Below are 51,328 nucleotides of genomic sequence, written 5' to 3' on the forward strand. Positions count from 1 at the left end.
CCGCGTGGTCTCCAGCCGCAGCAGGGCCGTGCCAGGTTTGACCGCCTGGTGGATCACATCCGGCAGGAGCAGTGGTGGCTTGTGGGGAATGTCGGAGTCGGCCACGTGGATCCGCCCGTCAACGGGGTGCGGCCGCGCCTCGTCGCAGGTCAGCGCCGATGTCGACCTGCTACGTCCGCGAGCCCGCCTCGTTTCACGGTACCCCCGCCGCCCGCACCGACGCTCTCCACAGCGCCTCCGCCGGAAAATACCTGGTCACACCGGACATCGCCCATCGAGCAGGCGTACAGTGAAGCCACCGGAAGCACTTCGCGCACCCGCTTTCACGCGGGTGTCATTTCCGGCGATCACCTAAAAACCGGTCTGCCGACGGGCAGTCCGGGGGCAGGTCCGCATCATGACCACCACCGTCGACCGGACCGCGCCCCGCGACCTCGCCGCAGAGCTCCCGGCACGCTTGTCCCTCACCTCGAAGACCACCCGCGCCGGCCAGCTGGACGGTGCCTGGTGGCCCTATTCCCGCGACCTTGCAGTCGAGATTCCGCCGCTCGCCGCCGCCCTGGAAGAACCCTGGGGGCGCGTCACCCGCGTCACCGTGAACCCCACCCGCTGGCCCGTCATCCCGCACACGGTTCCCGTGGCCGGGAACACAGTGCACGTGGGCTGGTTCACCGAACAGGACCCCGACAAGCTCATCCTGCTCTCCTACACCGTCGGCCGATGGGACCTGCTGGTGGTTCCGCCCGAGACCGAGCCCGTAGCTGCGGCCCGGCTGATGGCCGCCGCCGCGATCCCGGGCAGCGCCCTGACGGCAGGTGTCCTCATGGCCAACGAGACCGCCATCGGGCGCGGCATCCGCGACGCCCGCCGCCGGGAGGCCACCTGGGAGGGCGAAGGCGGGGCCTGTATGTCCCCCTTCGGGAACCCGCTTGACCAAAGCACCCTGCCGCTGCCCGGGAACGGCTGAAGGTGAGCTCCGTGGAGACCATCGTCCTCATCGCGGTGATCATCCTCGCGATCTCCATCGGAATGCGCTGGATCCACCTGCTGAACGCGCAGCACGACGCGCGGATCGCGGCCTACCACTTCAGCGACCCCCTGCCGAGACCTCCCGGTCTGCCGGACGACACCGGTCGTCGAGCCCACCGCACGGATGCCGACCGGTGAGGAACAGACCCTCCTCCGACCGGGGGCAGCGGTCGGGGCGCCACGGCGCCCCGACCTGCCGGCTTCTCGCCCACCCTGAAGGGAACACACTCACGTGAAGTACATCGAGACCCAGATACTGCCGTCGCTCGGGCACGCCGAGGTACGGATCATCGCGCACACGCCTGAAGCCGCCCGAGCAGTCGCGGAAGCCCTCCGCGGCTGCTTCGCCGGAACGGAACAGCGCAGCTATCCCGGCCTCGACGGTGACACTCGCCTCCACCTCACCGTGGACACGGCAGCATCCGCCAGCCCCGCCAGCTCCTGGCTGGCCGCCAGCCGGACCCCCGCCGGCGCGCGCGCCCACTCCGACGAGATCTGAGAGGGCATTTGATCTAGGCGTATTGCCGTGTATGCCCTAGTAGGTGCCTCGCCAGGTTGGCGTGCTCTCGTCCGTTATGCGCCTGCTGAGGTTGTCGATCGAGGCAATGTGGACCATGGCTTCGGAGCTGGCGGTGAGGGTCTCGCAGTCGCGGGCGAGGCGGCGGTGCATCATGATCCAACCAATGCTTCGCTCTACCACCCAGCGCCTTTTCACAACGTGAAATCCGCGTTTCTCCGGGTTTCGGTTGACGACTTCGACGTCGATTCCAAGGCGGGCGCCGTGTTCGATGACGGCGTTCTTGAAGCCTGTGTCGACCCAACTCTTGGAGATGGTCGGGTACTTCGCCTTCGCCTGGTCCAGGAGGCTTATTCCCAGGGCGTTTTCCGAGAGGCTGGCAGCGGTGACGGTGACAGCGAGGATGAGGCCGATCGTGTCCGTGAGGATGCCTCGCTTCCTGCCGACGATCTTCTTTGCGGCATCGGTTCCTTGGCTGGTCAGGGGCACGTTATTGGAGGTCTTGACGCTCTGGGTGTCGATGACCGAGGCGGTTGGCTCGGGTAGGTAGTTCCCGGCGTGAGATTCCCGGTCAGATAGCCGACGATGGGCTCCCGCTGCGTTGCGCTGTCCAGCTCGCCGAGCAGCTTCAGGGCGTCGGGCAGGGGGAAGAAGGCGGCCTGTTTGATGTCGTCGTCCTGCGGCGTGATGTCCCCAGACCACTCGTCGATCTCGAAGGCGGCGCCAAACGCCGACGGGTATGGCTCGGAGTCGATGTGCATGACGAAGGCGGTCCGCACCGGATCGCCCACCAGCAGCCCAGTCTCCTCCTGTAGCTCGCGCCGGAGGGCTTCGTTCATGAGCTCGCCGTCCTCGACCCCGCCACCGGGGAGGGACCAGAGGATCTCGCCGTCGGCGCCGAGGCTCTCTCGCACGAGGAGGATCTCGTTACCTCTGCGGATGATGCCAATGACCAGCTGCACCCGGGGCTTGGGGGCCTTCGAATCCTCTACGTCATGCCGCAGACCGTACGTGATGGCCAGCCCGCCGATAGCCAGAGCCGGTGCGAAAAGCGGGAGCGCCCACCGTTGACGTTGACCAGGATGTTGCCACCGCCGCAGTGGCCTGCGAGACCCTGCACCTCGAACACCGGGTCCGCGCCTGCCCTGCCGACATCGTGCGCCCGTCCCGCGGTCGTCAAAGGGGTGGGGCTGCCGGACCGGGAGGGGCCCAACCCCGACCGGCCGGTCCAGCAGCCTCGGTTACCGGGCAGGTCGGCGAGGCTGCCGGCCGGTACAGCGGGTGCGGGGATGGGGGGAGAGGGACCCGCACCACGCTGGCCTATCGGGTGGGCCATGGACAGCTGCCAGCCAGCCTGACCCATTCCCGGTCCACCTGGCCGGGCACGACACGCCCCTGCGAGCTCCAGCGGGCGGCTAACGCCGCAAAGATCGGCTCACCAGGCGAAGGCGGAACCGTTTCCTCGCGGCCGGTGACCGGAGCGGGCCGGGTCGTCGTGGTCACACAGGTCTAACGCGCACACCCGGCTGAGGTCACGCCTGGCAGCTCCCGTGCTCCCCCGCCCGGACGTGCCGGGCCATGCCGATGGGCATTACCGCCCCACGCTCAGGCGCCGATGCCGACCGAGGACACGTAGGCGTGGGCGGCGTAGTCACTGTCGAGGTCGGTGATGATGTCGTCCCAGATCTCATCCATCAGGCCGGCGTCCTGGGCGGCCCAGGCGTCGACCATGTCGGTCCAGACGTAGCGGACCGTGATCGAGCGCTCGGTGACGTTCGCCCGGGCGCGGCTGGGCGTGGCGTCGGACTGGTCGACGGGGTAGATCTCCACGCGGCGGCCTTGGCCGTCCCGCACCTTACGGCGAACACCCGCGCGAGGAGCGGTGGGAGAGCCAGCACCCCCTCGCGCCGCGACGGTGGAAGCGCTGAGAGCTGTGCGGAGCCGCTGTAGGCGCCCTGCCCCCTGCGTCTCTCAGTGCACCCTTTTCCGCAGGGCATCCCCGATTGTCAGACCCTCCCCGTAGCGTCGTGAGTCCTACTCGTGGCGGCTGCGGGGAGCAGCAATGGACGACGACCTTCAGATCGACAGCGACGAAGACCTCTTCCGTAACCCTGTCTACTACGAACCGGCCGGCCGCGACCTCGACCTGGACCGCCCCGACCTCGGCGTCCCGCAAGGCCAAGACCTCCTGGACGTGCTCCTGCGCATGCGAGGACGTGTCCCCGTCGAAAAGCGCGGCCTCATCTGCCCCGACTGCCGGGACCTCCGCGGTCGGCGCGTCCCCATGTACCTCGTCCAGCGTGACGGCGTATGGCTTGCCTCCCACTACCGGAAACCCGGGGAGAAGCCCATCAGCCACGAGTCCGACGAGCACCTCGCCCGCAAGGAACGCGTCGCGAAGGACTCCGAAGATCACGGCTTCCACGCCAACATCGAGTCGCAGACCGCCGACGGGCACGCGCGCCTCGATGTACGCATCAACGGCGCCAACGGCATCATCCTGGGCTACGAGCCTCAGCTGAGCACCCAGACAGCCCGCGGAATGCGTGCACGGGAGGGGTTCCGGCGCCGCGGCGGCATTCAGTCGGTCTGGGACTTCACCGACCCCGACCACGCAGGCATCGGCACCGTCCCATACGTCCGCACGCCCAACCTGCCGGCCTCCGTCATCCGCGTGCAGAAGAACCCCATCGCGGTCCAGGACGGCAACTTCGTCCTGGAGGAGGGCCAGTGCAGCCAAAACGGCGCGCTCACCCGGTGCCCCGAGAAGCCCTACGACCCGGAGAACCCCACCGACTCCGGGTACTGCGGAGGGTGGCACCGCGTCCTCATGCCCGCCCATCAGTCGAGCACCTTCACAGGGGAAGGCGGCCTGACCCTCACCCGGTTCATCGTGGAAGCTGCGGCCGGTGAGCGGATCCCGTTCCAGCGGGGCGGCCACCACGGTTGGCTCCCCGCACAGCAGTGGCAGAAGTACCTCGAGGCGAACGGGCCCGCCCTGGACGACAAGGAGCGCCAGCCATCCGTACGACAGGGGGACCGGCGCGACAGGTGCACCGAGGACCGTCCGGCTTCGGAGGTGCGGGGTGAACCGAAGCAGAGACGTGGCAGCCGCGCGATCGTCCTTGAGTCCCGCCCTCGGGAAACCGAAGCCGCCAAGGTTCCGGTCAACGCGTCGGGTCAGGCGATCCCGCTCTGCCACTTCGGCTGCGGTCAGCCCGCAAGCCTTCCAGGACCCGAAGGGTTACCCGAGCACTTCTCGTGCCGCAGGAAGCATGAGGCGTGATCCATCGGCCACCGCTGGCTGCCCCTCGCTGTGTCACCTGATGTCAGAGCCCCCTGCCCTGCTCGGGTGGGGTGTCGTCTCGGCGCTCCATCAACGCTCGCCACCTCGACATGGTCTGACCTGCCCGACAAGCCACCTGTCGCCCCATCAGAACGAGGGTCAAATGAGCGTCACGAGCGTCATTTCAGCGTCAAGATATCGCCCGTAACGCCCACACCGCACATAATGCGCACCAGCGAAACCGCAGGTCAGGCGCCCTTCCCAGCAGGCTCAAGGATCGCCACGCACTCCACATGATGCGTCATCGAGAACACGTCGAGGCAATGCGGCGGCTTCCGGCCGCCAGCGCAGGACTGAACAAACGTCGCCGACGTCGGACCCCGACCGGCACTTAAGGTAACCGTCGAGCCACCGCCTCGACCACACTGGCGAACTCCTCCAGGGCAAGCCCGCCGGGGAGAATCTGGGGAGAATCAAGGCCCCTGGGGAGCGCCTGGGGAGAATCGGCCGCACAAGGCCGCACGAACATGAAAGATCAGGAAAGACCCGTACACGCAGGTCAGGGCACTTCCAGGGCGCGAACGCCCTGGTCAGCGGGGTCAGGTAGACAACTTCATGACGTAGCAGCCCAGATCGCTCGCTTCGACCAAACCGGGCAACGATCCACCCTCCCGCAGGGGTGTGACATAGCGGGTCGCAGTTACTTCCGTGAGCATTTTCCCAGGCTATACGGCCGACAGAGCCCGGTAACCCGAGGTTCGCCCCGGGAGTTGCCTACCGCCTCGCAAGGGGCAAGGCGTTGACACTGGGGAGTATCTGGGGAGTTCCGCATGAAGTTACCGAGATCATCTGCCCCGACGCCATCGCGGCGAGCGAATCACCCTCGCGCAACGGCGCAATCTCGGGTTTTTAGCCCCATCTGTACGCAGCCTCCTGGACCACGCTGCGGGCCCAGCTTGAACCCGGGGAGAATCTGGGGAGTTTCAGCCGAGGTCGCCCGCGGCATCAGCACGGCACGGGGCACGGTCACGGAGCTGACCTCTTCGCTGTGCCTGGCCCTCCCCCACCTCAAGAAGCTGGGGTAACGGTCGGACCAGATGCCTCAGCCCGGATCCACCGGCTTGCCGCCTGTGGATAGTTCTTCCGGAAACGAGGAAGTGCCTTGTGACCTGCGATGATGGGGTTTCTCTAGGACCACATCAGGCACGATCGGCAAGGCACTTCCGAGATGCAATCTTCCCATGCCGCCACGGCGGTCTCGTCCGCGTTCGATGACCCGAATCTGATCGCGTACGGCGGGCTTGAGCCAGTGGTGCGCCTGGCCGAGCGATGCGGCCTGCCCACGCTGGCCGATGAGCTCATCCGGCTTCCGAAGTCGAAGGACGGCACCGGGGCCTTCCCCGCGGCGAAGCTGATGTCGCTGGTGGGCGGTATGGTCGCGGGTGCGGACAGCATCGAGGACATGGACCGGCTGCGGCACGGCGGACTCGGTCGTTTGTTTTCGGGGGTGCGGGCCCCGTCCACGCTGGGCAACTTCCTGCGCTCCTTTACCCACGGGCATGTGAAGCAACTGCACGCCGTGGCCCGCCGGTTGTTGCCCCGCCTCGCAGCGCACACCCCGCTGCTGCCCGGCGCGGATCAGGTCGCCTATGTGGACATCGACGACACGATCCGCCGCACCTACGGCTACGCCAAGCAGGGCGCCGGATACGGATACAGCAAGGTCAAGGGGCTCAATGCGCTGCTGGGGATCGTCTCCACACCCCTTGCCGCCCCGGTAATCGCCGCCACCCGGCTGCGCAAGGGACCGTCCAACTCCGCGCGCGGGGCAGCCGCGTTCGTGACCGAGACCATCCGCACCGCCCGCGCCTGCGGCGCGAGCGGCCTGCTGGTCGTGCGGGCCGACTCCGCGTTCTACGGCGCCGATGTCGTGAACGCCTGCCGGACCCTGGACGCCCGCTTCTCGATCACGGTGCGGATGAACGCCTCCATCAAGGCCGCCATCGCGCGCATCGACGAGAACGCCTGGACGGCGATCAAGTACCCCAAAGCGACCTGGGACGAGGAGGGCCAGTGCTGGATCTCGGACGCGGAGATAGCCGAGATCGACTACACGGCCTTCACCTCCAAGCCGAAGCAGCAGCAGGTCATCGCCCGCTTGATCGTGCGGCGGGTCAAGCGTCTGGCCCCCGATACCGTCCCCGCCGGTCAGGGCACGCTCTTCGATACCTGGCGCTACCACGCCGCGTTCACCAACTCCCCGCTCTCGCTGGTGGACGCCGAGCGTGATCACAGGCGGCACGCTGTCGTGGAACAAGTGATCGCGGACGTCAAGAACAGCGCCTTCGCGCACGCCCCCTCCGGCTACTTCCAGGCGAACGCCGCCTGGCTCACCCTGGCCGCCGTGGCGCACAACCTGACCCGTGCCGCCGGAACTCTGGCCGGAACCTTCCACGCCAGAGCGACCACCGCCACGATCCGCGACCACCTCATCAACGTGCCCGCCCGCCTGGCCCGCACAGCCCGCCGCCTCACCCTCCATCTACCCGAACGCTGGCCCTGGCGAGGCGACTTCATGCAGCTGATCACCGTCTTGCACGCGCCACCGTCCACGGCCTGACACGCCCTGACCGACCCGCCCGAAAGGGCCCGAGACCTACGGACATGTGGAAGAGCTGGGCAGACCAGCGGCCATTCCATGCCCGAACCCGCAGATCAACCTCGGACCAGCCCGAACACCCCCGAAACGATCACTCTCAAAACAAGCCGGTGGATCCGGGCTCAGACGATCCACTCCACCTTCGAGCGAGCCCTCGTCTTAGAGGGCGTTTGATCTAGGCAGATTGCCCTTTCTGTCCTAGCAGGTTCCTCGCCAGGTTGGCGTGGTCTCGTCCGTTATGCGCTTGGCGATGTTGTCGATGGATGCGACGTGGATCATGGCTTCGGAGCTGGCTGTGAGGGTTTCGTAGTCGCGGGCGAGGCGTCGATGCATCATGATCCACCCGATACTCCGCTCCACTACCCAGCGCCTCTTTACGACGTGAAATCCACGAACTCCGGGGTTTCTGTTGACGACTTCGACGTCGATTCCGAGCTGGGCTCCGTGCTCGACGACGGCGTTCTTGAACCCGGTGTCGACCCAGCTCTTGGAGATGGTCGGGTACGCCTCCTTCGCCTGGTCGAGGAGGCGTATTCCCATGTGTTCTCGGAGAGGCCGGCGGCGGTGACGGTCACAGCGAGGATGAGGCCGAGCGTGTCAGTCAGGATGCCGCGCTTCCTGCCCACGATCTTCTTGGCGGCATCGGTTCCCTGGCTGGTCACGGGCACATTGGTGGAGGTCTTCACGCTCTGGGTGTCGATGACGGAGGCGGTCGGTTCGGGCTTGCGTCCCTCCTTCACGCGGGCCAAACCCGCGAGGTCGTAGTTGAGTTGGGCGAAGATTCCCTCGTCGCGCCAGGCGGCGTAGTAGAAGTAGACGGTGCCGTGGCCTGGGAAGTCGTGTGGGAGGTATTTCCAGGGGATTCCCGTGCGGTTCAGATAGAGAATCGCGTTGAACACGTCACGGAGTTCGACTTTGGGTGGCTGGCCGGTGGGCCTGCGGTCGAGCCGGGCTTTCCGCCAGGCCGTCAACGTCGGCTCGATCAGGGCCCATCGGGCGTCGGACAGGTCACTGGGGTATGGCTTCCGCTGGCTCACGCCGTAGCGTGATCATGGGTCGCTCCGGAAGGCGGTGTTCCGCTGACCCTCAGGCGTTTCCGTGATCTTTTCGAACCAGACGGTCTTCAGGACACAACCTCGGACGAGACGGGCAGTCGAGTTCGCAGCCTCCGGGAACGCGATAGCCGCCCACCCGTTCATACACCCCAAAATGCGACACAGACGAAAGGTCTTTACCGGGCCTGACCTGCATAAACGCCCTCTTAAAGAGCGTTTCGTCCCGGTGAGGTTGTTTGGTTCGAGGTTCAGGTGTCGCGCCAGTTCGGGGTGGATTTCGCGGGTGAGGCGTCGGCTTATGAGGTCGATCATTGCGACGTGGATTATGGCTTCGGAGCGGTGGGGATGGGTTTCGTAGTCGCGGGCGAGGCTGCGGTGGTGCATCAGCCATCCGGATGGGTCGGCCGCGCGGAAAAGGAACTGCCACGGCAGAGACCTCGCCGCGCGGCCGACCCATCCGCCTGGCTCCACCAGTTCAAACGACTCCGCATCCGCGACGAGATACGTGCCGACCTCCACCTCGGACTCCTCCAACTCGCCTGCAGCATCATCTGCTTGAGACGATTCCGAACCTGATTCTGAAACGATCAGTAAAACGCGCGCCTCCGAGCGGCGCATCGCCCTTCCCACCCGCTGCGTCCAGTCGCTGAAGCTCCACCACGAGCAGCAGCAGCGCGAGCGTGAGGCCGCGGGCACCACGTGGCAGCACTACGCGCACGTGTTCACCACCGCGCAGGGCCGACCGCTCGACCCGACCAACCTCACCCGCACCTTCACCACGCGCCTCCGCACGGCCGGCCTCCGCCGCATCCGCTTCCACGACCTCAAACACTCCACCGCCACCCTGCTCTTGGAACAGGGCATCGAACTCGTCGTGATCAAGGAACGCCTCGGCCACGCCCACATCGGCGTCACCGCCACCGTCTACGCCCACGTACGCATCCGCCTTCAGCGCGACGCCATCGACCTGCTCTGCCACGCGCTCGACCGCCCCTGACAGCCAGACGGCGGCGGACACCACTGTGTCCGCCGCCGTTGCCGTCAGCTACTGCCGTCAGCCCGGCCAGAAGCCCCGTCAGACGATGCCCGACGCGGCCGAGATTCGCTAACGGGAAACAGGCTTCGGCCAGGGATCGAGTCCCGGATCGGAGTGCAGGCAGACCAGCGGGCGATTCCCGCAGACTGCCAACTCCAGGGAGTCTTCAAAGGTGGAACCGAGCTCCCAGATCCAGCCCATACCAGCAGCAACCACCCTTCCCCCAGCCTCGACGAATACGCTCGAATAACTGAGCCATTCACCGATTGGGAAATAGTACCCACCGAGAACACTCTCTACCTCTTCCGCTAGATCACGCTGCCCTGATCCAGCGGCGAAGGGGTCGAAATTGTAAGGCTCGTCATTACTGAAGTTCGGGCCGACTCGATTGACCGGATCGATCGAGAGCCCTCCCACCGCAGCGAGGATTTCTTCAGCCAATGAGTGAGACCGGTACCCTTCACCCTCCAACGGCTTCACCCATTGGCCAGCGTCAACCTTCCTGCCCACGCTCCATCCGGACGCAACAAGCGCCCCAAGCAGATCCTCGCTGAGCGAGTCGAAGCGAATCAGGGACATCAGTTGATCTCCAGATCTTCCAGCAGCCCCTTGCAAAGGCCACAGGGCCGACCCGGTTCACCATGCCCAACCGGATTCGATGTCGGCATGGAGTTATTCCGCGACTTTACCGTTCGCATGGTTCCACCCATGATGGCTTCGGACCCCTCTGCCGCCTGCGCCTGAATTAGACAGTGCACCTCCGCGCACCCTCCATGGTGACCCGTCCGTTCGATTGCATCCGCCAACGGGCCTTCTGCCTGCTGGCCGTGCTTATTGCGGCCGTAGTACTTCGCACCTGAAGGGGATGTGTACTCGGAGGCAAACTTCACCCCAGGTTCGTTGCGAATGCTGTCGGCATAGTCACCCAGGTTGCAGTTGTGAACGAGTACCGGCGTAGCCCCCGCCAGCACATAGTACGTGTGCAGACTGGCGACGGTGAGGTTGCGGACCGCCGCCGAATGCGCCGTCCACTGCTTGATGGCCGCGACCTGAACGTGCGTCCCGGCGCTTGTGCGCAGCCATTCGCCAGCCTTGAGGTCCGTAGCGTCAAGCCACTTGCCCAACTCCTGGACCCAGAACGGATGGCCGTCGGTTGCTGTGACCGATGCGGTCTTGGTGCCGCGCTCTCCGTCGAGGTCAATAGTGATCTTGACGAGGTGCTTGAGGCCCTGGCCCTTGATCTCAGCCGTGACCGTTTCGGTCTTCGACACGGTCGGGCACCACCTCAACCAGCCTCCCGTACCTGGTCATCGGCGCGCCTGGGGAAAACGTCACCAGCGGTGGCAAGGACTACGCCGACGCCGGCTGCATCCACTACATGCAGGGCACGACCAAGACCACCGCCAACGAGGACGACGCCGGGGTCCCTGGCGTCGTCGAGGCCCATGACCGGTTCGGCTACTCGCTCTCCGGGACGAACCGCTTCTTCGCGGTGGGCGCCCCGGGCGAGACCATCGGCACCGACGCCTCGTTCGCCGGCGCGGTAACGGTGTTCAACCACACCATCGCTGGTGGTGTGCCCACCGCGCTGGTGGGCCTGGACCAGGCGGAGGCCGGCGTGGGCCTGGCTGGCACTGCGGAGCCGAACGACCAGTTCGGTACGTCGATCGACATGACGAACTTCCGCCCCAGTGACCAGACGTACAACTCGGATGCCCTGTTGGCGGTCGGTACGCCGACGGAGTCGGTCGGCTCGGTGACCGACTCTGGCGCCGTGTCGGTGATCCGGATCCAGCCCTCGGGTGCCTACACCGAGCTGGCGGCGATCGATGCTTCCGCCGACGGGGTCGAGGGATTCCCGACGAAGGGCGATTTCTTCGGCCAGAGGGTGGCCATTGCCAACACCGACACCTCGGCCGTGAGTAGCGATGCCACCATCCGCCTCGCGGTGGGCATTCCGGGACGGGATGTCGCGGGTGTGAAGGATGCCGGCGTCGTGCAGATCCTGCGCCCTCTGGACGTCTCGATCGGCGCCAACGACAAGATCATTACCCGGGCGGTGAGCGGCAGTGTTCTGCCTGGAACCGCAACCGCACGCGACTACACCGGCATCAGCCTGACCGCGGGGACCACCAACCTTTATGTGGGCGTGCCTTACAGCAAGGCATCAGACACCCCCAAGGGCGCTCTCTACAGCATCCCGTGGACGGACATCACCGGGTCCACCACGACGGGTAGCACCACGTTCAAGCCGGGCGCAGGCGGGATTCCTGACGCGGGAACCTCCTTCGGCGTGGTCGGGTGATGGGCGACATGGCAAGAGAGAAGAACCCCAACGTGAAGCGCCATGCGAGCAGTAGCGGCGGTCGCCGCCGTGCCGCCGTCATCGCCACTACCCTGACCGCGCTCCTGGCCGCCGGCCTCGGTGTCGTCGCTGGTCGCCCCGCGCCTCAACACCGTCACCGACGTGCTGCCCACCACCGCTCGCGTACCGGCCGTGCGCAAGATAGGAGGACGCGAGCACCCCACCTACGCCGACTTCCTCCAACCACGCGTGGACACCGTCGACTTCCCCATCGACGTCGTCTACACCTGGGTGGACGGCTCCGACCCCGAGCTGCGGGCCAGGCGGGAGTCGTATCGGGTGGGCGTGCCACCAATCCACGACCGTGAGACCGGCGCCTCCCGGTACACCAGTCACGACGAGCTGAAGTACTCCCTACGCTCGCTCGACATGTATGCCCCGTTCGTTCGCAACATCTACATCGTCACCGACGGACAGATGCCCGCCTGGCTGAAGCCGGACGCCCTGGGCATCCAGGTCATCGACCACAAGGAGATCTTCACCGACCCCGACGTGCTCCCGGTCTTCAACTCACACGCCATCGAGACACAGTTGCACCACATCGACGGCCTGTCCGAGCGATATCTGTACTTCAACGACGACCTCTTCCTCGGCCGCCCCGTCACTGCCGGACACTTCATCCACGGCAACGGCGTCGCGAAGATCCCCTTCTCACCCTTCCAACTGGGCCTCGGCGAGCCCCACCCCGACGAGCCCGCGCCCAACTCGGCGGCAAGAACGTGCGAAGGCTGCTACTCGGCGAGCACGGACGATTCACCACGAACAAGTTCATGCACACCCCCCACCCGCAGATCCGAACGGTGATGGAGGAGGTCGAGGAGCGCTTCGCCGAGGACGTGGCACGCACCAGCAGCTCCCGCTTCCGCTCCGTGACGGACATCGCGATGGGCGCGTCCCTGCACCACCACCACGCCTACCTCACTGGCCGAGCCGTGCCCGGCAAGTACAACCTGCGCTACATCGATGTCGCGCATCGGGACGCGACAGCCGGGCTCGCCGGACTGGCCCGCTCCAGGCACTACGACTTCTTCTGCCTCAACGACGTAAACACCCCGGAATCCGAGCAGGAACGCATCACCGCCGAACTCCACACCTTCCTCGAGTCGTACTTCCCCTTCCCCAGCCGATTCGAAGGTTGAGCAACCTGGCCCGCGCCTCAAGGGCAGCCCTGGGGACCCGGGCCCACGTGCTCTGCACGGCAGATGGCCCGATCGCGAGCCAGAGGGGTAGGTGAGACGACATGCACTGCCCTCCCCAGCTCATGTCAGTCAGGTCTGCTGCAGCGTTGGGTGCCAGGTTGACCTGCCCCACGGTTTGGGTTCCAGCTGTGGTGGCTAACTGACGGCGGGGATGGTGTCTTGCTCGAAGCGTAGTTCGTATTCGATCGGTGTGCGGTAGCCCAGTGCTGAGTGGCGCCGCTGTCGGTTGTGGAAGACCTCGACGTACTCGGAGATCGCGTTCGCCAATTCAACCCGGGTCTTCCACCGTTTGCGGTTCAACAGCTCGATCTGCATCGAGGACCAGAACGACTCCATCATCGCGTTGTCCAGGCCGTCTCCGACGGTGCCGAACGAGGGCAGGAGCCCGGCGGAGCGGATCTTCTCACCGAAAACCCAGGAGGTGAACTGGGCGCCGTGATCGGCGTGCACTATCCCGCCTGGTTCGGGGCGGCGGTTGCGGATGGCCATGTCCAACGCGTTGACCACGAGGGTGGAGTCCCGTCTGGAGTCGATCGACCAACCCACGATCTTGCGGCTGAACGCGTCCAAGACCGCCGCGCAGTACACCCACCCTTCCCTGGTGCGGTGTTGCGTGATGTCGGTGACCCACAGCTCGTTGGGACGCAGCCGATGGAACTTCCGGTTGACCAGGTCGTCGGCGGTGACGACGCCACGCAGGCGCTTCACTCGCACTGGTCCGGGCAGTCCGTGGATCCCGGCCTGTGTCATCAGCACCGAGACGGTCCTCGAACACACCTGGAGTCCCATTCCCAGGGTGAGCTCGGCGTGGATGCGGCGGTAGCCGTAGGTGCCCCGTGAGGCGACGTGGACCTCCCGGATCAGCCCGGTCAGCCACTCCCGCCGTAACTGCCGCGGTGTGGTGGGGGTGCGCTTGTGTTTGTCGTAGTTCTGCCGGGCGACCCCGAGGATCCGGCAGCATCGGTCGACCGGTGCCCCGGCATCGACGAGGCGGTCGATCACCGGGTTCGCACGGGCGCGGAACTCAGCGGGGTAGGCGCGGGGCATGTCCGGCAGCCTTTCGTGAAGGCCGTCAGTTAGCCACCAGAACTGGAACCTGAGCCCGGATCCACCGGCTTGTTTTGAGAGTGATCGTTTCGGGGGTGTTCGGGCTGGTCCGAGGTTGATCTGCGGGTTCGGGCATGGAATGGCCGCTGGTCTGCCCAGCTCTTCCACATGTCCGTAGGTCTCGGGCCCTTTCGGGCGGGTCGGTCAGGGCGTGTCAGGCCGTGGACGGTGGCGCGTGCAAGACGGTGATCAGCTGCATGAAGTCGCCTCGCCAGGGCCAGCGTTCGGGTAGATGGAGGGTGAGGCGGCGGGCTGTGCGGGCCAGGCGGGCGGGCACGTTGATGAGGTGGTCGCGGATCGTGGCGGTGGTCGCTCTGGCGTGGAAGGTTCCGGCCAGAGTTCCGGCGGCACGGGTCAGGTTGTGCGCCACGGCGGCCAGGGTGAGCCAGGCGGCGTTCGCCTGGAAGTAGCCGGAGGGGGCGTGCGCGAAGGCGCTGTTCTTGACGTCCGCGATCACCTGTTCCACGACAGCGTGCCGCCTGTGATCACGCTCGGCGTCCACCAGCGAGAGCGGGGAGTTGGTGAACGCGGCGTGGTAGCGCCAGGTATCGAAGAGCGTGCCCTGACCGGCGGGGACGGTATCGGGGGCCAGACGCTTGACCCGCCGCACGATCAAGCGGGCGATGACCTGCTGCTGCTTCGGCTTGGAGGTGAAGGCCGTGTAGTCGATCTCGGCTATCTCCGCGTCCGAGATCCAGCACTGGCCCTCCTCGTCCCAGGTCGCTTTGGGGTACTTGATCGCCGTCCAGGCGTTCTCGTCGATGCGCGCGATGGCGGCCTTGATGGAGGCGTTCATCCGCACCGTGATCGAGAAGCGGGCGTCCAGGGTCCGGCAGGCGTTCACGACATCGGCGCCGTAGAACGCGGAGTCGGCCCGCACGACCAGCAGGCCGCTCGCGCCGCAGGCGCGGGCGGTGCGGATGGTCTCGGTCACGAACGCGGCTGCCCCGCGCGCGGAGTTGGACGGTCCCTTGCGCAGCCGGGTGGCGGCGATTACCGGGGCGGCAAGGGGTGTGGAGACGATCCCCAGCAGCGCATTGAGCCCCTTGACCTTGCTGTATCCGTATCCGGCGCCCTGCTTGGCATAGCCGTAGGTGCGGCGGATCGTGTCGTCGATGTCCACATAGGCGACCTGATCCGCGCCGGGCAGCAGCGGGGTGTGCGCCGCGAGGCGGGGCAACAACCGGCGGGCCACGGCGTGCAGTTGCTTCACATGCCCGTGGGTAAAGGAGCGCAGGAAGTTGCCCAGCGTGGACGGGGCCCGCACCCCCGAAAACAAACGACCGAGTCCGCCGTGCCGCAGCCGGTCCATGTCCTCGATGCTGTCCGCACCCGCGACCATACCGCCCACCAGCGACATCAGCTTCGCCGCGGGGAAGGCCCCGGTGCCGTCCTTCGACTTCGGAAGCCGGATGAGCTCATCGGCCAGCGTGGGCAGGCCGCATCGCTCGGCCAGGCGCACCACTGGCTCAAGCCCGCCGTACGCGATCAGATTCGGGTCATCGAACGCGGACGAGACCGCCGTGGCGGCATGGGAAGATTGCATCTCGGAAGTGCCTTGCCGATCGTGCCTGATGTGGTCCTAGAGAAACCCCATCATCCCAGGTCACAAGGCACTTCCTCGTTTCCGGAAGAACTATCCACAGGCGGCAAGCCGGTGGATCCGGGCTGAGAGGTGGGGCAGGTCAAGATGCCACCCGATCGTGCAGCAGACCCCTTTGACCACGCCGACAAGCCTTTACGAGGCAAGCCCGCTGGGGAGAATCTGGGGAGAACTTAGCCCCCTGGGGAGCGCCTGGGGAGAATCGGCTGCACAAGACCGCACGACCATGAAAGATCGAGAAAGACGCGTACGTGCAGGTCAGGAGGCTTCCAGGGCATGAACGCCCTGGTCAGCGGGGCCAGGTGGAAGACTTCATGACGTACGGGGCGAGATCGTCGGCCTCGACGAGCCCGGGGAGCGATCCGCCTTCCCTCATCGGGGTGACATAGCGGGTCGCCGTGACTTCGGTGAGCATTGCCCCAGGTTAGGCGACACACCATGGCCGTAGGAAAAGTCGATCCGGCATTGAACGTTCCGGTCCGGCAGCCCGTACGAGTGTGTGCCACCCCCCTGGAACGAAGGGAAACACCAGTAATGACCGCTTCGCACGAGTCCGTATCCGCCCCTACCCGCCGTACCGTCGTCGCGGCGGTGGGAGCCGCCGGTATCGCCGCCGCGCTCAGCGCGTGCGGCAGCTCGGACGATTCGTCGTCCGAGCCGTCGGGCGACGCGACCAAGGGCGGCGCGGCCCAGGACGGATCGGGGAAGGAACTCGCCAAGACCGCGGACATCCCCGTCGGCGGCGGAAAGATCTTCGGTGACGCGGGCGTGGTGGTCACGCAGCCGAAGAAGGGCGAGTTCAAGGCCTTCACGAACATCTGCACCCACAAGCAGTGCCCGGTCACCGCGGTCGAGGGCGGCACCATCAACTGCCCTTGCCACGGCAGCAAGTACTCCATCGAGGACGGCAGCGTGAAGCACCCGCCCGCCACGCGGCCCCTGGCCGCCAAGGAGATCACCGTCTCGGGCGACGAGATCACGCTCGCGTAGCGACTCGGGTCAGCGGCCTCGGCGCGGGCGTTTCCAGCAGGTGAGCACGTCCTGCGTGGATGTCACGGTGGCCACGAGCGCGAGCGTGTTGCGGATCATCGCGGCGGTGTAGTCGGACGGCACCCCCGCGATCGCGTCGGCGGGCACGGCGACGGTGTAGCCGCGGTTCACCGCGTCGAAGACGGCGTTCGGTATGGCGACGTTCGACGAGACGCCGGTGACGATCAGCGTCCGGCAGCCGAGGTTGCGCAGCAGGGCGTCCACGTCGGTGCCCGCGATGGGCGAGAGGCCGTGCAGCCGGCGTACGACGATGTCCTCGTCCGCCACCTCGACGGGCGACGCGATCCTGACCGCGTTGGTGCCGGAGATCTGCTGCACGGGCAGGCGCGCGGCGGCGCGGAACAGGCGTCCGTTGTGGTTGGCCCCGCGCCCGTCGGGCCGCCGCTCCGCGACCGCGTGCAGCACCTGTACGCCGCTCTCGTGGGCGCCCGCGACGAGCCGCGCCACATTGCCGAGCGCGCCGGACGACCTGGCCTCCTCGGCGAGTTCGGGCAGGGCGCTGTCAGGGCCGACGACCCCCTGCTGGCACTCCACGGTCAGCAGTACCGCGGTGGCCGGATCGAGCAGTTCGGCGAGCTCTTCGTACGACGGCACGTGGTTCCCCTGTCGCAGGCGTCCTGAGCGGCGAGAGATTAGCCACCATTGCGTCACAGGGGAAGACACCGCATGCTTCTGATCTGACACACCGTCAGCAAGAAGTCCGCGAAGGGGAGTACGCATGGCCGTCACACAGCGTCGGGGCCGCAAGATCATGATGACGCCGGCCGAGCTGGACGATTTCCTGGGGTCCCAGCGCACGTGCCGCGTCGCCACCGTCTCGCCCGACGGCGCCCCGCACGTCAGCACCCTGTGGTTCGTCTGGGACGGCGCCTGCCTGTGGCTGTACTCGATCACACGCAGCCGCCGCTGGGCCGACCTCCTCAAGGACCCGAGGATCGCCGTCGTGATCGACGCCGGCGAGGAGTACGGGGAGCTGCGCGGCGCCGAGCTGTCCGGCACGGTGGAGTTCGTCGGGGAGAGCCCGCGCACCGGCGAGCCCGTGCCCGAACTGGACGTCCCCGAGCGACTGTTCGCCCGCAAGAACTTCGCGATGGACGAGATGGTGCACGACGGCCGGCACGCCTGGGCCCGGCTCACGCCCGACAAGATCGCGTCGTGGGACTTCAGGAAGCTGGCCTCGCTCTAGCTCTCACTCGGGGAGCGCTCTCGTGGGAGCCCTCTCGTTTGGTGATGCCCCCGCCCAGGCTCGCGCCCACGCTACGGAGCTCCTTCACCGCCGCCCTGATCGACGGCCGCCGGTCCGCGTCGGCCCGCCACACGACGTAGACGTGCCGGCGTACGCGCTGCCGCACCGGCACGGTCACGACCCCGTCCGGCACCGGATCGCGCCCGAGGAGCGGGGCCACGCACACGCCGAGCCCGGCGGCGACGAGGCCGAGCTGGGTGTGGGTCTCGGCGGCGCGATGGCCGATGCGGGGCTCGACGCCCTTGGCGCGCAGCGTGAAGAGCAGCCACTCGTGGCAGAACTCGCCCTCGCCCCACGTGATCCACTCGTCGTCGGCGAAGTCCTCAAGGCCCACCTCGCGGCGCCCGGCGAGTGGGTGGTCCGCCGGCATCGCGACATCGGCGGGGTCGTCGAGGATCGCCGCCTTGACGAGCCCCTCGGGGAGCGGCATCGGCTTGTTGTACCAGTCGAGCACGACCGCCAGGTCGAGGTCGCCGCGCACGACCCCGGCGACCCCCAGCTCGGGCTCCAGTTCCTGCGAGCGCAGCCGCAGCCCCGGGTGCTCGGCGCGCAGAGCCGCGAGGGCGCGCGGGAAGAGGCCGCGGGCCGCGGTCGGGAACGCGGAGATCCGCAGCTCCCCCACGACCTGCCCGCGGTGCGCCTCCAGGTCTGACTGCGCGAGCTCGACCTGGGACAGGATCCGCCCCGCATGCTCGGCGAGCAGCCGCCCGGCGTCGGTGAGGCGCACCCCCCTGCCGTTCTTGGCGAGAAGCTGCTGCCCGACCTCGCGTTCCAGCTTGGCCATCTGCTGCGAGACGGCGGACGTCGTGACATGCAGTCCTGCCGCGGCGCCGCTGACGGACCCGTGGCGGGCGAGTGCGTCGAGGGTGCGCAGGCGCTCCAGGTTCAACATGTAAGTGATGCTAAGCGATACCAGGGAACAGATCTCGCTTGTACTAAGAGGTTCTGAGGCGGCATCGTTAGGTCCATGAGCACCGTCGCCTCCTCGTCGTCCGCTGCGACTCCGGCCCCCGCGCCTTCCAAGATCTCTACCGATAAACCGGTCTCCGGCCCTTCCGAGATCCCTGTCGAGTCCCCTGCCTCCGCCCGCCCCCGCCGCGTTCTCGACTGGCGCGTCCGCTTCGGCGTCCTGTCGCTGATCTGGGGCTTCAGCTTTCTCCTCATCAAGGTCGGCACCGAGGGCTACGCGCCGTTCCAGGTGACGCTGGGGCGGCTCGCGTTCGGAACGGCCGTGCTCGCCGTGGCCATGGCCGTGAAGCGTCAGCGGCTGCCGCGCGGCCTGCGGACGTGGGGGCACATCGCGGTGGCGGCGCTGCTGCTCAACTCCCTGCCGTTCTCGCTGTTCGCGTTCTCCGAGCAGACGATCCCGTCGACGCTGGCCGGTATCTGCAACGCGACGTCGCCGCTGTGGGGCATGGCCCTCTCGCTGGTGGCGCTCTCCGAGGACCGGCCCACGCGCCGCCGCGTCGCGGGGCTCGGCATCGGCTTCCTGGGGGTGCTCACGGTCCTCGGGGTGTGGCAGGGCTTCCACGGCCTGGACCTGGCCGGCACGGCCATGGCGCTGCTCGCCTCGCTGAGCTACCCCGTCGGCTGGATCTACCTGCGCCGCACGCTGGCCGGGACCGGCCACTCGAACCTGTCGCTCTCCGGAGCGCAGCTCCTGATGGCCACGGTCCAACTGGCCGTCGTCACCCCGGTGTTCACGACGCTCCCGGCCCACCTCCCGGTCGTTCCCCTGCTCGCGATCGTCGCCCTGGGCGCGCTCGGTACGGGCCTCGCGTTCCTCATCCAGTACGGCCTGGTGGCGGAGGTCGGTCCGACCACGGCGCAGATGGTCACGTACTTCATCCCGGTGATCGCGACGGCCGCGGGAGTCGCCCTGCTCAGCGAGTCCCTGACCTGGTCCACCCCGATCGGCGCGGTGATCGTGCTCGCGGGCGCGGCGCTCACTCAGTCCAGGGCGCGGACCCCTAGGCGTAGCGCTCAGCCGTAACGGCGGGCGGGGGCCGGCCCGGTGGCGGACGCGACGGCGTCGGCCACCGGGCCGATGTCGTCCGCGCCGAGCGTCGACACGGTGATCCGCACTCCGGGCGCCGCCCCCATCCGGAAGCGCGCCCCCGGTGCGACGGCCCACCCGGCGTGGAGCAGCCGCGCGACCGCCCCCGTTTCGTCCGGCACGGGCACCCACACGTTCATGCCACTGCGGCCGTGCGCCTCGACCCCGCGCTCGGCGAGGGCCGCGATGAGCGCGTCGCGCCGCTGCCCGTACGACGCGGCGACAGCGCGCGTGTCCACCGCCCCCTCGGTCCACAGCCGCGCGACGGCCCGCTGCACGATGCGGCTCACCCAGCCGGGCCCGAGGCGCTGCCGCCCTTGGACGCGGTCGACCGTGACCGCGTCGCCCGTCAGTACGGCGAGCCGCAGGTCGGGCCCGTATGCCTTGGCGACGGAGCGTACGAAGGCCCAGTGCCGCGTCACACCGGCCAGCGGGTGCAGCGGCAGGTCGACGATCCCGTGTCCGTGGTCGTCCTCGATGAGCAGTACGTCCTTGTGGGCCGCCAGGACTTTGCGCAGCGCACGCGCGCGTGGTGCGGTGACGGCGGCGCCGGTGGGGTTCTGGGCGCGGTCGGTGACGACCAGGGCCCGCGCCCCCGCGCTCAGGGCCCGCTCCACCTCGTCGGGCAGGGGCCCGTCGTCGTCCACGCCGACGGGCACCAGGCGCAGCCCGAGCGCCGGGACCAGGTCGAGCAGGCTGCCCCAGCCCGGGTCCTCGACGGCGACGGCGTCGCCGGGCTTGAGGTGGCCGGCGAGTACCCGCTCGATGGCATCGAGGGAGCCCGACGCGACGGCGACCGGACCCTCGGGGATCCCGTCCTTGTCGAAGGCCACGCGCGCGTGGCGTGCCAGCTCCGGCTCCAAAGGCCCGTCCCCGTAGAGGACGGGCACCTTGTCGCCCTGCGCGGCCGCCCAGGCGAAGGCCTCGGCGAGCGGAGGCAGCAGGGCCGTATCGGGGTTGCCGTTCGAGACGTCGCGCACGCCGGCCGGTACGTCTACGCGGATCAGCTCACGCGCCGTCGTCGCCGGCTTGGACCGTACGCGGCTGCCGCGACGCCCCGCGGTCTCGATCACTCCGCGCTCGCGGAGCGTGCGGTAGGCGGCCGCGACCGTATTGGGGTTGACCCCGAGATGCTGGGCCAACTCTCGCATGGGCGGCAGAAGTTGACCCGGCTGCAGGTCACCCCCGCCGACCGCGCGCTCCACGCTGGCCGCAATCTCTGCTGCGCGCCGTCCTTCGATCGGATACTCTCCTAGCACAAAGCAGATTATGCACTAGTGCAATGGAGTTTGCAATGAGCGTGGCATCCGAGCCCGGCACCGTCGCTTCCGGGGACGCCTCCGCCTCCTACCCGGCGACCGACCGCAACGTCCCGGCCCGCATGCGCGAGCGGACGTACTACGACCGCGAGCTGGTCCACTCGATACTCGACGAGGCGTACATCTGCCATCTCGGGTTCGTCCGCGACGGCTCCCCCGTCGTGCTGCCGACTCTGTACGGCCGCATCGGCGAGACCCTCTACGTGCACGGCTCGACGGGCGCGCGCGTCCAGCGCATGGCGGGCGCGGCCGACCCCGGACTGCAGGTCTGCCTGACGGTCACCCATGTCGACGGCCTGGTGCTCGCACGCTCCGCCTTCCACCACTCGCTCAACTACCGCTCCGTGGTGGTGCACGGCCTCGCCCACCAGGTGACCGACCCCGACGAGAAGCGCACGGCGCTCGACGCGCTCGTCGACCACGTGGTGCCGGGCCGTTCCCAGGACTCTCGCCCTGGGAACGACAAGGAACTCGCGGCGACGTCCGTCCTCCGCCTCGACCTCGCGGAGGTCTCGGCCCGCGTCCGCGCCGGCGGCCCCAACGACGACGAGGAGGACCTCGGCCTGCCGTACTGGACCGGCGTCGTCCCGCTCACCAAGGGCCACGGCGCACCGATCCCGGCCGACGACCTCGCGCCGGGCATCGCGGTACCGGACTACCTGACGGCTCCGTAGGGGCTGTTCCGGGGGTCTCCCAGGGCACCTTGGGAGACGAGCCTGCCCCGGTCCGCGTCGATACGCGCACCGGGACGCCCGGTCCACTACCTCGCTCGCGCCTCGGCGACGGCCAGCCCGGTCACCGCGGCCAGCATCAGGACCGTGCCGGCCACCGTCGGCGCGGTCAGCCGCTCACCGAGGAGCGCGACCGCGATGACGGCGGCGCTCACCGGTTCGAGCAGCATGATCACCGAGACGGTCGCGGACCGTACGACCGCGGCGCCCGAGAAGTACAGGGCGTAGGCGAGCGCAGTAGGTACTGACGCGATGTAGACCAGCATCGTCAGTACCTGGAGCGGCTGGGAGGTGTGCGGCATGAGTCCCTCCAGCGCGCCGAGCGGCAGGAGGCTGACCGCGGCGACGGCGAACGTCAGGACGGAGGTGTCGAGTTGATCGCCCGACCGGCCGTCCCGCCCGAACCAGCGCGTCAGCAGCGTCATCACGGCGTATCCGGCCGCGGAGACCAGGGCCCAGGCGACCCCGGCGGGACGCACGGTCGCGCCACCGCCGCCGAGCACAAGGACGGCAAGGCCGGCGAGCGCGCCCAGGACGGCCGGCAGCCCGCCGCCGCCGAGCCGTTCGCCCATGATCAGGCGCGCGCCGAGGGCGATGAGTACGGGTCCCGCGCCCAGGGTGACCACGGTGGCGACGGCGAGTCCGGTCGCCTGGACCCCCGCGAAGTACGCGGTCTGGAAGACGCTCAGGGCGATCCCGGTGACGGCGATCCGCACCGCCTTGCGCAGGCGCGGTTCCGCGACGGGCCGGGTTCTGCGCGGTCGCAGGGCCCGCGCCACGAGCAGCAGGGCGAGGCCGCCCACGCAGCGCCAGAACGACAGGGCGGCGGGGCCGAGGTCGCTGGCCCGGAAGACCAGTGAGGCGGCCGCTCCCGCGGTGCCCCAGGCGGCACCGGCGATGACGAGGTAGAGGAGCCCGCGCCCGACGGGCAGCAGCGGCGCTGCCCCGGCGGGCGACGTACGGGACGAGGTGTCGGCTGAGTCAGCCGCGACAGTGTGCGACACGTGGTTCTCCACGAGGAATGGCCTCCGCGCCCATGGATGGGGGCGGGGCAGGGACACGGACTGTCGTCTGCGGGCAGCCGTGACCCGCTCGGGGCGTCCCGAGCCGGATCTTCGTCAGATGTGCCGCTGGAGCGCGATGCTCCGGACGGCCACCGCCCGCGTCAAGCGGCCGGCGGCGGAAGCACGAGTGCGCGTGAATGCATGATCAACACCTTAGTTCGCGCCGCCGCGACCGGACAACGTCTTATCCGGCGACTCCGGCGATGCCTCGCCCGGGGCGGCCCCACCGGCCACGGCCACCACCTCGGGCTTCGCCGGGGCCGAGGACTGCGCGATGAACGCCCCGACCAGGACGACCGCGCCGCCTGCGATCTGCGGTGCCGACAGGTGCTCACCCAGGAGCACCCAGGCCAACACGGTCGCGACGACCGCTTCCAGGCAGGCCACGACGCCGGCCACCTGGGGCGAGAGCCGGCGTACAGAGAGGACTCCGGTGACGTAGGCGATGACCGTAGCGATCAGGACGATCCAGCAGAGCAGCAGCCACGCGGGCACTGAGGTGCCGTTCATCGAGGCGCTGCCGCCGAGCACGGACCAGTCCATGCCCCAGGGACGCGCCACGGCCGTGAGGACGAGGGCGCCGACGAGCAGCCCGTACGCGATCACGCCGAGCGGGTCCGGCGCCCGGTCCCCCGCGTCGCTGCCCTGATCGGACAGGACGAAGTAGCCGACCTGGCAGCAGGCGGCGGCGAGGGCGAGGAGCAGGCCGATCAGGTCGACGCTCAGGCCCGCCCACACCTCGACGACGCAGGCGAGACCGCCGACGGCGAGGACCACGCCGAGCGCGGCGGCGCGCGTCACGGGCCTGCGCTGCACGAAACGGACCCAGCCGAGCACGAGCGCGGGGGCGAGGTATTCGATGAGGAGCGCGACCCCGACAGGGATACGGGAGATCGCGGCGAAGTAGCAGGCCTGCACACCGGCGACGGCGAGCAGACCGAAACCGGCGAGCAGCGCGGGCCGCTGGACGACCAGGGAGCGGTAGCGCCAGGCGACGGGCAGCATGACGAGCGCGGCGCCGGCGACACGCAGCCACACCACGTCGAGCGGGTCGAGACCCGCCTCGATCAGCGGCTTCGCCGCCACACCCGAACCGCCGAAGGCGAGCGCCGAGACAAGGGCGAGCCCCAGTCCGACACCTCGCCCGCGGTTCGCCTGAAGTCCCTGAGACGCATGCACCGGCACATCATGACAGCCGACGTCATGACCGTCACCCCCGATGACCCCTGTCTCATGTGGCGGACGCGCCGGGCATGACGAACGGGGGCTCGGCCTCACAAGCCGCGCCCCGAACAGAGCCAAGCCTCAACCGGTAACCGCTCGCTTCAGCACCCGGCCTCGACATGCCGCCGCAGGCTCTCCGCATCGACGCCGGCCCGCCCGAGCACCTCGACCGCGCGGCACTCGTGATCCGCCGCGAGGGAGGTGAGGAGGTCGACTCCGCGCGCACGCGGGTCGCCGCGGCGCTCGGCGCGGTCGAGCGCGGCCTCCATCGCGGCGGCTGCGGCAGGCGACCAGCCGAGCCCCGTCACGACGGGCACGGCACCCGAGTCCTCGACGGCGCCCTGCCACTGGAGGCCGTAGCCGATGCTCCGCTGCACGAGATAGCCGAGGAGGCGGGCCAGCTGCGGGCCGCCGTCGAAGGCCTCGCGCACCTGCGGGTCGGTCTCGAGGAGCGAGTGCAGGAGGTGCGCGGTGTCGATCTGACGGTCCCCGTCGCGGACGGCTCTGCGGCGAGCGCCGGCCACCACCGAGGCGAGCTCGGGACTGAGCCTGGCGTCAACATCTGCACGGCTGTGGCCGCTTGCCGCGGCCTCGGACGGGGTAGGGCTTTGCACATCTCCCACCTCATCAGCCCCTGTCCGGCCGGGCATCCCCGGCGGGAAGCATTTCCACGTCCGACACAAGGTGGGCACGCGTGAGCGGGTTCTCCTCCTTACGGATGAGATCGCGTCTTTTTACCCGGAGGGGCGCGCGCCGCCTTGCACAGCGCCCCTCACGCAACCGCAGACATACCGGGACTCGTCCTTCACACGTATGAAGAGCAGGTGCTGGCTCGTGGTCCTGCCAGCAATCGACGGCAGACAGTACGTGTATCGGGTGTACGCACCCGACGACGCACTGCTCGCCGACCTGTTCTGGGACGCCTGGCACTGCCACGACGAGGGACCGTTCCCGCGCGCATCGGACCTCTTCGACGCCGCGGTCATCGAAAAGCTGGCTGACGACGGCCTGCCCTCTCCCCACTTCTGACGGTTCATCAGTATTGAATGTTCGAGGTCCTGCGGCTACTTTCCGCGACACCACGGCTGCGCCCGCCGCAGCTCTCGTCGAGAAGGGGTGGTCGCATGGCCGAAGTCAGCGCGGAAGCACGGATCGGGGCACCCGCAGAGAAGGTCTGGGCCCAGCTCACCGACTTCACCGCATACGGGGAGTGGAATGCCACGCACACGAGCTTCCCGAAGGGCGCCCCGACGGCGCTCGAAGTGGGCGGCACCTTCGAGGAGAACATGAAGCTCATGGGCTTCCCGGCGGAGGTGACCTGGACCGTCGAGGACCTGGAGGCCACCCGCACCCTGGCCATCAGGGGCAAGGGACCGATGGGCGTGAACGTCGGCACGCGCTACACCCTGACCGCGGACGGCGACGGCACGACGGTCCGCATCGACGGCGAGTTCACCGGCGCCGCGGTGTCCCTGATGGCGGGCAAGCTCAAGGACTCGGCGACGGCCGCGCTCAACGAGTCACTGCGCAAACTGGCCGGCCTCGTCGCCTGAGCCGGCCCGACGCGCGCGCGAACACGTGAAAGGCGCCCCGCACGCTCGGTGCGGGGCGCCTTCAACTTTCGGTACGGAGCCCCCGGGGACGTCAGCCCTCCGGTACGGAGCATCGCCCCCGGGGACGTCAGTCCTCGTCGGCGAGGATCAGGTACAGCTTCTTGCGGGCGTCGTTGATGACGGTCAGCGCCTTCTCGCGCTGCTCCTTGCTGCCGGTCTTCCAGACCTGCCCGAACGCCTCCATCAGACCGAAACCGGCCTGCCGGATCTCGTTCAGGGAGTCCCAGTCGACCCCGCGCCCGGCCTCTTCCCAGGGGGCGTCAGGCCCCTCGTCGGCCGCGGAACGGCCCGACTCGGTGAGCGCGAACAGCTTCTTGCCGCCCTCGCTCTCGCTGGCGATCAGGCCCTCGTCCTCCAGCAGCTGGAGGGTCGGGTACACCGAACCCGGGCTGGGCTTCCACGCCCCGCCGCTGCGCTCGGCGATCTCCTGGATCATCTCGTAGCCGTGCATCGGACGGTCCTTCAGGAGGGCCAGGATCGACGCGCGTACGTCGCCGCGCCGTGCCCTTCCGCGAGGTCCGCCCCGGCCGCCACGCCCTCCGCCGCCCCAGGGTCCCGGGCCGAAGCCCGGCCCGAAGGGGCCGAAGGCGGCACGCCGCCCTTCGAAGCCGCCCCGACCGGGATGGCCGGGCCCGCACTGTCCATGTCCGTGTCCGTGTTCATGCTCGTAGCCATGGGAACGCATCTCCATCATTCCTTCCATCGTTGACCGGTCGCGATGCGTCAACGATATATCGGAACTGTTCGGCTGGCAATCCCTTGCCGGTCCAGCTCTCCCGAATTGGCCTTGGCCTGCGCTTTCACCGTCCCCGTAGCGTGCGCCCCATGCGTATTCGAATCGTGGACGCCTTCACCGACCGCCCCTTCGCCGGCAATCCGGCCGGCGTGCTGCTCCTCGACGCCTTCCCCGACGACGCCCGGCTGCTGGACATCGCCACCGAGGTCAACCACGCCGAGACGGCCTTCGCCCACCCGCTGCCCGCCGGCGGCCCCGCCGACTGGGCGCTGCGCTGGTTCACCCCCGCCACCGAGGTCGACATGTGCGGCCACGCCACCCTGGCCACCGCGCACGTGCTGCACAGCACCGGCGCGGCCGACGGCCCGGTCCGCTTCGCCACCCGCAGCGGCATGCTCGTCGCGACCCCGCACGAGGACGGCACGATCACGCTCGACTTCCCGACCGCGCCCCTGACCCGTATCGACAGCCCCGAAGGGGTCGCTGCAGCCCTGGGCGCCGAGCCGCTCTCGGTGCACGACACCGGCCGCCAGGTGGGCGACCTGCTCGTCGAGCTCGCGGACGAGAAGACGGTGCATGCCCTCGCACCCGACCTCAAGGCCCTCGCCGCCTGTTCCGAGCGCGGCGTCATCGCCACCGCCCGCGCCGCGGACCCCGACGGCGCCTACGACTTCGTCTCCCGCTGCTTCTTCCCGCGCGTCGGCATCGACGAGGACCCGGTCACCGGCAGCGCCCACACGGCCCTCGCACCGTTCTGGTCCCCGCGCCTCGCCCGTGCCGAACTCACCGGCCTCCAGGCCTCCGCCCGCACGGGCTTCGTCCGCACCGAACTGCGCGGCGCCCGCACCCTGCTGACCGGCCGCGCCGTCACGGTCATCGAGGGCGACCTGCTCGCCTAGGGACTCTGCCCCGGTCCGAAGGAAAGGCCCCGGCACGCCGCAGGGGGCGTACGAAGATCTCGTACGCCCCCTGCGTCCGGCACCCGCCCCGGCCTCACGCCGTGGGCAGCCACCCGACCTTTCCCGCGAGCAGCGCGTATCCGACGAACGCGCCGATGTCGAGCAGCGAGTGCGCCACCACCAGCGGCCCGACCCGCCCCCACCGCCGGTACAGATACGCGAAGGCCAGGCCCATCGCGAGGTTCCCGAAGAAGCCGCCGATGCCCTGATAGAGGTGGTACGAGCCGCGCAGCACCGAGCTGGCCACGATCGCCGTGCCGGGCGTCCAGCCCAACTGCCCCAGCCTGCGCAGCAGATAGCCGACGACGATCACCTCCTCCAGGACGGAGTTCTGGATCGCCGAGAGGACCAGGACCGGGTACTTCCACCACACGTCGGGCAGCGCCTCCGGCACCACCGTGAGGTTGAAGCCGAGGCCACGGGCCGCCAGGTAGAAGGCGATGCCCGTACTGCCGATGACCGCCGCGATCACCGCGCCGCGGGTCGCGTCGAAGAACGGTCTCGTACAGTCGAAGCCGATCGTCCGCATCCCGGCGCCCTCGCGCAGCAGCAGATGCGCGACGAGCGCGACCGGGACGAGCGCGCTCGCGATCCCGAACAACTGCCACGCCAGATCAAGCCATGGCCGCCCGGGAGCCGCCGAGGCGTTCAGAGTCGCCGCCTGGTCCTTCAGACCCCCCGGTTTGGTGACCGATCCGACGAAGCTGATCAGCGCGGACACTCCGCTCGCACCGAGCGAGAGCGCAAGAACGAGCAGTGTCTCGTTCCGAAGAATCCGTCGCGAAAGCCGCTCGTTCGGAAAAGAATCGGCCACCGCACCCGCCTCCGCCTCCGCCTGCACACCTGCCTCCAGTTGAGTAATCCCGCCTCATCCCCCACCTAGCCCAGCTAGGGTCTCGAATACAGGTACGAAGATCGCGCGCGACAGGCCGGGGGGACGAAGGCCGTTCTTTGGTGTACCTCTCCCCTTCCGTCGGGCCAGGCCGAAGGAAGGGCACCACCGCATGGGACGTCACAGCTTGCCCGACGAGTATGGGACGGACGCGGTCGGCCCCCGCCCGCGCACGCGCGGCCGGACCATGGCCATCGCGACGGCGCTGGTCCTGGTGGTCGCCGGGGGCACGGCTCTCGCGGCCAGGAGCGGCCTGCTCTCCTTCGGCGGGGCCTGCGACGGCAAGACGGTCCACCTCGACATCACCGCCTCGCCCGACGTCGCCCCCGCGCTGCGCGACGCCGCGAACCTCGCCCGCAAGAAGCATCTGACCTCCGACGGGCAGTGCCTCGACACTCGCGTGCAGGCGGGCGACTCGTACAAGATCGCCGATTCTCTGCGGAAGGGCGTGAGGGGCGCCGGGGATTACGAGGCGTGGGTGCCCGATTCGAGTCTGTGGATCCAGCGTGCCGGTCTCGGCGGGAACGCCACCCCGGTCACGGCGATGGGCAACATAGCCTCCTCCCCCATCGGCATCAGCATGGTGCCGTCGGCCGCGAAGAGCATGGGCTGGCCCGCGAAGCAGTACACCTGGGCGCAGTTGACCGGCGCGGCCATGGAGGGCGACAAGCTGCGGCTCGGGACCGCCGACCCGGCGCGCAGCGCGACCGGTCTCCTCGCCCTGACCCAGCTGGGCGCCTCCACCAAGAAGTCCGGGGCGGAGGGCGACACCCAGGCCGCCGCCATGGCCAAGGCGCTCTCGCAGCGCACCACCGACAGCGACGGCCGGCTGACCGACACCCTGGCGCGCGACTCCTCCGGCACCGAGCAGGGCAATCCGCGCCGCAATCAGGCGCTGTTCCTCTCCGAGCAGTCCTCGTTCCGGTACAACGCGACCGCCGGCGACAAGGACGGGCTCGACCTCTTCTACCCGAAGGACGGCTCGCCGCAGCTCGACTACCCGTTCGCCCTGGTCGACGAGGGCGACAAGTCGACGGACGAGCGGCGCGCCGCGATCCGTTTCATGACCCTGCTCGGTGAGGACGCCGGCATCCGGATCCTGGACAGGCACGGCTTCAGGACGGACGACGAGGAGCCCTCGGACGCCGTGGTCGCCGGGGCGGGCGGCCGCAGCCCGCAGCCGTACGCGACGTCGGACTCCGAGCCGCCGACGGACAAGGAGCTCCAGGAAGCCCTCGGCATGTGGACGATCACGGTGCAGAGCGCCCGGATCACCGTGGTCGTGGACGCCTCCGCCTCCATGGCGAACTACGTGCCGGGCCGCAACCAGTCCCGCATGGAGGTCACGAAGGCGTCGATGCTCCAGGCGCTCGCCACGTTCACGCCCGAGGACGAGATCGGCCTGTGGGAGTTCGCCACGCTCCTCGACGGGAACCGCGACTACCGCAAGCTCGTCCCCACCGAGCGTCTCGGCGACCGCAAGGGCAGCGGCACCCAGCGCGACGAGCTGTCCGAGGCCTTCAGCGGTCTCCAGCCTGTGCCGGGCGGCGCCACAGGTCTCTACGACACGACGCTCGCGGCCTACGAGGAGGCGACGTCGTCCTACCGGAGCGGCAAGTTCAACGCCGTCGTGGTCGTGACCGACGGCGCGAACCAGGACCTCGGCTCCATCTCGCGCAGCCACCTCGTCTCGCGGCTCCAGAGCCTCGCCGACGCCCAGCACCCGGTGCCGCTCATCGCCATCGCGGTCGGCCCTGACGCGGACAAGGACGAGGTCGAGCAGATCGCCGGGGCCACCGGCGGCTCCGGGCACCAGGTCAGCGACCCGGCCGAGATCCACGCGGTGATCCTCAAGGCGATCGTCGAGGCGGGCGCCAAGGGCTGACCGAGCTCAACCGACAGGCCCGTCAGCCCAGTTGCACCGCCGGTGCCGGGAGCCCCACCGGCCACATGTGCACCGGGTCCCCGGCGTGCATCAGCTCGCAGTAGCGCCGGGTGGTCGCCGCGAGCGCCGCGTCACGCTCCAGGCCGCTCTCCAGCGCGCGGTGGAACGTGGCCGCCTGCCACGACGCCCCGTTGACCCGCCGCCGGCAGCGCTCCTCGATCACCCCGAGGTAGAAGTCGCGGTCGGCCGCCTCGACCCCCCAGGCATCGAGCCCGGCGGCGGCCAGCGGCAGCAGCTCATCTCGTACGAGCGTCACGGCGGGCACCTTCTCGACCCCGCCGAAGCGGCCCCGGCGCGGCCAGTCCAGGCGCGCCTCGATCCCGTACCGGCAGGCCTCGTCGAAGTTGCGGGCCGCCGCGTCGAAGGGCAAGCGGGTCCAGACGGGGCGGGCGTCCTCGGCGAGGGCGCGTACGACGCCGTAGTAGAACGCAACGTTCGCGATGACGTCGGTGACGGTGGGACCCGCGGGCAGGACGCGGTTCTCCACGCGCAGGTGCGGCATGCCGTCGGCTATCCCGTACACGGGCCGGTTCCAGCGGTAGACGGTGCCGTTGTGCAGGACGAGTTCGCCGAGCGCCGGAACACCGCCGTCGTCGATGACGCGCAGCGGCTCCTCGTCGTCGCACAGGGGCAGCAGAGGCGGGAAGTAGCGCAGGTTCTCCTCGAAGAGGTCGTACGCGCTGCTGATCCAGCGCTCGCCGAACCAGGTGCGCGGCCGCACCCCTTGGGCCTGGAGCTCGGGCGGGCGGGTGTCGGTCGACTGCTGGAACAGGGGCGGCCGCGACTCGCGCCACAGCTCATGTCCGAACAGGAACGGCGAGTTGGCGCCGACCGCGACCTGTACGGCGGCGACGGCCTGCGCGGCGTTCCACACGTCGGCGAATCGGGCGGGCGTGACCTGGAGGTGCAACTGCACGGAAGTGCACGCCGCTTCGGTCGCTATGGACCCCGAGCTGCAGCGCAGGTGCTCCACCCCGTCGATGTCGACCACGAAGTCCTCGCCGCGCGCGGCCACCATCTGGTCGTTGAGAAGGCTGTAGCGGTCCACGTCGGACAGGTTCGCGGAGACGAGATCATCGGGCGCGAGCGTCGGGAGAATGCCGATCATCACGATCCCGGCGTCCACCTCGTTCGCTTTCCGGTGGGCATAGGCGAGGCCGGTCCTGAGCTCCTCGGCGAGCCGGTCGAGAACCCGGCCTTCCAATCGATGGGGGGCAATATTCACTTCCAGATTGAACATTCCGAGTTCGGTCTGGAAATCACGGCTCGCGATGCGCTCGAGAACTTGCGCATTCATCATTCTCGGCATGCCGTCGGGCCCCGCGAGATTCAACTCGATCTCCAGACCCATCAGATTTCTCGGACGGTCGAACCTCTCCTCTTCCAGGAGTCGCCCGAGCCCCACCAGGCACTGCTGCAGCTTCCTGCGGTAGTGCCGTCGATCGGACAGGTCGAACGCGCCCGCCACGACCTTCTCCCCCATGGAAGCGTCCCTCCTCGCATGGACGACCCGGCCACCCGGCCGCTGTGTCACGGTGGATGATGCCCAGGCAATGTGATCGATAACGCCTCGCTCTCCGCCACGGGCGAGTAGGCTCGCAGCAGTTGTCACGGGGCACATTCACGAGGCATGCAGCATCTCGAAGAGTCGGTTCCACCTGGCCTGGTGATAAACACCGACGAGAATCGGCCGTCCGCTCGCCGTGAAGATTACGAGGTCACGGACCCGGCCCCGCTGAAAATCGGGAGATTTCCCTCATCTCGCCGACCGAATAACGCCTTGCCGAGCATTTTCGAGACGGCTAGCCGAAACACCGCGTGAACACGTGTCGTATAAACTCCGCGAACGAGGCAGAGAGTTGGCGCTCGCGGTACCTGCCCCCGCCCCCTCTGGCCCGGTCAGCAGACACCGCCGTCCGCTCGTCCCGCCACGCCCTCGATCCACCGTGCCTGTCGAATGAGAGGCGACCCACCATGCCGCTGCATGTCCCTCCGGCTCCCGCGCCCGCCCTGCGCACCGTCCTCACGGCCCTCGGTTCCCCCACCGCAGTCCGCGAGGCCCGCACCCCATCCCTGCGCTCCGCCCAAGGACCGGCAAGCCCCGAACTCCCGTTGCCCGTCCATGTACTGGACCGGGTCACGGGCAGCGCGGGCCCCGCGCCGACCCGACTCGCCGGCTGGCGGTTCCTGATCCGCTGCGGGGAGCGCGCGGTGGCCGCCGCCGACACGATGCTGACCGCCGACGGCTGGGCGTTCTCGCACTTCTTCGAGGGTCCGTACGTCGCGGCCACCGAACGCGCGCTACGCCAGGCCGAGTCCCTGCCCGCCGCCTACCAGCCGCGTCTGCTCTCGGTCCCGGAGCTGTACATGCTCACCCTGTGGCTGCACGGGGACTGCAACGCCGACGCCTCCACGGGACATCCCGCGGCCAGTGACCTCCTGGTCCCGCTCGCGCCCGCGCCGCCCGGCATCGCCGCCCACCGCCCCCACCGGGTCGCCGAACTGCTGCCCGTCCTCACCCATCGACTGACCCCCTCGCCCCTTCTGGGCTCGCCCGCCTGACGCGACCGGGCCGCCTCACGCGCCCGCGCCCCGCTACCGATGCCGACCGGTCGCGGGGCGCAGCCGTGCCCTCGCCCGCCCTTCCGGACTAGCCCGGTCAGGCCACCCCGAACCACCCGAAGGGACAGTGCAGTTGGGGTGAACCGTCCGCACGGGTGACGCGTCCTCATCCAGTGAGGACCGCTGCGACGAAATACCTGCGGATTGACGCCCGTGGGGCAACACTGGGTTCCGGACCGACCGACAAACGGGGGGCGGCCATGAACAACGCTTCGAGCCGCAGGACAGACAGCGACATCACACCCATCACCGACATCACTTCACAGGGAAAGATCCCATCCATGTGCCAGCACCAGCCACCGTGCCCGTCCGCAGACTCCGCCGACCGGGAGGCCGCGCTCCCTGTGGCCCACCACCCCGAACAGGGCTGGAGTCTGCTCTGCAACGGCGTCCTGCTCTTCGAGGACACCGGTGAGCTGCTGCCCAACGGCCAGATCATCGCTCCGCACCGCCCCGTGCACGTCGTGACCGCGGCCTGAGCGGAGCCGGACGCCGACGGCGTCCCCCGTACGAAAGGGCCGGCCCCGGGAAACCCCGGAACCGGCCCTGACGCATGTCAGCGCGAGTATCAGTCCTCGTACGCGTCCATGGGCGGGCACGAGCAGACGAGATTCCGGTCGCCGTACGCCTGGTCGATGCGGCGGACCGGCGGCCAGTACTTGTCGGCGGCCACGACACCGGCGGGGAAGACGGCCTCCTCGCGGCTGTACGCGTGCTCCCACTCGCCGCCGAGCGCGGCCGCGGTGTGCGGCGCGTTGCGCAGCGGGTTGTCCTCGGCGGGCCACCGGCCTGAACCGACCTTCTCGATCTCCCCGCGAATGGCGATCATCGCCTCGCAGAACCGGTCGAGCTCGGTCAGGTCCTCGCTCTCGGTCGGCTCGATCATCAGCGTCCCGGCCACCGGGAACGACATGGTCGGCGCGTGGAACCCGTAGTCGATGAGCCGCTTGGCGATGTCGTCGACGCTGACGCCGGTCGCCTTCGAGACCGGGCGCAGATCGATGATGCACTCGTGCGCGACGAGGCCGCCGGGGCCCGTGTACAGCACCGGGAAGTGCGGCTCGAGACGCTTGGCGATGTAGTTGGCGCTCAGCACCGCGACCTGCGTGGCCCGCTTGAGGCCCTCGCCGCCCATGAGACGCACATACGCCCACGAGATCGGCAGGATGCCCGCGGAGCCCCACGGCGCCGCGGAGATCGGGCCGACGCCGGTCGCGGGTCCGGCGGCGGGCTGCATCGGGTGGTTGGGCAGGTACGGCGCGAGGTGCGCGCGGACGCCGACCGGGCCGACGCCCGGACCGCCGCCGCCGTGCGGGATGCAGAACGTCTTGTGCAGGTTGAGATGCGAGACGTCGCCGCCGAAGTGGCCCGGCTTGGCGAGGCCCACCAGGGCGTTCAGGTTGGCGCCGTCGACGTAGACCTGGCCGCCGGCGTCGTGTACCTGCGCGCAGATGTCGGCAACGTGCTCCTCGAACACACCGTGCGTCGACGGGTAGGTGATCATCAGGACGGCGAGCTCGTCGGCGTACTGCTCGATCTTGGCGCGCAGGTCGGCAATGTCGATCTCGCCGTCGTCGGCCGTCTTCACGACGACGACCTTCATGCCGGCCATCACGGCGCTCGCGGCGTTGGTGCCGTGCGCGGACGACGGGATGAGGCAGATGGTGCGCTGGTCGTCGCCGTTGGCGCGGTGATAGCCGCGGACGGCGAGGAGACCGGCCAGCTCGCCCTGCGAACCGGCGTTCGGCTGGAGCGACACCTTGTCGTAGCCGGTGACCTCCGCGAGGCGCTCCTCCAGCTCACGGATGAGCGTGAGGTAGCCCTGTGCCTGCTCGGCGGGCGCGAAGGGGTGCAGCTGGCCGAACTCGGGCCAGGTGACCGGCTCCATCTCCGTCGTCGCGTTGAGCTTCATCGTGCAGGAGCCCAGCGGGATCATGCCGCGGTCGAGCGCGTAGTCACGGTCGGCCAGCTTGCGCAGGTAGCGCAGCATCGAGGTCTCGGAGCGGTGCGCGTGGAACACGGGGTGCGTCAGGTAGTCGTCCCCGCGCAGGAGGTCCGCGGGCAGCGTGTCCTCGGCGGCCGCGTCGAGCGCGTCGACATCGGCCTCGACACCGAACGCGGTCCAGACGGCGCCCAGTTGGGTACGCGTCGTGGTCTCGTCACACGAGATCGACACGTGGTCGGCGTCCACCAGGTGGAGGTTGACGCCACCCTCGCGCGCGGCGCTGACGATGTCGGCGCCGCGCCCGGCGGCCTTCACGGTCAGGGTGTCGAAGTAAGCGCCGTGCACGACCTCGACACCGCCGGCCTTGAGGCCCGCGGCGAGCAGCGTCGCGTACCGGTGGGTGCGCCGCGCGATGCCCTTGAGTCCGTCGGGTCCGTGGTACACGGCGTACATGCCGGCCATGACGGCGAGCAGCACCTGAGCGGTACAGATGTTGCTGGTGGCCTTCTCCCGCCGGATGTGCTGCTCACGGGTCTGCAGCGCGAGGCGGTACGCCTTGTTGCCGTCGGCGTCGACGGAGACGCCCACGAGGCGGCCGGGCAGGCTGCGTGCGAACTTCTCGCGGACCGCCATGTAGCCGGCGTGCGGACCGCCGAAGCCCATCGGGACTCCGAAGCGCTGCGTGGTACCGACGGCGATGTCGGCGCCGAGCTCGCCGGGCGAGGTCAGCAGCGTGAGGGCGAGCAGATCGGCAGCGACCGTGACGACGGCGCCCAGCTCGTGAGCCTGCTCTATGACCGGCTTGATGTCGCGGACAGCTCCGGAGGCGCCCGGGTACTGGATCAGGACGCCGACGACGCCGCGCTCGGCGACCTCGGCCGGGATGCCCTCGGAGAGGTCGGCGACGACGACCTCGACACCGGTCGGCTCGGCGCGCGTCTGGATCACGGCGATGGTCTGCGGCAGGGCGTCCGCGTCGACCACGAAGGCACCGTTCTTGACCTTGCCGATGCGCCGCGACAGCGCCATGGCCTCGGCCGCGGCCGTGCCCTCGTCGAGCAGCGAGGCGCCCGAGGTCGGCAGGCCGGTCAGCTCCGCGACCATCGTCTGGAAGTTGAGCAGTGCCTCGAGCCGGCCCTGCGAGATCTCCGGCTGGTAGGGCGTGTACGCCGTGTACCAGGCCGGGTTCTCCATGACGTTGCGCAGGATGACGGGCGGCGTGAACGTGCCGTAGTAACCGAGTCCGACCATCGAGTCGAGGACCTGGTTGCGGTCCGCGAGGGAGCGGAGTTCGGCGAGCACCTCGGCCTCGGTGCGGGCCCCGGGAAGATCGAGCGCCTCGGCGCTCTTGATCACGTCCGGGACCGCGGCCGCCGTCAGCTCGTCGAGCGAGCCGTACCCGACCTGCGCGAGCATCTTGGCCTGCGCTGCTTCATCCGGACCGATATGGCGCTGCTCGAAGGGGATTCCCTGCTCCAGCTGGGAGAGCGGAATACGGTTGGCGGTCATTGCGGAGGCCTCCTGGTCATACGACCTGCGAGGGGCACCACGGCGCGGGTGCCCGGACGGCCTCCCCCTCTGTCATCTCAACCTGAGAGCTTCACCGGCGTACCCCACATCACGAAGGGCATGCCGACTTTCACCGTCGGTGAGAGCGGAGGCCTGAACGCCCGCCCTGCTTTCCAGAGTGACCTCGTCCGTGCGGTACAGGGGCCTGAGAGATTCCGGGGAGGAGTTGCTCCTTCGGCGCCTCCGGTGTCATCCGGAGGACTCTCCCGCACGGGGTCAGCAGCCATCGCCAGCCTACCAGCGGCGACAACGCCCCCGGCTTCGAGTGGCCGCCGTCACCAATGTGCACTTTGGTAGTGCTTACGGATGAGTTGCGAGCAGCTGGAGGGCCCCGTGCAGACCGATGTCGATCCGCGAAACCTGATCGGCCGCAAGGCGTTCGACCGCAACGGAGCCAAAATCGGGACTGTCGACGAGGTCTACCTCGACGACGCGACCGGGGTCCCGGAGTGGGCGGCCATACGCACAGGCCTGTTCAGCCGGGACGCCTTCGTCCCCCTGGAGCCGAGCGAGCTGGTGGAGGGCACCCTGCGCATCCCCTTCGAACGCTCCCTGATCAAGGACGCCCCCGACTTCGGGGTCGGCCGTCACCTCTCTCCCGAGCAGGAGCTCCAGCTCTACCACCACTACGGGCTCGACGTCACGGGCCCGGACGACCCCGAGCCCCCTCAGGACCGCAACTTCGGCAAGATCGCCGGCACATCAGACGACACCTGACCCGGCACCCTGCTCCCCCGCGTCAACCCGCCTCACGTCGCCCTCCGCCACCAGCGGCAGCGGCTCCGCGGGGACGAGCGCGGGGTCGTCGGTGCGGAACGTACGCACTCGCCCCGGCTCCGAGTACGGCGTCTCGAAGCGCACCGTCACCCTCCCGAGCCCGCTCCCCTGCACCCACCCGTGCCCGAACTCCTCGTGCCGCACGTCGTGCCCGGCCACCCAGCGCCGGTCCGCGGCCTCGACGACCTCCTCGGCAGCCACCTGGCCCTCATCCCCCGCACCATCCACCCCTTCCGTCTCCCCCTCACCCTCGGCCGCGTGCGCCTTGGCCTCGGCCTGCGCCTGCGCGAACAGATCCTCCTGCGTGTAGTCGGCCAGACCCGTCACTCCCACGCCCAGCAGCCGCACCCCGCCCGTCGTGTCCACGGACTCCAGGAGCCGCGCCGCCGCCTCCCGCACCACTGCGGGGTCGTCGGTGGGCCCGCGCAGGGTCTCGGATCTCGTCAGCGTGGAGAAGTCGTAGCGCCGCACCTTGAGGACCACGGTCCGCCCCGACCGCTCCGCCCCCCGCAACCGCTGCACGCACCGCTCCGCAAGCCGCTGCACCTCGGTCCGCACCCGCACCCGGTCGTGGATGTCCACGTCGTACGTGTCCTCGACCGACACCGACTTGGCGTCCCGCTCTGCCACCACGGGCCGGTCGTCGTGCGCGAGAGCCATGGCGTACAGCGACGCCCCGTGCGACTTCCCCAGCAGCCGTACGAGCTCGTCCTCGCCCGCCTCCGCGATCTCCTCGACCGTGGTGATCCCGGCACGTCTCAGATGGTCCCCGGTCGCCGGCCCCACGCCGGGCAGCGTGCGCACGGACATGGGCCCGAGCATGGCGCGCTCGGTGCCGGGCACGATCAGCCTCAGACCGTCCGGCTTGGCCTCCTCGGAGGCGATCTTCGCCAGCATCTTCGACGCCGCGATCCCGACAGAGCCGGTCAGGCCGGTCACGGCCCTGATCTCCTCCCGCAGCCGCTCACCGGCCAGCCGCGCCGACGCGGCGTCCCAGGCCACCTCACCGGCCTCAAGATCGACGAACGCCTCGTCGAGGCTCAGCGGCTCCACCAGCGGCGACAGCTCCCGGAGCAGCCCCATCACCTGCTCGCTGACCTCGCGGTACAGCTGGAAGCGCGGTACGAGATACGCCGCATTGGGCGCGAGCCTTCGCGCCTGTCCGATCGGCATCGCCGAGTGCACCCCGAACACGCGGGCCTCGTACGAGGCGGTGGCCACCACCCCACGAGGTCCGATCCCGCCCACGACCACGGCTTTCCCGCGCAAGCTCGGCTTCGATGCCTGCTCCGCCGAGGCGTAGAAGGCATCCATGTCGAGATGCAGGATCGTGGGCGCGGTTCTCACATGTCCGATGCTGCCCTATGGCACTGACAATGCCCCGGCGGACGCATCGACCCAGCTCACACCGCGCGGTTGCGCCGTCTCGCCAGCTCGTCAGCGGGGTTGTTCCCGTGGAGCGTCTCACCGGTGTCGATGCGCTCTCCGTGCAGCTGCGACAGGGCGCTCTCGACGTCCCGCCACACCACACCGACCGCGATACCAAAGATGCCCTGACCGCCCTGGAGCAGATCGTGGACCTCCGTCGGCGAGCTGCACTCGTAGACGGTGGCGCCGTCGCTCATGAGGGTCAGCCGCTCCAGATCGCCGAAGCCGCGCTCCCGCAGGTGCTGCACCGCGGTGCGGATGTTCTGCAGTGAGACACCGGTGTCCAGGAACCGCTTCACGATCTTCAGGACGACGACGTCCCTGAAGCTGTAGAGCCGCTGGGTCCCCGACCCGTGGGCGGGGCGCACACTCGGCTCGACCAGACCGGTCCTCGCCCAGTAGTCCAGCTGCCGATAGGTGATACCGGCCGCCGCGCACGCGGTGGGTCCCCGGTATCCGACCTGCTCGGGCGTCGCCTCGTCATCCCCCTGAGCGACCACCGGCAACACCGTCGGCCGACGCGGAATGTGACCGGCCGCGTGGCCGTGAAGCGAGTACGGGCCGCTCTCCGCCGGAATGTGTCCGACGCCCCCAGCCGTACCGTCGCCGCTGCTTCTCACGCCGACCTCCTCTTTGACCTGCCTTCTCGACGGTAGGCAGTCACCAGGGGTGCGTCAACGATCGCCACACTCGGCACGCCGAGTGATAATCACCCTACGAGTGGTTTCCCGTACCTCACCGCGGGGAAAGGCTAGCCGAATGGTCCGGCCGGGCCCCCGGCGCGGCAGCGGCCGCCTTCCGGCGGCCGCTCGCGTCACTGACTGTTGGTCCCGAAATCCTCGGGCGAGATCTGGTCGAGGAATTCGCGGAACTTCTCCACCTCGTCCTCCTGCTCGTCCGGGATCGCGATCCCGGCGTCATCGAGCACACCGTCACTGCCGTAGATCGGCGTACCGGTGCGCAGCGCGAGCGCTATGGCGTCCGACGGGCGGGCACTGACCTCGACACCGCTCGAGAACACCAGTTCCGCGTAGAAGACGCCTTCGCGCAGGTCGGTGATGCGTACTTCCGTGAGCTCCTGCCCGACCGCCTCCAGCACGTCCTTGAAAAGGTCGTGCGTCAGCGGGCGTGCGGGGGCCATGCCCTGCTGTGCGAAGGCGATGGCCGTCGCCTCCCCCGGTCCGATCCAGATGGGGAGGTAGCGGTCGCCTCCCACTTCACGCAGGAGCACGATCGGTTGGTTGGAGGGCATTTCGACCCGGACACCTACGACGTCGAGCTCGTTCACACAGCAACCCTAGGACGTGCCCGGCAGGTTTGGGTAGTCGGGCACCCGTCGACCGCCGGTCGCACACCGCGCGAGCACCCCTCGGATCAGGGCAGACGCACGCCGAGCGCGGTCTGCACAAGCGCCCCGTGAAGCTTCACGGTCAGCCCCGCCAGCTCCTTCGCGCGGGCCTGCGCGTGAGCCCTGGTCTGGGGATTGCGGTGCCGTCGCAGAGGCGCGACGACCTGGTCGACCAGACCGGCCTCCCGGTCGGCAGCGGCCTTCATCGCCCGCAGATGCCGCGGCTCGATCCCGAAACGGCCCAGTTCCATGACCAGCTCCGCGACCGTGACCGCCTCCGCGTCGTATCCGCCGTCGGGCAGCGGCGCGATGAGGCCGTACGACTCCCACTCGTCCAGCTCGGGGGACTCGATCCCGGCGGCGGCAAGCAGCTCGTCACGGCCCACACGGGCCACTGTCGGGCCTTCGCCGCCCTCCGGGGCCGTGCCGTCCTCGCCGTCACCCGGCCGCCCCGGAGAGGGCAGCGTGATCGCTTCTCCCCGCTCCAGGGCGTCGAGCTGTTCCTTGATGACCTTCAGCGGCAGATAGTGGTCCCGCTGCATGCGCAGTACATGGGCGAGTCGCTCGACGTCGTCCGGGCTGAACTTGCGGTACCCCGAGGGGGTTCGCTGCGGCTCGATCAGCCCCTCCGACTCCAGGAACCTGATCTTGGAGATGGTGACTTCGGGGAACTCGTCGCGCAGGACGTTCAGCACGGTGCCGATGCTCATCAGCCGACTGTCCGTGAGGGCGATGCCGTGACCGGCACCGCCCTTCGGTGTTTGAAGCATGGACCTTCCTGACAGGTCAGATGCCCCGCTGGCTCGCGTAGAAGACCAGCCGGTACTTGCCGATCTGCACCTCGTCGCCGTTCGACAGCGTGACCGAGTCGATCCGCTCCCGATTGACGTACGTGCCGTTGAGGCTGCCCACGTCGCTGACGGTGAAGGCGCCGTCAGCCCCGCGACGGAACTCCACGTGACGGCGCGAAACAGTCACGTCGTCAAGGAAGATGTCGCTCTGCGGGTGCCGTCCCGCCGTGGTCAGTTCGCCGTCGAGGAGGAAGCGGCTGCCCGAGTTCGGACCACGTCGCACCACCAGGAGCGCCGAACCGAGCGGCAGGGCGTCGACGGCGGCCTGCGCCTCCGGGGAGAGCGCCGGCGACAGCGTCTGACCGGTGACTTCGGCGTCGTAGGCCTCAAGGCCCGAAATGGAAATCGTCGAGGTCGTCTCGGACGGACGCTCGGCTCCGGCGCGCAGGGGCGCACCGCAGTTGGAGCAGAACCGGCTCGCCTCGGCGTTACGGTTTCCGCACCTCGTACACACCAGTGCCGACATGGACGGATCCTCCTGCCGCGGCTGCCCCGCGGGGGCATGGGACGCATACGGATCGGAGGTAAACCCTCCACCCGCACTTGAGGTTGACGGTTCCCCGAAACCTATGCGGCCGGACACGGCAGGGTCAACAGACGACGCGCCCTGTCCGCCCGAAATGTCACCGCCCTGAGGACCGACCTGATCACGGAACAGCGGGCGCTCCGCCCCCTGCACCTCCGCGTCCTGGGTGCGCGGTGCACGATGGCGGGCAGTGGCATTGGCATTGCCGCTGTCCTCACGTGCGCTCTTGCCGAACAACTTCGCAAACAACTTCACGGGCGATTCCCCTTGACCGAAACAGACCCGCCCGTGGGGCAGGACGAACCCTGATTGCACACACCGCCATACATCGGCGACACAGACATCCTCACAACGTCCGTATCCGCCAAACAGTTTCCACCACGCACCCCGCTTACGGTGCGCCGACCCCCCGCAACCTCATGCCCTGGCCGGACTGCCCCCATGCGCCACCGTCTCACTGGGACGACGACTGAGCGTAGTCAGGCCGCTTCGCCGGTCGCAAGGCGTCCACGACGATCTTCTGTGCCTGTGTCACGGTAACGGTGGCCTGCTCCTTCTCCAGAGTCTGAACCACCCCACCAGGGATGTTGAGCGCCGGCTCCAGGTCCTGCGGCTTGCCGATGACCTTGAAGACGAAAGGCTCGCCGATCTTGTGACCGTCCACACTCACCCGTCCGCCGCTCGCGTCCGTCAAATACGTGTCGGCCACGACCCGGACGTCGTTCACCTGGATCGCCTCGGCGCCCGCCGCGCGGAGCTCCTGGATCGCATCGAGCAGCATGTCCGCCTGCACCGCGCCCTTCTTGTCGCTGACCGTCAGCGTGATCCCGGGGCCCTGCGCCGCCACGGTGCCCGCCAGAATGCCGAGTTGCCGCTCCCTCTCGACCGTCTGCTTGCGGGCCTCCTCGGCCTGGTCCGAGCTGTTCTCCAACTCGGTGCGCTGCCCCTCGAGACGCTGCTTCTCATCTCCCAGACGCTGAGTACGGTCGTCCAGTTCATCGAGGATGCGTACGAGATCTTCCTGACGTGCGCCGCGCAGCGCGCTGCTGTCGCTGTTGGACCGCACCTGGATGGCCAGACCCAGGCCGAGCACGAACAGCAGGACGGCGACGATGAGTTGCGCACGGGAGACCCTCGGCGGCCACAGGCCCTTGGCCAGCCGCTGGCGTCCGGTCAGTGCGGGGTCCTTCGCCTCCGCCGCGGGCGCTTCCGTGTCGTCCGCGCCGTCCGCGCCGTCCGCGTCATCCGCCGCTTCGGGCGCGACCTCGTCCGGCAGTTCCTTGCGCAGGCGGTGCTGCTCGTCGTTGTTCTTGTTCTCGTCCTCGGACATCGGCCTCACGCCCGGAAGATGTGCCGCCGGATGGCGGCCGCGTTGGAGAAGATGCGGATACCGAGCACCACGACGACGCCGGTGGACAGCTGCGCGCCCACGCCCAGCTTGTCGCCCAGGAACACGATCAGGGCCGCCACGACGACGTTCGACAGGAACGACACGACGAAGACCTTGTCGTCGAAGATCCCGTCGAGCATCGCCCGCAGGCCGCCGAACACCGCGTCGAGGGCCGCCACCACGGCGATCGGAAGGTAGGGCTCGACCACCGCCGGAACCTCGGGGCGGACGAACAGTCCGACCACGACTCCCACGACGAGGCCCAGTACGGCGATCACGATGTGCCCTTCTCTGTTCTCGGCTGTGCTGTACGTACGGTCACGCTCGGCGCTGCGGGCAGGCGGACGTCGTCCTGGGCGGAAATGCTGGTCCGGATCCCGAAGTTCTCCTGCAGCGCGTGCAGGTACAGGCCGTCAGGGCTGTTCTGGAACCGGGTGCTCAGCCGCTGGCCGTCCCCCACCGCGAGCACCGTGTACGGCGGCACGAGCGGTCTGTTGTCGACCAGTATCGCGTCACCCGCCGCGCGGATCGCGGACAGGGCCGTCAGCCGCTGTCCGTTGATGGCTACGGCCTCGGCACCGGACTGCCAGAGCCCGTTGACCACCCGCTGCATGTCCCGGTCGCGCACCCGCCCGGTGTCCGAGAACCCGGTGCTCTCGCGCGGCCCTCCGCCGCCCTGGTCGGCTTCCTTGGCGTCGTCGACGGCCAGCTTCACTCCCGGCCCGTGCACCGCCGTCGCGCCGGAGAGCAGACCGACCAACTCGCCTTTGTCGCCGCCGTGTTTCTTCAGCGCCTCACGCTGGCGGTCGCTCACGTCGTTGCGGAGCGAGTCCACCGTGCGCTCGAGCTTGTCCGCGGCGTCCGTCTCCCGGTCGATACGGGCGATGAGCTCCTCGCGCTCCTTTGCCACGACCGGTGCCGCGACCCGCGCCTGCGCCGCCCCCACCGTCACCACGAGCGCCGCGAGGACGAGCCCCGCCGCGAGCCCGAGCTTGGCCCGCAGGGTACGTGGCATGCCACCGCTGCCCTCGGCCTTCTTACGGGCCGCCGCCTCCGCGTATCCGTCGTCGAGGCTGTGGTCCATCACGTTCGTCAGCAGCGACATGGAGGCGTCGGGACGCCTGGGGCTCACGGGGTGTGAGGGACTGCTCCGATCGGGGGGCTGCTGCGGCATGCCGCACATCGTCGCACGTGGTGGCCTCTACCTCCGAATGGCCCCACCGACGGGCCGGTCGGCGCCCGTGACAGGCGCCGACCGGCCCGTACGACGACTCAGCGACCGGCGCTGTCCACTACTGCCGCCCACTCGTCGAGCAGCTGCTGTGCCGACGCGTCGTCGGGCCCCTCGGCCCACAGATGGGTGACGGCCTCGGCCGGGTCGGGCAGCACCATCACCCAGCGCCCGTCCGCCTCGACGACCCGCACGCCGTCGGTCGTGTCGACGGACCGGTCGCCGGCCTCCTCGACGACCCGCCGCATCACGAGCCCCTTCACCGCCCACGGAGTCGCGAGGTCCCGCTTGAGTACATGTGCCCGCGGGATCCGCGCGTCGATCTGACTCAAGGTCAACTGCGTCCGCGCCACGAGCCCGATCAGCCGGACAAACGCGGCCGCGCCGTCGAAGACGGAGCTGAACTCCGGAATGATGAACCCGCCGCGACCGTCACCACCGAAGATGGTCCCCTCGTCCCGCCCGACCCGAGTGAGGTCGTCCGGCGACGTGGTCGTCCACTCCACCTGCGTCCCGTGGTACGCGGCCACCTGCTCGGCGATACGGGTCGTGGTCACCGGCAGCGCGACCCGGCCGCTGCGCCGCTCGGCTGCCACCAGGTCCAGCATGACCAGAAGCGCACGGTCGTCCTCGACGATGCGGCCCTTCTCGTCCACCAGCGACAGCCGCTCGCCGACCGGGTCGAACCGGACGCCGAACGCGGCCCGCGCGGACGCCACGATCTCCCCGAGGCGTACAAGCCCGGAGCGGCGCGCGTCCCGCGTCTCGGTCGGCCGGGACTCGTCGAGCCCCGGGTTGATAGTCAGCGAGTCGACACCGAGCCGCCCGAGCAGGCTGGGCAGCACCAGACCGGCACTGCCGTTCGAAGCGTCGACGACGACCTTGAGCCCCGCCTCGGCAATCCCCGTCGTATCGACATTCCGCAACAGGGAACCGGTGTACGAGTCGAAGACGCTCGACGGGAAGTGCAGGTCGCCGATCTCGCCGGGGAACGCCCGCCGGTACTCCTGCCGCGCGTACACCCGGTCCAGCTTCCGCTGGCTGGCCTGAGAGAGGTCCGCTCCCCGCTCGTCGAAGAACATGATGTCGACAGAGTCAGGCACTCCGGGCGTCGTGCGGATCATGATCCCGCCGGCACTGCCCCGCGCGGTCTGCTGCCGGGCGACGGGCAGCGGCACGTTCTCCAGATCGCGTACGTCGATGGCGCTCGCCTGCAACGCGGAGATGACCGCGCGCTTCAGGGCTCGCGCACCACGCGAGTGGTCACGGGCCGTGGTGACGGTCGAGCCCTTCTTGAGCGTCGTGGCGTACGCCCCCGCGAGCCGTACAGCGAGTTCCGGGGTGATCTCCACGTTGATGATGCCGGAGACGCCACGGGCGCCGAAGAGATGCGCCTGGCCCCTGGACTCCCAGATCACCGAGGTGTTGACGAAGGCGCCGGCCTCGATGGTCTTGAACGGATAGACCCGGACGTTGCCCTGGATAATCGATTCCTCACCGACCAGGCACTCGTCGCCGATGACGGCGCCGTCCTCGACGCGGGCGGCCCGCATGATGTCGGTGTTCTTGCCGATGACGCAGCCGCGCAGATTGCTGTGCTGCCCGATGTACACGTTGTCGTGGACAACGGCCTTGTGCAGAAAAGCCCCGCTCTTCACGACGACGTTCGAGCCGATCACGGTGTGCTCGCGCAGCTCGACGTCGGCTTCGACCTTGGCGTAGTCGCCGATGTACAGCGGACCGCGAAGCACAGCGTCCGGATGAACCTCGGCACCCTCTGCGACCCATACGCCGGGCGAGATCTCGAATCCGTCGATCTCGACGTCGACCTTGCCCTCGAGCACGTCGGCCTGCGCCTTGACGTAGCTCTCGTGCGTGCCGACGTCCTCCCAGTAGCCCTCGGCGATATAGCCGTAGACCGGCTTGCCTTCCTTCATGAGCTGCGGGAAGACGTCACCGGACCAGTCAACCGATACGTCGGCCTCGACGTAGTCGAATACCTCGGGCTCCATGACATAGATACCCGTGTTCACGGTGTCGGAGAAAACCTGGCCCCAGGTGGGCTTCTCGAGGAAACGCTCGACCTTTCCCTGTTCATCGACGATGGTGATGCCGAATTCGAGGGGGTTGGGAACGCGGGCCAGGCAGACCGTGACCAGCGCACCCTTTTCCTTGTGGAAATTGATGAGGTCGGTGAGGTCGAAATCGGTCAGAGCGTCACCGGAGATCACAACGAAAGCGTCGTCCTTGAGTGCTTCCTCTGCGTTCTTCACGCTGCCGGCTGTGCCGAGTGGCTTCTCCTCATTGGCATAGGTGAGCTCCATGCCGAGCTCTTCGCCGTCCCCGAAGTAGTTCCTGACGAGTGATGCCAGGAACTGCACGGTGACGACGGTCTCGGTGAGCCCATGCCGCTTGAGCAACCGCAGCACATGCTCCATGATCGGCCGGTTGACGACCGGCAGGAGCGGCTTGGGCATACTCGAGGTCATGGGGCGAAGGCGCGTGCCTTCGCCTCCAGCCATTACGACGGCCTTCATGTCGGAAGCGTCCTCCTTGAAGAGACGACTGTCTAGCCGACTTCGCCCGTCCGGATGGACCCGCAGATCTCAGAGTGCGGGCCGATCTGGCCTCGAATACCGCCACATGGGCGAGCTCAATCGGCCTCGGAGTCCGCCCTGACCAGTCGGCGGACCTGTACTACGTACAGGATCCCTGCCCACCAGTAGAGCGTTGTACCCCATCCTGCGAACGCCCATCCGAAAATAGCAGCGAGCGTGTTGATCCAGCCGCTTCCGTCGCTGAGGAGCAACAAGGGGAACGCATACATGAGGTTGAACGTGGCGGCCTTGCCGAGGAAGTTCACCTGCGGCGGCGGATAGCCGTGTCGGCGGAGGATACCCACCATCACCAGGAGAACCAGCTCCCGGGCAAGCAGTACGGCCGTCAACCAGATCGGCAGAATCTCGCGCCAGGTGAGTCCTACGAGCGTGGACAGAATGTAGAGCCGGTCGGCCGCTGGGTCGAGGAGCCGGCCGAGGTTGCTGATCTGATTCCAGCGCCGGGCGAGCTTCCCGTCGAGATAGTCACTGACACCGCTGAGCATCAGGACCAGAAGGGCCCAGCCGTCGCTTTTGGGCCCGCCGAACTCGGGCCTGAGGATGAGCCACAGGAACAGGGGTACGCCAAGGAGACGCGCCATGCTGAGGATGTTCGGGATGGTGAGCACCCGGTCCGTCTGGACACGGGTCTCCTGGACCTCCACCCGGGGGCCTCCTGTGGGGAAACGAGCCAACGATGCCCCCCGACCTTACCCTCAGCACACTTGGGGCAGTGCAGAGGGGTGCAACAAGAATTGACGCACAACGCTTGGCACATAACGCAGAAAACCCCCGTAACCGGATTCTCATCCGTTACGGGGGTCTTCTTCAAAAATAGTTCGGCGGCGTCCTACTCTCCCACAGGGTCCCCCCTGCAGTACCATCGGCGCTGTGAGGCTTAGCTTCCGGGTTCGGAATGTAACCGGGCGTTTCCCTCACGCTATGACCACCGAAACACTATGAAACTGTCAACCGCACCGTACGTGACCATGTACGGGGTTGTTCGTGGTTTCAGAACCAACACAGTGGACGCGAGCAACTGAGGACAAGCCCTCGGCCTATTAGTACCAGTCACCTCCACCCGTTACCGGGCTTCCAGATCTGGCCTATCAACCCAGTCGTCTACTGGGAGCCTTAACCCCTCAAAGGGGGTGGGAGTCCTCATCTCGAAGCAGGCTTCCCGCTTAGATGCTTTCAGCGGTTATCCTTTCCGAACGTAGCCAACCAGCCATGCCCTTGGCAGGACAACTGGCACACCAGAGGTTCGTCCGTCCCGGTCCTCTCGTACTAGGGACAGCCCTTCTCAAGACTCCTACGCGCACAGCGGATAGGGACCGAACTGTCTCACGACGTTCTAAACCCAGCTCGCGTACCGCTTTAATGGGCGAACAGCCCAACCCTTGGGACCGACTCCAGCCCCAGGATGCGACGAGCCGACATCGAGGTGCCAAACCATCCCGTCGATATGGACTCTTGGGGAAGATCAGCCTGTTATCCCCGGGGTACCTTTTATCCGTTGAGCGACGGCGCTTCCACAAGCCACCGCCGGATCACTAGTCCCGACTTTCGTCCCTGCTCGACCCGTCGGTCTCACAGTCAAGCTCCCTTGTGCACTTACACTCAACACCTGATTACCAACCAGGCTGAGGGAACCTTTGGGCGCCTCCGTTACTCTTTAGGAGGCAACCGCCCCAGTTAAACTACCCATCAGACACTGTCCCTGATCCGGATCACGGACCCAGGTTAGACATCCAGCACGACCAGAGTGGTATTTCAACGACGACTCCCCCTGAACTGGCGTCCAGAGTTCACAGTCTCCCACCTATCCTACACAAGCCGAACCGAACACCAATATCAAACTGTAGTAAAGGTCCCGGGGTCTTTCCGTCCTGCTGCGCGAAACGAGCATCTTTACTCGTAGTGCAATTTCACCGGGCCTATGGTTGAGACAGTCGAGAAGTCGTTACGCCATTCGTGCAGGTCGGAACTTACCCGACAAGGAATTTCGCTACCTTAGGATGGTTATAGTTACCACCGCCGTTTACTGGCGCTTAAGTTCTCAGCTTCGCACACCCGAAAGTGCACTAACCGGTCCCCTTAACGTTCCAGCACCGGGCAGGCGTCAGTCCGTATACATCGCCTTACGGCTTCGCACGGACCTGTGTTTTTAGTAAACAGTCGCTTCTCGCTGGTCTCTGCGGCCACCCCCAGCTCATGAAGTAAATCCAATCACCGGTGATGGCCCCCCTTCTCCCGAAGTTACGGGGGCATTTTGCCGAGTTCCTTAACCATAGTTCACCCGAACGCCTCGGTATTCTCTACCTGACCACCTGAGTCGGTTTAGGGTACGGGCCGCCATGAAACTCGCTAGAGGCTTTTCTCGACAGCATAGGATCATCCACTTCACCACAATCGGCTCGGCATCAGGTCTCAGCCTTAATGTGTGACGGATTTACCTGCCACACGGCCTACACCCTTACCCCGGGACAACCACCGCCCGGGCTGGACTACCTTCCTGCGTCACCCCATCACTCACCTACTACAAGTCTGGTCCGTCGGCTCCACCACTTTCCTTTCCCCGAAGGGTCCGGAACGGCTTCACGGACTTAGCATCGCCTGATTCAATGTTTGACGCTTCACAGCGGGTACCGGAATATCAACCGGTTATCCATCGACTACGCCTGTCGGCCTCGCCTTAGGTCCCGACTTACCCTGGGCAGATCAGCTTGACCCAGGAACCCTTAGTCAATCGGCGCACACGTTTCTCACGTGTGTATCGCTACTCATGCCTGCATTCTCACTCGTGAACCGTCCACAACTCGCTTCCGCGGCTGCTTCACCCGGCACACGACGCTCCCCTACCCATCCCAGCAGGCGTTGGCCCTCACGCTGGAATGACACGACTTCGGCGGTACGCTTGAGCCCCGCTACATTGTCGGCGCGGAATCACTAGACCAGTGAGCTATTACGCACTCTTTCAAGGGTGGCTGCTTCTAAGCCAACCTCCTGGTTGTCTGTGCGACTCCACATCCTTTCCCACTTAGCGTACGCTTAGGGGCCTTAGTCGATGCTCTGGGCTGTTTCCCTCTCGACCATGGAGCTTATCCCCCACAGTCTCACTGCCGCGCTCTCACTTACCGGCATTCGGAGTTTGGCTAAGGTCAGTAACCCGGTAGGGCCCATCGCCTATCCAGTGCTCTACCTCCGGCAAGAAACACACGACGCTGCACCTAAATGCATTTCGGGGAGAACCAGCTATCACGGAGTTTGATTGGCCTTTCACCCCTAACCACAGGTCATCCCCCAGGTTTTCAACCCTGGTGGGTTCGGTCCTCCACGAAGTCTTACCTCCGCTTCAACCTGCCCATGGCTAGATCACTCCGCTTCGGGTCTTGAGCGCGCTACTAAACCGCCCTATTCGGACTCGCTTTCGCTACGGCTTCCCCACACGGGTTAACCTCGCAACGCACCGCAAACTCGCAGGCTCATTCTTCAAAAGGCACGCAGTCACGACTGCATGTGCAAGCACATACAGCGACGCTCCCACGGCTTGTAGGCACACGGTTTCAGGTACTATTTCACTCCGCTCCCGCGGTACTTTTCACCATTCCCTCACGGTACTATCCGCTATCGGTCACCAGGGAATATTTAGGCTTAGCGGGTGGTCCCGCCAGATTCACACGGGATTTCTCGGGCCCCGTGCTACTTGGGTGTCTCTCAAACGAGCCGCTGATGTTTCGACTACGGGGGTCTTACCCTCTACGCCGGACCTTTCGCATGTCCTTCGCCTACATCAACGGTTTCTGACTCGTCTCACAGCCGGCAGACTGTGAAAGAGAGATCCCACAACCCCACATGCGCAACCCCTGCCGGGTATCACACGCAAATGGTTTGGCCTCATCCAGTTTCGCTCGCCACTACTCCCGGAATCACGGTTGTTTTCTCTTCCTGCGGGTACTGAGATGTTTCACTTCCCCGCGTTCCCTCCACACTGCCTATGTGTTCAGCAGCGGGTGACAGCCCATGACGACTGCCGGGTTTCCCCATTCGGAAACCCCCGGATCAAAGCCTGGTTGACGACTCCCCGGGGACTATCGTGGCCTCCCACGTCCTTCATCGGTTCCTGGTGCCAAGGCATCCACCGTGCGCCCTTAAAAACTTGGCCACAGATGCTCGCGTCCACTGTGCAGTTCTCAAACAACGACCAACCACCCGTCACAACCCACCGAAGCAGATCTTTACCGGGGCCGGCACTGAAGGCGACCGTTTCGGCCGTACCTTCAGACACCCAACAGCGTGCCCGACCCGGTGACGCCCGGAGATCATGCTTTCCACGCCCCGAAGGGGCAGTAC

Annotated in this window: 41 protein-coding genes, 2 rRNA genes, 11 pseudogenes and 1 riboswitch (1 of these 55 cut by a window edge); of the genes and pseudogenes, 20 read left to right on the forward strand and 34 right to left on the reverse strand. The window is 68.0% G+C overall.

Annotated elements, in window-relative coordinates; translation table 11 throughout:
- Nucleotides 1-105, reverse strand: a pseudogene (locus tag ACY0PA_RS08715) (DUF5994 family protein); its annotated part reaches 21 nt to the left of the window's first position; the annotation flags it as partial.
- Nucleotides 106-397: 292 nt separating this feature from the next.
- On the opposite strand from ACY0PA_RS08715, the gene ACY0PA_RS08720 reads away from it, so the two are divergent.
- From ACY0PA_RS08720 to ACY0PA_RS08730, 3 genes are all read left to right on the forward strand, one after another.
- On the forward strand, nucleotides 398-967 hold the full coding sequence (locus tag ACY0PA_RS08720) for a DUF5994 family protein (protein ID WP_473084123.1): 570 nt from the start codon (nucleotides 398-400) through the stop codon (nucleotides 965-967).
- 11 nt (nucleotides 968-978) lie between these two features.
- Nucleotides 979-1,167: a hypothetical protein gene (locus ACY0PA_RS08725; RefSeq protein ID WP_469357687.1), complete on the forward strand. Its 189-nt coding sequence runs from the start codon at nucleotides 979-981 to the stop codon at nucleotides 1,165-1,167.
- A 94-nt stretch (nucleotides 1,168-1,261) separates the two neighbouring features.
- A complete protein-coding gene (locus ACY0PA_RS08730; RefSeq protein ID WP_473084124.1) occupies nucleotides 1,262-1,528 on the forward strand; it encodes a hypothetical protein in 267 nt (88 codons plus the stop codon).
- Nucleotides 1,529-1,564: 36 nt separating this feature from the next.
- Here the strand turns inward: ACY0PA_RS08730 and ACY0PA_RS08735 are convergent.
- The 3 genes and pseudogenes from ACY0PA_RS08735 to ACY0PA_RS08745 form a co-directional block, all read right to left on the reverse strand.
- Nucleotides 1,565-2,089, reverse strand: a pseudogene (locus ACY0PA_RS08735) (transposase); the annotation flags it as partial.
- Complete coding sequence (locus ACY0PA_RS08740; RefSeq protein ID WP_473086272.1) at nucleotides 2,026-2,460, reverse strand: NUDIX hydrolase; 435 nt, start codon at nucleotides 2,458-2,460, stop codon at nucleotides 2,026-2,028. The pseudogene ACY0PA_RS08735 and the gene ACY0PA_RS08740, both read right to left, overlap by 64 nt.
- Nucleotides 2,461-3,151: 691 nt before the next feature.
- Nucleotides 3,152-3,376: a hypothetical protein gene (locus tag ACY0PA_RS08745; protein WP_473084125.1), complete on the reverse strand. Its 225-nt coding sequence runs from the start codon at nucleotides 3,374-3,376 to the stop codon at nucleotides 3,152-3,154.
- 232 nt (nucleotides 3,377-3,608) lie between these two features.
- On the opposite strand from ACY0PA_RS08745, the gene ACY0PA_RS08750 reads away from it, so the two are divergent.
- Nucleotides 3,609-4,832 (forward strand): hypothetical protein, encoded by a 1,224-nt coding sequence (locus ACY0PA_RS08750; RefSeq protein ID WP_473084126.1) that lies wholly within the window; start codon nucleotides 3,609-3,611, stop codon nucleotides 4,830-4,832.
- 605 nt (nucleotides 4,833-5,437) lie between these two features.
- Here ACY0PA_RS08750 and ACY0PA_RS08755 read toward each other — a convergent pair.
- Nucleotides 5,438-5,548, reverse strand: a pseudogene (locus ACY0PA_RS08755) (HipA family kinase); the annotation flags it as partial.
- 512 nt (nucleotides 5,549-6,060) lie between these two features.
- On the opposite strand from ACY0PA_RS08755, the gene ACY0PA_RS08760 reads away from it, so the two are divergent.
- Nucleotides 6,061-7,452, forward strand: a complete 1,392-nt coding sequence (locus tag ACY0PA_RS08760; protein ID WP_473081058.1) for an IS1380 family transposase — start codon at nucleotides 6,061-6,063, stop codon at nucleotides 7,450-7,452.
- Between the two features lie 237 nt (nucleotides 7,453-7,689).
- On the opposite strand, the pseudogene ACY0PA_RS08765 reads toward ACY0PA_RS08760, so the two are convergent.
- Nucleotides 7,690-8,528: pseudogene (locus tag ACY0PA_RS08765) on the reverse strand (IS5 family transposase).
- A gap of 266 nt (nucleotides 8,529-8,794) precedes the next feature.
- Nucleotides 8,795-8,939 (reverse strand): annotated as a pseudogene (locus ACY0PA_RS08770) (IS5 family transposase); the annotation flags it as partial.
- A 66-nt stretch (nucleotides 8,940-9,005) separates the two neighbouring features.
- Here ACY0PA_RS08770 and ACY0PA_RS08775 point away from each other — a divergent pair.
- Nucleotides 9,006-9,122, forward strand: a pseudogene (locus tag ACY0PA_RS08775) (IS5/IS1182 family transposase); the annotation flags it as partial.
- 13 nt (nucleotides 9,123-9,135) lie between these two features.
- Nucleotides 9,136-9,543 (forward strand): annotated as a pseudogene (locus ACY0PA_RS08780) (tyrosine-type recombinase/integrase); the annotation flags it as partial.
- A gap of 108 nt (nucleotides 9,544-9,651) precedes the next feature.
- On the opposite strand, the gene ACY0PA_RS08785 reads toward ACY0PA_RS08780, so the two are convergent.
- Nucleotides 9,652-10,161, reverse strand: a complete 510-nt coding sequence (locus ACY0PA_RS08785) for an SUKH-3 domain-containing protein (protein WP_473084127.1) — start codon at nucleotides 10,159-10,161, stop codon at nucleotides 9,652-9,654.
- 349 nt (nucleotides 10,162-10,510) lie between these two features.
- A pseudogene (locus ACY0PA_RS08790) lies at nucleotides 10,511-10,850 on the reverse strand (polymorphic toxin-type HINT domain-containing protein); the annotation flags it as partial.
- A 110-nt stretch (nucleotides 10,851-10,960) separates the two neighbouring features.
- Between ACY0PA_RS08790 and ACY0PA_RS08795 the strand changes: the two are divergent.
- On the forward strand, nucleotides 10,961-11,887 hold the full coding sequence (locus tag ACY0PA_RS08795) for a hypothetical protein (protein WP_473084128.1): 927 nt from the start codon (nucleotides 10,961-10,963) through the stop codon (nucleotides 11,885-11,887).
- Between the two features lie 108 nt (nucleotides 11,888-11,995).
- Nucleotides 11,996-13,086: pseudogene (locus ACY0PA_RS08800) on the forward strand (stealth family protein); the annotation flags it as partial.
- A 195-nt stretch (nucleotides 13,087-13,281) separates the two neighbouring features.
- Here the strand turns inward: ACY0PA_RS08800 and ACY0PA_RS08805 are convergent.
- The 3 genes and pseudogenes from ACY0PA_RS08805 to ACY0PA_RS08815 form a co-directional block, all read right to left on the reverse strand.
- A pseudogene (locus ACY0PA_RS08805) lies at nucleotides 13,282-14,160 on the reverse strand (IS3 family transposase); the annotation flags it as partial.
- A gap of 247 nt (nucleotides 14,161-14,407) precedes the next feature.
- On the reverse strand, nucleotides 14,408-15,799 hold the full coding sequence (locus ACY0PA_RS08810) for an IS1380 family transposase (RefSeq protein ID WP_473081058.1): 1,392 nt from the start codon (nucleotides 15,797-15,799) through the stop codon (nucleotides 14,408-14,410).
- 367 nt (nucleotides 15,800-16,166) lie between these two features.
- A pseudogene (locus tag ACY0PA_RS08815) lies at nucleotides 16,167-16,271 on the reverse strand (HipA family kinase); the annotation flags it as partial.
- 119 nt (nucleotides 16,272-16,390) lie between these two features.
- Here ACY0PA_RS08815 and ACY0PA_RS08820 point away from each other — a divergent pair.
- A complete protein-coding gene (locus ACY0PA_RS08820) occupies nucleotides 16,391-16,846 on the forward strand; it encodes a Rieske (2Fe-2S) protein (RefSeq protein ID WP_473084129.1) in 456 nt (151 codons plus the stop codon).
- Between the two features lie 9 nt (nucleotides 16,847-16,855).
- On the opposite strand, the gene ACY0PA_RS08825 is transcribed toward ACY0PA_RS08820, so the two are convergent.
- Nucleotides 16,856-17,500 carry a cysteine hydrolase family protein gene (locus tag ACY0PA_RS08825; RefSeq protein WP_473084130.1) on the reverse strand — a complete coding sequence of 215 codons (645 nt, stop codon included), beginning with the start codon at nucleotides 17,498-17,500 and terminating at the stop codon, nucleotides 16,856-16,858.
- A gap of 124 nt (nucleotides 17,501-17,624) precedes the next feature.
- Between ACY0PA_RS08825 and ACY0PA_RS08830 the strand changes: the two genes are divergently transcribed.
- Nucleotides 17,625-18,092: a pyridoxamine 5'-phosphate oxidase family protein gene (locus tag ACY0PA_RS08830; protein ID WP_473084131.1), complete on the forward strand. Its 468-nt coding sequence runs from the start codon at nucleotides 17,625-17,627 to the stop codon at nucleotides 18,090-18,092.
- Here ACY0PA_RS08830 and ACY0PA_RS08835 read toward each other — a convergent pair.
- Complete coding sequence (locus tag ACY0PA_RS08835) at nucleotides 18,070-19,044, reverse strand: LysR family transcriptional regulator (protein ID WP_473084132.1); 975 nt, start codon at nucleotides 19,042-19,044, stop codon at nucleotides 18,070-18,072. The genes ACY0PA_RS08830 and ACY0PA_RS08835 overlap by 23 nt on opposite strands.
- 75 nt (nucleotides 19,045-19,119) lie before the next feature.
- Between ACY0PA_RS08835 and ACY0PA_RS08840 the strand changes: the two genes are divergently transcribed.
- Nucleotides 19,120-20,145 carry a DMT family transporter gene (locus ACY0PA_RS08840; RefSeq protein WP_473084133.1) on the forward strand — a complete coding sequence of 342 codons (1,026 nt, stop codon included), beginning with the start codon at nucleotides 19,120-19,122 and terminating at the stop codon, nucleotides 20,143-20,145.
- Here the strand turns inward: ACY0PA_RS08840 and ACY0PA_RS08845 are convergent.
- The gene (locus tag ACY0PA_RS08845) at nucleotides 20,136-21,467 is read right to left on the reverse strand and encodes an aminotransferase class I/II-fold pyridoxal phosphate-dependent enzyme (RefSeq protein WP_473084134.1); all 1,332 of its coding nucleotides are present in this window, start codon (nucleotides 21,465-21,467) and stop codon (nucleotides 20,136-20,138) included. The two genes, ACY0PA_RS08840 and ACY0PA_RS08845, sit on opposite strands and share 10 nt — an antisense overlap.
- Before the next feature lie 35 nt (nucleotides 21,468-21,502).
- On the opposite strand from ACY0PA_RS08845, the gene ACY0PA_RS08850 reads away from it, so the two are divergent.
- Nucleotides 21,503-22,201, forward strand: coding sequence for a pyridoxamine 5'-phosphate oxidase family protein (locus ACY0PA_RS08850; RefSeq protein ID WP_473084135.1), 699 nt, complete (start codon nucleotides 21,503-21,505; stop codon nucleotides 22,199-22,201).
- An 86-nt stretch (nucleotides 22,202-22,287) separates the two neighbouring features.
- Here the strand turns inward: ACY0PA_RS08850 and ACY0PA_RS08855 are convergent, their stop codons facing one another.
- The 3 genes from ACY0PA_RS08855 to ACY0PA_RS08865 form a co-directional block, all read right to left on the reverse strand.
- The gene (locus ACY0PA_RS08855) at nucleotides 22,288-23,193 is read right to left on the reverse strand and encodes a DMT family transporter (protein WP_473086273.1); all 906 of its coding nucleotides are present in this window, start codon (nucleotides 23,191-23,193) and stop codon (nucleotides 22,288-22,290) included.
- Between the two features lie 282 nt (nucleotides 23,194-23,475).
- A complete protein-coding gene (locus ACY0PA_RS08860) occupies nucleotides 23,476-24,507 on the reverse strand; it encodes an EamA family transporter (RefSeq protein ID WP_473084136.1) in 1,032 nt (343 codons plus the stop codon).
- A gap of 140 nt (nucleotides 24,508-24,647) precedes the next feature.
- Nucleotides 24,648-25,160 (reverse strand): peptidase, encoded by a 513-nt coding sequence (locus ACY0PA_RS08865; protein ID WP_473084137.1) that lies wholly within the window; start codon nucleotides 25,158-25,160, stop codon nucleotides 24,648-24,650.
- Between the two features lie 199 nt (nucleotides 25,161-25,359).
- Here ACY0PA_RS08865 and ACY0PA_RS08870 point away from each other — a divergent pair, with 199 nt between their 5' ends.
- Both ACY0PA_RS08870 and ACY0PA_RS08875 read left to right on the forward strand, forming a co-directional pair.
- On the forward strand, nucleotides 25,360-25,575 hold the full coding sequence (locus ACY0PA_RS08870; RefSeq protein ID WP_473084138.1) for a hypothetical protein: 216 nt from the start codon (nucleotides 25,360-25,362) through the stop codon (nucleotides 25,573-25,575).
- Nucleotides 25,576-25,670: 95 nt separating this feature from the next.
- A complete protein-coding gene (locus ACY0PA_RS08875) occupies nucleotides 25,671-26,099 on the forward strand; it encodes a type II toxin-antitoxin system Rv0910 family toxin (protein WP_469988598.1) in 429 nt (142 codons plus the stop codon).
- A 127-nt stretch (nucleotides 26,100-26,226) separates the two neighbouring features.
- Here the strand turns inward: ACY0PA_RS08875 and ACY0PA_RS08880 are convergent, their stop codons facing one another.
- Nucleotides 26,227-26,844 (reverse strand): PadR family transcriptional regulator, encoded by a 618-nt coding sequence (locus tag ACY0PA_RS08880; protein ID WP_326776816.1) that lies wholly within the window; start codon nucleotides 26,842-26,844, stop codon nucleotides 26,227-26,229.
- 140 nt (nucleotides 26,845-26,984) lie between these two features.
- Here ACY0PA_RS08880 and ACY0PA_RS08885 point away from each other — a divergent pair, with 140 nt between their 5' ends.
- Entirely contained in the window at nucleotides 26,985-27,794 is an 810-nt protein-coding gene (locus tag ACY0PA_RS08885) for a PhzF family phenazine biosynthesis protein (protein WP_473084139.1), read from the forward strand.
- 94 nt (nucleotides 27,795-27,888) lie between these two features.
- Here ACY0PA_RS08885 and ACY0PA_RS08890 read toward each other — a convergent pair whose 3' ends face one another.
- The gene (locus ACY0PA_RS08890; RefSeq protein ID WP_473086274.1) at nucleotides 27,889-28,707 is read right to left on the reverse strand and encodes a CPBP family intramembrane glutamic endopeptidase; all 819 of its coding nucleotides are present in this window, start codon (nucleotides 28,705-28,707) and stop codon (nucleotides 27,889-27,891) included.
- Nucleotides 28,708-28,858: 151 nt separating this feature from the next.
- On the opposite strand from ACY0PA_RS08890, the gene ACY0PA_RS08895 reads away from it, so the two are divergent.
- Nucleotides 28,859-30,631 carry a substrate-binding and VWA domain-containing protein gene (locus ACY0PA_RS08895; RefSeq protein WP_473084140.1) on the forward strand — a complete coding sequence of 591 codons (1,773 nt, stop codon included), beginning with the start codon at nucleotides 28,859-28,861 and terminating at the stop codon, nucleotides 30,629-30,631.
- Between the two features lie 22 nt (nucleotides 30,632-30,653).
- Here ACY0PA_RS08895 and ACY0PA_RS08900 read toward each other — a convergent pair whose 3' ends face one another.
- On the reverse strand, nucleotides 30,654-32,174 hold the full coding sequence (locus ACY0PA_RS08900) for a glutamate-cysteine ligase family protein (protein WP_473084141.1): 1,521 nt from the start codon (nucleotides 32,172-32,174) through the stop codon (nucleotides 30,654-30,656).
- A 491-nt stretch (nucleotides 32,175-32,665) separates the two neighbouring features.
- On the opposite strand from ACY0PA_RS08900, the gene ACY0PA_RS08905 reads away from it, so the two are divergent.
- Nucleotides 32,666-33,253, forward strand: a complete 588-nt coding sequence (locus ACY0PA_RS08905) for a hypothetical protein (RefSeq protein ID WP_473084142.1) — start codon at nucleotides 32,666-32,668, stop codon at nucleotides 33,251-33,253.
- 341 nt (nucleotides 33,254-33,594) lie between these two features.
- Nucleotides 33,595-33,792, forward strand: a complete 198-nt coding sequence (locus ACY0PA_RS08910) for a DUF5999 family protein (RefSeq protein WP_165914281.1) — start codon at nucleotides 33,595-33,597, stop codon at nucleotides 33,790-33,792.
- A gap of 89 nt (nucleotides 33,793-33,881) precedes the next feature.
- On the opposite strand, the gene gcvP is transcribed toward ACY0PA_RS08910, so the two are convergent.
- Entirely contained in the window at nucleotides 33,882-36,767 is a 2,886-nt protein-coding gene (gcvP, locus tag ACY0PA_RS08915) for an aminomethyl-transferring glycine dehydrogenase (RefSeq protein ID WP_473084143.1), read from the reverse strand.
- Between the two features lie 183 nt (nucleotides 36,768-36,950).
- Nucleotides 36,951-37,046: riboswitch (glycine riboswitch) on the reverse strand.
- Nucleotides 37,047-37,160: 114 nt separating this feature from the next.
- On the opposite strand from gcvP, the gene ACY0PA_RS08920 reads away from it, so the two are divergent.
- Nucleotides 37,161-37,544 carry a PRC-barrel domain-containing protein gene (locus ACY0PA_RS08920; RefSeq protein WP_473084144.1) on the forward strand — a complete coding sequence of 128 codons (384 nt, stop codon included), beginning with the start codon at nucleotides 37,161-37,163 and terminating at the stop codon, nucleotides 37,542-37,544.
- Here the strand turns inward: ACY0PA_RS08920 and ACY0PA_RS08925 are convergent.
- The 12 genes from ACY0PA_RS08925 to ACY0PA_RS08980 form a co-directional block, all read right to left on the reverse strand.
- Nucleotides 37,530-38,951: a DNA polymerase IV gene (locus tag ACY0PA_RS08925; RefSeq protein ID WP_473084145.1), complete on the reverse strand. Its 1,422-nt coding sequence runs from the start codon at nucleotides 38,949-38,951 to the stop codon at nucleotides 37,530-37,532. The genes ACY0PA_RS08920 and ACY0PA_RS08925 overlap by 15 nt on opposite strands.
- Before the next feature lie 56 nt (nucleotides 38,952-39,007).
- Nucleotides 39,008-39,652 (reverse strand): MerR family transcriptional regulator, encoded by a 645-nt coding sequence (locus tag ACY0PA_RS08930; RefSeq protein WP_473084146.1) that lies wholly within the window; start codon nucleotides 39,650-39,652, stop codon nucleotides 39,008-39,010.
- A 194-nt stretch (nucleotides 39,653-39,846) separates the two neighbouring features.
- A complete protein-coding gene (locus tag ACY0PA_RS08935) occupies nucleotides 39,847-40,320 on the reverse strand; it encodes a bifunctional nuclease family protein (protein WP_100597640.1) in 474 nt (157 codons plus the stop codon).
- An 86-nt stretch (nucleotides 40,321-40,406) separates the two neighbouring features.
- A complete protein-coding gene (gene ftsR, locus ACY0PA_RS08940) occupies nucleotides 40,407-41,150 on the reverse strand; it encodes a transcriptional regulator FtsR (protein ID WP_473084147.1) in 744 nt (247 codons plus the stop codon).
- Nucleotides 41,151-41,166: 16 nt separating this feature from the next.
- On the reverse strand, nucleotides 41,167-42,129 hold the full coding sequence (locus tag ACY0PA_RS08945) for an FHA domain-containing protein (protein WP_473086275.1): 963 nt from the start codon (nucleotides 42,127-42,129) through the stop codon (nucleotides 41,167-41,169).
- An 82-nt stretch (nucleotides 42,130-42,211) separates the two neighbouring features.
- On the reverse strand, nucleotides 42,212-43,087 hold the full coding sequence (locus tag ACY0PA_RS08950) for a DUF881 domain-containing protein (protein ID WP_473086276.1): 876 nt from the start codon (nucleotides 43,085-43,087) through the stop codon (nucleotides 42,212-42,214).
- Between the two features lie 5 nt (nucleotides 43,088-43,092).
- Complete coding sequence (locus ACY0PA_RS08955; protein WP_100597644.1) at nucleotides 43,093-43,425, reverse strand: small basic family protein; 333 nt, start codon at nucleotides 43,423-43,425, stop codon at nucleotides 43,093-43,095.
- Nucleotides 43,422-44,330: a DUF881 domain-containing protein gene (locus ACY0PA_RS08960; protein WP_473084148.1), complete on the reverse strand. Its 909-nt coding sequence runs from the start codon at nucleotides 44,328-44,330 to the stop codon at nucleotides 43,422-43,424. Before ACY0PA_RS08960 ends, ACY0PA_RS08955 begins: the two co-directional genes overlap by 4 nt.
- A gap of 89 nt (nucleotides 44,331-44,419) precedes the next feature.
- Nucleotides 44,420-46,915, reverse strand: a complete 2,496-nt coding sequence (locus ACY0PA_RS08965) for a sugar phosphate nucleotidyltransferase (protein WP_473084149.1) — start codon at nucleotides 46,913-46,915, stop codon at nucleotides 44,420-44,422.
- Nucleotides 46,916-47,031: 116 nt separating this feature from the next.
- On the reverse strand, nucleotides 47,032-47,640 hold the full coding sequence (locus ACY0PA_RS08970; RefSeq protein ID WP_473084150.1) for a CDP-alcohol phosphatidyltransferase family protein: 609 nt from the start codon (nucleotides 47,638-47,640) through the stop codon (nucleotides 47,032-47,034).
- Nucleotides 47,641-47,812: 172 nt separating this feature from the next.
- Nucleotides 47,813-47,929: ribosomal RNA gene (rrf, locus tag ACY0PA_RS08975) — 5S ribosomal RNA — on the reverse strand.
- Between the two features lie 87 nt (nucleotides 47,930-48,016).
- Nucleotides 48,017-51,140: ribosomal RNA gene (locus tag ACY0PA_RS08980) — 23S ribosomal RNA — on the reverse strand.
- Between the last annotated feature and the right edge of the window lie 188 nt (nucleotides 51,141-51,328).

The sequence above is a fragment of the Streptomyces sp. DS1-CR2 genome (genome assembly GCF_055760475.1).

What these genes read in the sequence shown, in the direction of transcription:
- ACY0PA_RS08880 (WP_326776816.1), bottom strand. Translation starts at nt 26,844, where the DNA reads ATGCGTTCCCATGGCTACGAGCATGAACACGGACACGGACATGGACAG.
- ACY0PA_RS08885 (WP_473084139.1), top strand. Translation starts at nt 26,985, where the DNA reads ATGCGTATTCGAATCGTGGACGCCTTCACCGACCGCCCCTTCGCCGGC.
- ACY0PA_RS08720 (WP_473084123.1), top strand. Translation starts at nt 398, where the DNA reads ATGACCACCACCGTCGACCGGACCGCGCCCCGCGACCTCGCCGCAGAG.
- ACY0PA_RS08905 (WP_473084142.1), top strand. Translation starts at nt 32,666, where the DNA reads ATGCCGCTGCATGTCCCTCCGGCTCCCGCGCCCGCCCTGCGCACCGTC.
- gcvP (WP_473084143.1), bottom strand. Translation starts at nt 36,767, where the DNA reads ATGACCGCCAACCGTATTCCGCTCTCCCAGCTGGAGCAGGGAATCCCC.
- ACY0PA_RS08810 (WP_473081058.1), bottom strand. Translation starts at nt 15,799, where the DNA reads ATGCAATCTTCCCATGCCGCCACGGCGGTCTCGTCCGCGTTCGATGAC.
- ACY0PA_RS08965 (WP_473084149.1), bottom strand. Translation starts at nt 46,915, where the DNA reads ATGAAGGCCGTCGTAATGGCTGGAGGCGAAGGCACGCGCCTTCGCCCC.
- ACY0PA_RS08760 (WP_473081058.1), top strand. Translation starts at nt 6,061, where the DNA reads ATGCAATCTTCCCATGCCGCCACGGCGGTCTCGTCCGCGTTCGATGAC.
- ACY0PA_RS08870 (WP_473084138.1), top strand. Translation starts at nt 25,360, where the DNA reads ATGAAGAGCAGGTGCTGGCTCGTGGTCCTGCCAGCAATCGACGGCAGA.
- ACY0PA_RS08830 (WP_473084131.1), top strand. Translation starts at nt 17,625, where the DNA reads ATGGCCGTCACACAGCGTCGGGGCCGCAAGATCATGATGACGCCGGCC.
- ACY0PA_RS08795 (WP_473084128.1), top strand. Translation starts at nt 10,961, where the DNA reads ATGCAGGGCACGACCAAGACCACCGCCAACGAGGACGACGCCGGGGTC.
- ACY0PA_RS08750 (WP_473084126.1), top strand. Translation starts at nt 3,609, where the DNA reads ATGGACGACGACCTTCAGATCGACAGCGACGAAGACCTCTTCCGTAAC.
- ACY0PA_RS08840 (WP_473084133.1), top strand. Translation starts at nt 19,120, where the DNA reads ATGAGCACCGTCGCCTCCTCGTCGTCCGCTGCGACTCCGGCCCCCGCG.
- ACY0PA_RS08910 (WP_165914281.1), top strand. Translation starts at nt 33,595, where the DNA reads ATGTGCCAGCACCAGCCACCGTGCCCGTCCGCAGACTCCGCCGACCGG.
- ACY0PA_RS08850 (WP_473084135.1), top strand. Translation starts at nt 21,503, where the DNA reads ATGAGCGTGGCATCCGAGCCCGGCACCGTCGCTTCCGGGGACGCCTCC.
- ACY0PA_RS08900 (WP_473084141.1), bottom strand. Translation starts at nt 32,174, where the DNA reads ATGGGGGAGAAGGTCGTGGCGGGCGCGTTCGACCTGTCCGATCGACGG.
- ACY0PA_RS08785 (WP_473084127.1), bottom strand. Translation starts at nt 10,161, where the DNA reads ATGTCCCTGATTCGCTTCGACTCGCTCAGCGAGGATCTGCTTGGGGCG.
- ACY0PA_RS08960 (WP_473084148.1), bottom strand. Translation starts at nt 44,330, where the DNA reads ATGTGCGGCATGCCGCAGCAGCCCCCCGATCGGAGCAGTCCCTCACAC.
- ACY0PA_RS08835 (WP_473084132.1), bottom strand. Translation starts at nt 19,044, where the DNA reads ATGTTGAACCTGGAGCGCCTGCGCACCCTCGACGCACTCGCCCGCCAC.
- ACY0PA_RS08950 (WP_473086276.1), bottom strand. Translation starts at nt 43,087, where the DNA reads ATGTCCGAGGACGAGAACAAGAACAACGACGAGCAGCACCGCCTGCGC.
- ACY0PA_RS08875 (WP_469988598.1), top strand. Translation starts at nt 25,671, where the DNA reads ATGGCCGAAGTCAGCGCGGAAGCACGGATCGGGGCACCCGCAGAGAAG.
- ACY0PA_RS08820 (WP_473084129.1), top strand. Translation starts at nt 16,391, where the DNA reads ATGACCGCTTCGCACGAGTCCGTATCCGCCCCTACCCGCCGTACCGTC.
- ACY0PA_RS08895 (WP_473084140.1), top strand. Translation starts at nt 28,859, where the DNA reads ATGGGACGTCACAGCTTGCCCGACGAGTATGGGACGGACGCGGTCGGC.
- ftsR (WP_473084147.1), bottom strand. Translation starts at nt 41,150, where the DNA reads ATGCTTCAAACACCGAAGGGCGGTGCCGGTCACGGCATCGCCCTCACG.